Source organism: Massilia sp. BSC265, from assembly GCF_000740675.1.
GTDB lineage: Bacteria > Pseudomonadota > Gammaproteobacteria > Burkholderiales > Burkholderiaceae_D > Telluria.
Window position 1 is genome coordinate 1 of sequence record NZ_JPXI01000029.1, and the last position, 57,671, is coordinate 57,671.

The window sequence follows — 57,671 nt, forward strand, 5'->3', positions numbered from 1 at the left end:
CGTGCTAATAGTGCAATGGCATAAGCGTGCTTAACTGCGAGACCGACAAGTCGAGCAGGTACGAAAGTAGGACATAGTGATCCGGTGGTTCTGTATGGAAGGGCCATCGCTCAACGGATAAAAGGTACTCTGGGGATAACAGGCTGATTCCTCCCAAGAGTTCATATCGACGGGGGAGTTTGGCACCTCGATGTCGGCTCATCACATCCTGGGGCTGTAGCCGGTCCCAAGGGTATGGCTGTTCGCCATTTAAAGTGGTACGTGAGCTGGGTTTAAAACGTCGTGAGACAGTTTGGTCCCTATCTGCCGTGGGCGTTGGAAATTTGAAGGGGGCTGCTCCTAGTACGAGAGGACCGGAGTGGACGAACCTCTGGTGTACCGGTTGTCACGCCAGTGGCATTGCCGGGTAGCTAAGTTCGGAAGAGATAACCGCTGAAAGCATCTAAGCGGGAAACTTGCCTTGAGATGAGATTTCCCGGAGCCTTGAGCTCCTTGAAGGGTCGTTCGAGACCAGGACGTTGATAGGCTGGGTGTGGAAGTGCAGTAATGCATTAAGCTAACCAGTACTAATTGCCCGTACGGCTTGTCCCTATAACCTTGGTAGGCTATAGACAAGTCAGGAATACAGCTGCAGTTTGTTGATACTGCTACCCCAAGAATAAAAAAACGATACTTCTTCCCGGATTGTGAGTTTTTTACCGATCGGTAAAAGCTCATACAAGTCAAAGCCTGATGACCATAGCAAGTCGGTCCCACCCCTTCCCATCCCGAACAGGACCGTGAAACGACTTTGCGCCGATGATAGTGCTGCAACCAGTGTGAAAGTAGGTTATCGTCAGGCTAGTTATAAGCGAAAGCCCGCTTGAGTGATCTCAAGCGGGCTTTTTTGCGTCCGTATGCATCACGCCAGTCCGTGTCTGCCGCTGGGCCTCCTGCACTTGGCTGCTCCCGCCAGGCTGGTGGGGCTGCACCTGTGCTTCGTCCGCTGCGGCCCCGGTCAGCGCGAAGGGCGTTCCCCGATAGATGTTGTTGCGCGCGACGACGTCGGACGAGCTCGCGTCCAGATGGATCCCGCCGCCGGTTGTGCCGGCGAACAGGTTGCTGGTAATGGTGTCCAGTACGTTTCCCGAGATCGTATGTCCCCCCGTGTCGGGCCGGCTGCCGGGCGGACCGCCGTACAATTTCATCAGCTTAGCCACTGCACATGGCCGGGCTGTTATGGCGGTTCAATTGGCTGTGTTGCTACTACCCTAGCCGCGTGCGGAGGGCGACCGGACCGGACCGCGAAAGGATCGTGCGCGACGGCGCCGCTTTTGATGCGGGTCAAAGATTTTCGGCACTCGCGAGAACAGACTAGGCCTGTTCCTCTCAACGGGGAAGCATCGAACCGCTTGATCACTACCTTGTGGAGGTTGCCATGTACAAGCGCATCCTGTTGCCCACCGACGGATCGGACGCCTCCCGGCGTGCCATCCAGTACGGCGTCGATTTTGCCAGGAGCATCGGCGCCGACGTGGTCGCGATGACGGCCACGCGCGTATTCCACACCCTCACTGCCGACAGCGAGATGCTGGAGCAGACCCCGGAACAGTATGCCGAAGCGAGCAGGGCGCGCGCCCAGCGCCTGCTGGACGAGGTGATGGCGGTCGCGCGCGACGCCGGGGTTTCCTGCACCGGGGTGCAGGTCGTGTCCGACGAGCCCTACGAGGCGATCATCGACACGGCGCGCCAGCACATGTGCGACCTGATCGTGATGGCCTCGCACGGCCAGCGCGGGATCAAGGGACTGCTGCTGGGCAGCGAAACCCAGAAGGTGCTCGTCCACAGCGCCATCCCGGTTGTGGTGCACCGCTAGGGCCGGCGAGGGAGGAATTCTGCCATGTACCGACGTATCCTGGTCCCGACCGACGGGTCCCCGCTTTCCGAAGCAGCGGTTGCTGCCGCCATCGACTTTGCGCAGGGGCCCGCCGGCAGCGAGATCGTCGCGCTGTCCGTCGCTGTGCCCGCGCCTGCTTTCCAGTCGCTCGAAGGCGCCATGCCCTACGATCCGGGCCTGCAGGTGGACGTCTTGCTGGAACACGCCCAGCACTACGTCGACGCAATCGCCGCGCGCTGCAAGAATGCCGGCGTGCGCTGCACGCCCATCACGTGCAGCGCACTCGACCCCGCCGAGGCGATCGTGGACACCGTGCGCGAGCAGCAGTGCGACCTGATCGTAATGGGCTCGCACGGACGACGCGGCCTGAGCCGGCTGCTGGCCGGGAGCGTCACCCAGGCCGTGCTTGCAAGCGCGCCTGTGCCGGTCATGGTGCTGCGGCCGGCCGCGCAGGGTGCCCGGTAAGCAGACCGCCACGCGTAACAGGAGAACCCCGAAACGCTTCAGGCGGCCACGTCTTCGGTGTAGTCGGGGCGCGCGGCTTCGCGCGGATCGCGCAGCAGCAGCACGGGGATGTGCGAATTGGCCAGCACGTACTGCGCGACGCTGCCCGTGAACAGGCGGTTGGCGTCGTTCGGGCCGTGCGCGCCCATCACGATGAGATCACAACCATGGGCTTCCGCCACCCGGATGATCTCCGGGCCCGGGATGGAGGCCAGCGGTATCGCGGTGTCGCAGCTGACCCCGCTTGCCTGTGCGATGCGCCGCACGGTATCGGCATGGGTGTGCGCGGCGCACAGCGCGCGCTCGAATTCTGCCTGTGCCGCTTGCGGGGAGGGTGCGGCGTCGCACTGCGCGGGCATGCAGAACTGCGGTTGCGCGACCGAGGCCGCGACCACGCGCCCGGCACCTGCGCGAGCCAGCAGGACCGCCATCTCGGCGGCGCGCACGGCGAGGTCGGAACCGTCGGTGGCAATGCAGACGCGCTCGAGAAACATGGTGGTCGGCCCTGTGTTGGTGTGCACACAGGATTCGGGTTTCCCACTGCGAGCATCTTGATACCCCTCAAACTTGCGGGACGCTCCTTCCTTCCCGGCGCTTCCGCGCAGGGCGTGATTCTTCATGGCCTTGCCTGCTGCCGAGGCGTCGCTCAGCGAATCCAGCCTGGACGCCGCCACGGGTAGCTGGCCGCTCCGCAAGGGCATCCATTACGTCCTCGACCCGGGTTGCTGGAAGGCAGGGGCGGCCAGAGGCTGATGCTGGACGACGTCAGCCTGGTTCGGGCGCAGTCTCGTGATCAGAGTCTCCCGACCGCCCACAGCACGCCCCGCGCGACCAGGTCGAGATAGCGCGGGTCTGCCATCACGGCCGCGTTGTGGGCCAGCGTCGTGCTGAACACGCGCGCGCGTTTCGGGCCGTAGGTGTGGGTCCACGCCACGGTGTACACCTTGGCGCGCTCCGCTTCGACGGCGGATTCCGGCTGCACGCCGGTCAACACCGGCGTCACGTCGAAGCTTGTCAGGTTGTTGTACAGCTCGTCGCGGCCAGTCGAATACGAGACGAAGCCGTCGGCGATCGGGTGGCCGTTGCCGGCGCCGGACAACCGGATCGGCGACTGCGGCCCATGGCCGGTGGACCGGATGCCGGTGAACTCGAACCAGCGCGCGTTCGCGTCGCCTGCCTTTACCGGCTGCTTCCAGGCGCCGGAGCGATACGAGTGCATCGCACAGTGCAGGTTCACGGCGGGGATGCCCTTGCGATGCGGCGCCAGCACCGCGTCGAGCGCCTCGGCGCTGTCCTCGTCTGCTGCGCACTCGTGATGGATCACCACGTCATAGCCGTCCGCGTAGTGCGGGTTGGCGTAGATCGGCAGTGCCGGGCGCGTCGCCTTTTCCCCCGGCTTGGGGTCGTAGTAGACGTGGTTGACTTCTGCGGGCATCCGCTCCTTCAGGGCCCGTTCGAGCAGTTCCCGCTGGCGCGGATAGTCGTGGCAGCAGCCGCCGCTGACCACCAGTACCCTGATGGCCTGGCCGGGTTCGGCATGCGCCGGGGGCAGGGCCGAAACGGCGAGCGTGGCCGCTCCAGCGATGAGTTTCAGCATGACGTCCTTTTTCTTCGGATGGATGAGCTACTCCATGGTATCGGGTCGCGGCAACGCGTGCGCCGGGCGCTGAAAGCAATCAAGATTGTGATTATCCTTGCCTGCCCCAGGGATGAGCGGCGGTTCTTCGTCTATATATGTGCAAAGCCGCCCGACCATCAGCCAACACTAGCTCAAGGAACACGCATGCCAGACCCAGACCGTTCACAACGCCGCCGCGCCATCACGCTGTCGATGCTGGCCGCCCCCCTCTGGGGAGTCCAGCTGCCGGCATCGGCCGCGCAATCCAAGCGCTTCTCCATCACCGATTTCGGCGCCCGCGCCGACGGCACCACGGTCAATACCGCGGCCATCCAGAAGACCATCGATCACGCGGCCGCACAGGGCGGCGGCACCGTGGTCGTCCCTGGCGGCGTGTTCGTCAGCGGCGCGCTGTTCCTGAAACCGAAGGTCAACCTGCACCTGGAGCAGGGCGCGGTCCTGCGCTGCTCGACGGACCTGAAGCACTTCCCGGCGGGCCGCACCCGCATCGAAGGACATTTCGCCGAGAACTTCAACCCGGCGCTGATCAATGCGAACGGCTGCGACGGCTTGAAGATCAGCGGCGCCGGCACCCTCGATGGCGCCGGCCGGCCGATCTGGGACCTGTTCTGGAAGCTGCGCAATGCGGCACCGGATCCGCACAATTTCAAGAACATCGGCATCCCGCGCGCCCGGCTCGCCTTGATCGAGCGCTCGCGCAACGTCACGATCGAGGGCGTCACCTTCAAGGACTCGCAGTTCTGGAACCTGCACCTGTACCGCTGCCAGCAGGTCACGGTGCGCAATGCGCGCTTCCAGGTGCCCGAGGACTATCACCAGGCGCCAAGCTCCGACGGCATCGACCTGGACAGCTGCCAGCACGTGCTGGTCGAGGGCTGCTATTTCTCGGTGACGGACGACTGCATCGCGGCCAAGGGTTCGAAGGGGCCGTTCGCGATGGAGGACAAGGACAGTCCACCCGTGGTGGACGTGCGGGTGCGCAACTGCGAATTCCGGCGCGGCCACCACATGCTGGCCCTCGGCAGCGAAGCGACCCTGGTGCGCGACGTGCTCATCGAGGACTGCAGGGTGACGGGCAAGGTGGACAGCCTGGCCGTCTTCAAGCTGCGGCCGGACACGCCGCAGCACTACGAGAACATCCACTTCCGGAACATCACGGTCGATTCTTCCGGCGGACAGATCGTGACGATCCAGCCCTGGACCCAGTACTTCGACCTGAAGGGCGCGCCGCCGCCGAAGTCGATCGTGCGCAACATCAGCCTGGTCGGCATCCGGGGACGGCTCAACGCCTTCGGCACCATCAAGCCGAATCCCGGCCAGACCACGATCAGCGACGTCCTGCTGAAGGACTTCGACGTGCAGCTGGACCGGGAGAAGCTCGACACGGCGGACGTCGCCAATCTCCGGCTGGAGAACGTCGTCGTCAACGGCAAGCCGGTACAGGTATAGCGCGCCGATACAAGGTCCCAAGGCCGATACATAATTTGGTATCGGAATAGCCAAAAAATTGATTGGAATGATCTCACCCGTACGCCTACCATCCCTGTCGAGCATGTAATAACAGCAAAGCCGCGGCACAGCGGCAATAACGACGACACAGGAGACGTATGAAACGCACATCATTCGGCCGCGCCGCGGCCAGTACCCATCACGCCTTCGCACTCCGCACAACGGTGGCCGCACTCGCCGGAGCAGGGCTGATCAGCAGCGCCACAGTCGGCGCCCAGGAATTCTCTCCCGCCGCGGCCGCCGAAACGACGGCGCCGGGTGATACCCAGACCGTGGTCGTCACGGGCGTCAAGGCATCGCTCATCAAGAGCCTGGCGATCAAGCGCATCAGCGACCAGGTCGTGGAATCGGTCGTTGCCGAAGACATCGGCAAGCTGCCCGATAACAATGTCGTCGAAGCGCTGCAGCGCGTGACGGGGATCCAGGTCACCAACCGCGCCGGCGGCGAAGTCGGCACCTTGTCCATCCGTGGTCTGCCCGACGTCCAGACCACCTGGAACGGCCGCAATATCTTTACCGCGTCGGGCACGCAGGTCGCGCTCCAGGACATTCCTTCGACCCTGGTTCGCCAGATCGACGTTTACAAGACGCGCGACGCCAGCCAACTGGAAACCGGCATTGCAGGCCAGGTTGACGTCAAGTCGCTGCGACCGTTCGATTTCAAGGGGCCGCAAGTGTCGATTTCGGCGCGCGAGACCTATCTGGATCCTGCGAAAAAGTGGAATCCGCAGCTCAGCGCCATGTTCAGCAACCGCTGGGAAACCGGGATCGGCGAAGTCGGCGCCCTGGTCAACCTGGCGGCCACCCAGACGCGATACCGCAATGAAAGCGTGACGCCGGGCGCCATGGTGCCGTTCACCAGCCCTAATGCCGCCGAAGTGCCGGCAGGTTACACGCCTTTGCAGCGCATCTTCGACAACAATATCTGGACGCCCGGTACCCGTAGCGGCTTGCCGATGGCGGCGGGTTCGACGCTGAACTTCAACGGCAAGGCGCATCCTTATTACCTGGCGCGCGACGCCGTTTTCCAGAGCGACGTCCAGGGCGAACGCAAGCGTCCCGCCGCCAATCTCGCCTTGCAGTGGAAGCCGAACAGCGATGCGGTGTATACCTTCGAATCGATGTACAGCGGTTATCGCGACAAGGCCTTCAACCAGCTGCTGTTCAGCTTTGCCGACTGGTGGGGCGATCTCGGCAGTAACCCTGCCGGGACGATCACGACCTTCCCGGGAACGAACGTCATCAAGACCCGCAAGGTCAATAACGTCTATGCCTTCAACAGCGGCGACTACACCACGTCGAAAACCGATTCCTTCGTGTATGCGCTGAACGGCAAGTGGGATATCGGCGAGCGCCTCAAGCTGGACGGCGATCTGTCGTACCAGACGAGCGAGTTCGACACGCAATTCACGGCCACCCGGATCGATCGCGTGGCACCTGGCATCGACGTCGACTTCAATGCGGGCGGCGATACGGCCTTCCGTTTCAATAACAATGCCGACCTGGCCGACCCGAGCAAGTGGAACGTGGCGGAGTTCTACGATAACGCCAACCGCAACAAGGGCAGCGCCGCGACGGCCACCCTGTCGGGCGTCTTCGATGCCGGCTGGGGTGCGCTGCAGACGCTCCAGTTCGGCCTGCGCCACGACGTACGCAAGGCCTCGGAGGCCAACCGGACGCAATCGGCCGCCCTGGGCCGCAACCTGGCCTCGCTGGGGCCGAATTATTCCATTACCAACGCGAATTTTGGCACGGACATCTCGGACGTTCCGCGCTCATGGGTGGTACCCAATGCCTACTATATCCGCGACCATCTCGACGACTGGCGCAAGCTCTATAACTCGGCCAATAGCAACTTCCTCACCACGGACAAACTGAGCCTGCAGAAGACCTTCGAGGTCGAGGAAAAGACGAGCAATCTCTACCTGATGGGGAATTTCCAGAGCGAGCTGTTCGGCAATCGCCTGCGCGCCAATGTCGGCGTGCGCTACACCAAGGTCGATACCGACATGCGCTTCTATCAGGTCGATGCCAGCACCAGGGCGGTCACGGCGTCCGGCGCCGGCAAGTCGGCCAGCAAGATGCTGCCCAGCCTGACCCTGGCTTACGACGCGACCAAGGACGTCGTAGCGCGCTTCAACTTTGGCAAAACCCTGCGCCGCCCGAACTTCGGCGATCTGAATCCTGTCCTGCAACTTGCCGACGACATTTCGCGGGTGGGTTACGGCTCGGGCACGGGCGGCAATCCGGACCTGCAACCGACGCTCTCGACGAACTTCGATCTGACGGGTGAGTGGTATTTCCAGAAGGACAGCGCAGTCTACGGCACTGTGTTCAAGCGCAAGATCGATGGCCTGGTCGTGCCCCTGCGTCGCAGGATTCACGTCGATCCGGCGGACGACCCCTTCCGCAACTCGACCTCGGGCGGCGACCATACGAACGGTTATGACTACGTGATCAACTCGCCGGTCAACGCTTCCGACGGCACGATCAAAGGCATCGAGCTCGGCTTGATCTACTTCCCGAAGTGGCTGCCGGGCCCGCTGGAAGGTCTGGGCTTGCAGGGCAGTTATACCCGACTCAGCTCGTCGCAGAACGTTCCCGAGGCCAATAGCGCCGGCGAGATCATCGCGCAGCTGGAGACACCGTTCTTCGGGGTGTCCGACCGCTCCTACAACGCCACCCTGGCTTACGAAAAGGGCCCGGTGAGCGCGCGCTTGTCCTATGTCTGGCGCTCCGGCTTCCTGGCCGCCAACGAGGCCGCCTTGTTCGCAAATCCGATCGGTATCTGGCGTCATCCGGAAAAGAGTGTGGACATGCAAATCTCTTACAAGATCAACGACAGGATGTCGGTCGATATCGCAGCAATCAACCTGACGAACGAAATGCAGCGGCAGTACTACCACTTCGGCAATGCGGGTAATCGAGAGCTGACCAATTTCGGTACGGTCCAGGTCGGACGTTCGGCCTCGGTCGCCTTGCGCTGGAAGATGTAATTCCCGACGCCCAAGACTATTCCGCTAGCCAGACAGGGGCACTGCACGGTCGTATCCGGCAGTGCCCCCGGGTCGTTCTGATGGGAAGGCACTATGCACACACACAGCACACAAAAACTCTCCACCCTCGAAAAAGCGGGTTTCGGCGCCGGCGACATGGCGCTCAACGTGGTGATCTCGTCGATGATGCTGATCATCACCTTCTTCTATACCGACATCTACGGCATCCATACCGCCGACCTGGCGGCCCTGTTCGTGGCCGTGAAGGTGGTCGGCGCCGTGGCCGACCTGGCGATGGGACAGGTGACCGACAGCGTCCTCACCCGCTGGGGACGCTACCGGCCCTGGCTGCTGCTGCTCGCCGTGCCCTACGGCCTGAGCGTGTTCCTGGTCTTCACCACGCCCGACTGGACCTATGATGCCAAGCTGATCTGGGCCTATTCGACCTACATCCTGATGACCCTGATGACGGCGGGCGTGGGCATCCCGTACATCTCCCTGATCAGCGGCTTGACCTCCGACCCACAGGAGCGCCTGTCCGCCAACGGCTACCGCCTGTTCTTCGCCAAGATCGGCGCCTTCATGGTGACCATCATCGTCCCGCTGCTCGCCGGCTGGTGGGATGCCGGCAACCCGGCAAGCGGCTACCAGGCCGCAATGGCGGTGATGGCCGCCATGGGCGTGCTGCTGTTCCTGCTGTGCTTCTTCACCACCACCGAGCGCGTCATCCACAAGGTCGAGAAGCAGCCGCTGATGGACCAGGTGCGCGTCTTGATGAAGAACGACCAGTGGCTGATCCTGTGCGCGGTGTGCGTGACCGGCACGATCGGCTACGTGATCCGCGGATCGGTGGCGATCTACTACGCCAAGTACTACCTGGGCGGCGACACCGCCACCGTCTCGGCCTTCCTGTCCACCGGGGTGGCGGCGGCGATCCTGGCGATGGTGGTGTCCACCTGGACCACCAAGTTCTACTGCAAGGTCAAGCTGTTCCGCAACTCGCAGATCGCGGTGGCCCTCATCAGCCTGATGATCTATTTCCTGGTACAGCCGGGCGACATGGTGCTGGCCTTCGTCCTGTATTTCATCCTGTCGCTGGTAGTGGACCTGCACGCGCCGGTGTTCTGGTCGGCCATCGCCGAGACCATCGACTATGGCCAGGTCAAAACCGGCAAGCGGGTCTCGGGATTCGCCTTCGGCGGGATCTCGGTGTGCCAGAAAGCCGGCATGGCGATCGCGGGCGGCATGGTCGGCATCCTGCTGGACTATTTCCATTACCAGCCCAACCAGGAGCAGTCGGCACTGGCGCTGCAGGGCATCGCCCTGATGCTGTCGGTGATCCCGGGTTTCTTCCACTTCCTGATGGGCGTGCTGATGTTCAAGTACCGCATCAGCGACAGGTATTACGACAGCGTCAAGGCCGACATGGCTACCCGCGGCTACGTCGCCGGCTAACGGAGAACAAGATGAACCAACGAGAAGCAGCAATGCAGGAAACCGTCCTCAAGCCCCTGATCGAGCAGCGCGCCGATCCTTACATCTACAAGCATGCCGACGGCTACTATTACTTCACCGCCTCGGTGCCCCAGTACGACCGCATCGAACTGCGCCGCGCCACCAGCATCGGGGGCCTGGCGCAGGCCGAGACCGTGGACGTCTGGACCAAGCCCGACACCGGTCCATACTGCGAGCTGGTGTGGGCCCCGGAGATCCACTTCAACCAGGGTGCCTGGTACATCTATTTCGCCGCCGCGCCGAGCCGCGAGATCAAGCACAAGCTGTTCCAGCACCGCATGTACGCGATTCGCAACCGGAATGCGAACCCGCTCGAGGGCGAGTGGGAGTTCATGGGCCAGGTCGACACCGGCATCGACAGCTTCTGCCTGGATGCCACGACCTTCACCCACAAGGGCCAGCTGTACTACCTGTGGGCGCAGAAAGACCATCAGATCGAGGGCAACTCGAACCTCTACATCGCCCCGATGAAGACCCCGTGGCAGATCGAGGGCAAGCCCATCATGCTGAGCAAGCCGGAGTTCGAGTGGGAGACGCGCGGCTTCTGGGTCAACGAAGGCCCGTCGGTAGTGCGCCGCAACGGCAGGATCTTCATCAGCTACTCGGCCAGCGCCACCGACGAAAACTACGCGATGGGCCTGCTGTGGGCGGACGAGGACGCCGACCTGCTCGACCCGGCATCCTGGACCAAGTCGCCCGAGCCGGTGCTGCGCACCTGCTACGAGCACGGCATCTACGGTCCGGGCCACAACAGCTTCACCTATGCGGAAGACAACGATACCGTGATGCTGGTCTACCACGCCCGTACCTATACCGAGATCGTGGGCGATCCGCTCTGGAATCCGGATCGCCATACCTTCGTGAAAACCCTGCGCTGGGGGGAAGACGGCATGCCGGTGTTCGGCCGCCCATCCACGAACTGAGCCGCAGAGGATGGACAAGGTGAGAGACCTGAACACGCGCGGCGTCACACAGGCGCCCTACGGCCGGCTGGCGGACGGCCAAGCCATCACCCAGTTTACGCTGGCCAACGCGAACGGCCTGGTGGCGAAGATCATCGATTTCGGCGGCATCATCACCGAGCTGCACGCGCCCGACCGCGACGGCCGCTTCGCCGACGTGGTGCTGGGCTTCGACTCGCTCGACGGCTACGAGGGCGACAATCCGTATTTCGGCGCCCTGATCGGCCGCTACGCCAACCGGATCGCGAACGGGCGCTTCACGCTGGACGGCCGCGAAGTCGTCCTGCCGGCAAACAACGGTGCGAATCACCTGCATGGCGGGCCGGGGGGCTTCCACAAGGTGAAGTGGCAGGCCGGCGTGGAGGGCGACATCCTGCGCCTGGCCTACCGCAGTGTCGATGGCGAGCAGGGCTACCCCGGCAACCTCGACGTCACCGTGAGCTACCAGCTCAACGACGACAACGAGCTGATCGTGCGTTTCGAAGCCGTCGCCGACAAGCCCACGCCGGTCAACCTCACCCAGCACAGCTACTTCAACCTGGCCGCGGGTGGCGAGAGCGGTAGTGACATCCTCGACCACCTGCTCACCATCGATGCCGACACTTTCGTGGGTATCGATGCGGCATCGATTCCGCTGGGGACGCTGTCGCCGGTGACCGGGACGCCGTTCGACTTCCGCACGCCGCGCCCGATCGGCGAGCGCGTCGGCCAGCCGGACAAGCAGTTGCGCCACGGCCAGGGCTACGACCACAACTTCGTGCTCAACAAGCCGAACGGCAGGGAGATGACGCGCGCCGCCCACGTGCTCGAGCCGAGCTCGGGAAGGGTGCTCGAGCTGTTTACCGAGGAGCCCGGCGTGCAGTTCTACAGCGGGAACTTCCTGGACGGGTCGCTGGGCGGCAAGGGCCGCAGCTATGGACACCGCAGCGGCTTTTGCCTGGAACCGCAGCATTTCCCGGATTCGCCGAACCGGCCGCGCTTCCCGAATGTGATCCTGCGCCCGGGCCAGGTCTACCAGACCGAATCGCGCTTCCGCTTTTCGGTGCAGGGTGGAGGGACGAACGCATGATGGAGCCCTTCCTCGACGAGCGCCACGAACTGGGCGAATGCGTGCTGTGGTGCGAACGCACCGGACGCCTGCTGTGGACCGACATCCCGGCCGCGACCTTGTGGTCGTATTCGCCGTCCAGTGGACGGAGCTTCCGCTGGCGGATGCCGGAGCGCCTGTGTTCGTTCGCGCTGACGAACAGCGACGATTGCCTGCTGCTGGGGCTGGCCTCAGGCCTGGCCTTCTTCCGCTTCTCCACCGGCGAAGTGGATCGCATTGCCGAGGTCGAAGCCGCCATCCCGGCCACGCGCCTGAACGACGGCCGCTGCGACCGCCAGGGACGCTTCGTGTTCGGGATGTTCAACCAGGAAGACAGCCCGAAGCGCGCGCTAGGCGGCTTCTATCGCCTGAACACGGATTTGACGCTCGAGCGCCTGCCGCTCGGGAATGCCGCCATTGCCAACAGCATCTGCTTCAGCCCGGATGGGCAACGTATGTACTACGCGGATTCGGTGACGCGCGAGATCCGCTGCTGCGACTATGACCCGGACAGCGGCGCGATCGGCGACTCCCGCGTCTTTGTCCGCGCCGAGGCGGCCCCTGGCGAGCCCGACGGCTCCTGCATTGATGCCGACGGCTTCCTGTGGACCACGCGCTGGGGAGCGGGGCAGGTCATGCGCTTCGCACCCGATGGCCGACTCGACCGGGTGCTGGCGCTCCCAGCGCCACAACCGAGCTGCCCCGCCTTCGGTGGGCCCGACCTGTCCACGCTGTATGTCACTAGCGCCTGGCTCGGCATGGGCGATGACGAGCGGTCTGCCGCGCCCTTGTCTGGCGCGATATTCAGCCGGCAGCTCGCGGTGCGCGGCTTGCCCGAATCGCGGTTTCTCGGATCGCTCAGATAACGAATTCGGTATCAATATTGCGAAATATTTGATTGGAAAGTTATCTGGCCCCATTTTAGACTTTCCTCATTGCTGAACAATACGACATGAGAGGGGGCGAGCAGCCTCCCGTGGCGGAAATAACGAGGAGGAAGGCATGTCCGAGACGAAGAAAAAGACCACGCTGCGTTCGGCGGCGTGGTTCGGGACCCAGGACAAGAACGGCTTCATGTACCGGAGCTGGATGAAGAACCAGGGCATTCCCGACCATGAATTCCAGGGCAAGCCGATCATCGGCATCTGCAATACCTGGTCCGAACTCACCCCCTGCAACGCCCACTTCCGCAAGCTGGCCGAACACGTCAAGCGCGGCATCCTGGAGGCCGGCGGCTTCCCGGTCGAGTTCCCGGTGTTCTCGAACGGCGAATCGAACCTGCGCCCGACCGCCATGCTGACCCGTAACCTGGCCAGCATGGACGTCGAAGAATCCATCCGCGGCAACCCGATGGACGCCGTGGTCCTGCTGGTGGGCTGCGACAAGACCACCCCGGCACTCCTGATGGGCGCCGCCAGCGTCGACCTGCCGACCATCGTCGTCACCGGCGGCCCCATGCTCAACGGTAAGCTGAACGGCAAGGACATCGGTTCCGGCACCGCCGTCTGGCAACTGCACGAAGAGGCCAAGGCCGGGAGAATCACCATGCACGATTTCCTGTCCGCCGAAGCCGGCCACTCGCGCTCGGCCGGTACCTGCAACACCATGGGCACGGCATCGACCATGGCCTGCATCGCCGAGTCGCTCGGCACTTCGCTGCCGCACAATGCCGCGATTCCCGCCGTCGACGCGCGCCGCTACGTGCTGGCCCACATGTCGGGCATCCGCATCGTCGAGATGGTGCACGAAGACCTGCGCCTGTCGAAAATCCTCAAGCGCGAGAATTTCGAAAACGCCATCCGCGTGAATGCGGCCATCGGCGGTTCGACCAACGCCGTGATCCACCTGAAGGCGATCGCCGGCCGCGTCGGCGTGCCGCTCGAGCTGGAAGACTGGACCGCCATCGGCAAGGGTACCCCGACCATCGTCGACCTGCTCCCGTCGGGTAAATACCTGATGGAGGAGTTCTACTATGCCGGCGGCCTGCCGGGCGTGATCCGCCGCCTGGGCGAGGGCGGTCTCTTGAGGCACAAGGACGCGCTCACCGTCAACGGCAAGACCCTGTGGGAGAACTGCCAGGACGCACCGATCTACAACGACGAGGTGATCCGCAAGCTGGAAACGCCGCTGATCGAGGACGGCGGCATCCGTGTCCTGCGCGGCAACCTGGCGCCGCGCGGCGCCGTGCTCAAGCCGTCCGCAGCCTCGCCGCACCTGATGCAGCACCGCGGCCGCGCCGTCGTGTTCGAGGATTTCGATCACTACAAGCAGCGCATCGTCGATCCCGACCTGGACGTGGACGCCAACTCGATCCTGGTGATGAAGAACTGCGGCCCCAAGGGCTACCCGGGCATGGCCGAAGTGGGCAACATGGGCCTGCCGCCCAAGCTGCTGGCCCAGGGCATCACCGACATGGTGCGCATCTCGGATGCGCGCATGAGCGGCACCGCCTACGGCACCGTGGTGCTGCACGTGGCGCCGGAAGCGATGGCCGGCGGCCCGCTGGGCATCGTGCAGGACGGCGACTGGATCCAGTTGGACTGCGCCGGCGGCGGCCTGAACATCGAACTGTCGGACGAAGAGATCCGCAAGCGCCTGGCCGATCGTGCCGAGAACAACAAGCCTGTGCAGCACAGCGGCTACCAGCGGCTCTACCTGGACCACGTGATGCAGGCGGACGAAGGTTGTGATTTCGACTTCCTCGTCGGTTGCCGCGGTTCGGCCGTGCCGAAGCATTCGCATTGATTCATGCGTGCGTTGGCCGCGTTAGCAGGGGACCTGCCCACCCTACGGTACGTGGCATCTGTAGGGTGGGCGGGTTTCCCGCCCACGCGGTCAACCATCGGCTAAACCCCGAAACGTCAAACAAACACTAATGGGAGACCGGGCCATGCTGCTCGTACAATTCATCACCGAATCCCAGGAGCGCCGCATCGGCATCCTGCACGACAATACCATCCGCGTCGTCGGGGGCTACGCCACGACCCTGGACCTGGCCCGCGCCGCCGTCGCCGCCGGCACCGGGCTGGCGCAACTGGCCGACAGCGCCGCCTCCAGCGAGCACGTCAACTACGACGATGTCGCCCAGGCCGGCCGCATCCTGCTGCCGCTCGACCACCCGGACGCCGCCCACTGCTACGTCACCGGCACCGGCCTGACCCACCTGGGCAGCGCCGACACCCGTGACGCCATGCACAAGAAGATCGGCGGCGAGGTCGACTCCTTGAGCGATTCGATGAAGATGTTCCGCATGGGCGTCGAAGGCGGCAAGCCGGCGCCGGGCACCCCCGGCGTGCAGCCGGAATGGTTCTACAAGGGCGACGGCTCGATCGTGCGCGCCACCGGCCAGGACATCGAGATGCCGGACTTCGCGCTCGACGGCGGCGAAGAGCCGGAGATCGCCGGCCTCTACCTGATCGGCAACGACGGCCAGCCCTACCGCCTCGGCTTCGCCATCGGCAACGAGTTCTCCGACCACGTCACCGAACGCCAGAACTACCTCTACCTGGCCCACTCGAAGCTGCGCAACTGCAGCGTCGGTCCCGCGCTGCTGGTGGGCGAACTCCCTGCACACGTATCGGGCACCTCGCGCATCCTCGGCAAGGACGGCCAGGTGCGCTGGGAGAAAGCATTCGTGAGCGGCGAACAGAACATGTCGCACACCATCGAGAACCTGGAGTACCACCACTTCAAGTACGGGCTGTTCAAGCGCCCCGGCGACGTGCACATCCACTTCTTCGGCACCGCAACGCTGAGCTTCGCAGACGGTATCCAGGTGCAGCCCGGCGAGACCTTCGAAGTCGAGTCGCCGCAGTTCGGCCCGGCCCTGCGCAACCGCCTGGCCGTAGGCGAGACCGGGTTTGCGAAAGTGAAGGCATTATGAGCATCAGCGGCGAAGCCATCATCGGCGGCGTCCACGAGCGCGGCACCGAGGGATCGTTCAAGGCCTGGGACCCAAGCAGGCGCGATGTCCTGGAACCCGCCTTCCACATGGTGAGCGCCGACCAGATCGACCGTGCCTGCCGGTTGGCGGGCGAGGCCTTCGATGCCTTCCGCGCCACCACCGACGAGCAGCGCGCGCGCTTCCTCGACAGCGTCGCGCAGCAGATCATGCTGCTGGGCGATGCGCTGATCGAGCGCGCGATGCTCGAGACCGGCCTGCCGCGCGTACGCCTGGAAGGCGAGCGCGGACGCACCTGCAACCAGCTGCGCCTGTTCGCCGAGCTGCTGCGCGAAGGTTCCTGGGTCGATGCGCGCCTGGACACGCCATTGCCGGAGCGCAGCCCACCGCGTCCCGACCTGCGCTACCACCTGATCGGCGTCGGCCCGGTCGCCGTGTTCGCCGCATCGAACTTCCCGTTGGCCTTCTCGGTCGCCGGTGGCGATACCGCCTCGGCCTTTGCCGCCGGCTGCCCGGTGGTCCTGAAAGCGCATTCGTCCCACCCGGGCACTTCGGAACTGGTGGCGCGCGCCGTCACCAGGGCCGTGCAGCAGTGCGAACTGCCCGCCGGCGTGTTCTCGCTCTTGACCGGCACCGGCAGCCGCATCGGCCAGGCGTTGGTGGGCCATCCCGCGATCCAGGCCGTCGGCTTCACCGGTTCGCGCGGAGGCGGCACCGCGCTGATGGCGGTTGCCGCGGCGCGCAAGCAGCCGATTCCCGTCTATGCCGAGATGAGCAGCATTAACCCGGTGTTCCTGATGCCGCACGCGCTGGAGCACCGCGCCGAAGAAATCGGCAGGGGCTTCGCCGCTTCGCTGGTGCTGGGCGTGGGCCAGTTCTGCACGAATCCCGGCCTGGTGCTGGCGATCGACGGCCCCGGCCTGGCGACCTTCTGCAAGACCGCACAGGACGCCCTGAGCGCAACCGAAGCGGCGGTCATGCTGAACCAGAATATCGCGGAGAGCTACCGCAAGGGGGTCGAGGCCCTGGCAGGCAACGCGGCCGTGCGCACGCTGGCGCGCCTCGAGCACGGCGAAGGGAAGGGCGCCGCCGCTCTGTTCCGCGTGAGCGCGGACGAATTCCTGAAGCGCCATGAACTGCACGAGGAAGTATTCGGCCCCGCGTCGCTCGTGGTCGTGTGTACGGACGCGGTCCAGATGCGCGAGGTCGTCGATGTGCTGGAAGGCCAGCTCACGGCAACCCTGCAGATGGACCGGGAAGACTATCCCGATGCGCGGGCCTTGCTGCCGCTGCTGGAACGCAAGGCCGGCCGCATCCTGGCCAACGGCTTCCCGACGGGCGTCGAGGTCTCGACCGCGATGGTCCACGGCGGCCCGTTCCCGGCCACGGCGGACGGACGCAGCACCTCGTTGGGCACCGGCGCGATCGCGCGTTTCCTGCGCCCGGTGTGCTACCAGAACCTGCCCCAGGAACTGCTGCCGGAAGCGCTGCGCGACGGGAACCCGCGCGGGATCTGGCGCCGCAAGGACGGTGCATTGACCAAAGAGTAAGACAGCAGCACAATAAGAACGGATGGAGACAAGCATGACAAAGTTGGCTAGCTATCCCAGCCTGCAGGGCAGGCGGGTATTCGTCACGGGGGGCGGCACCGGCATCGGCGAAGCGATCGTGAAGGCGTTCGTGGAGCAGGGCGCGGTGGTGGCCTTCGTCGACATTGCGAAGGAAGCGAGCGAAGCCCTGTGCGCCGAATTGGCCAAAAGCGTGGCCGACGCCGGCCACCGCGCACCGGTGTTCCGTTACTGCGACATCACCGACATCCCCGCGCTGCAGCGCACGATGGCCGAGCTGGCCGAACAGCTGGGCGACTTCGAGGTGCTGGTGAACAACGCGGCCAACGACCAGCGCCACGATATCGAGAAGGTCTCGCTCGACTACTGGAACGAGCGCATCGCCATCAACCAGCGCCCGATGTTCTTCACCGCGCAGGCCGTCCTGCCGGGCATGAAGCGGATGGGCGGCGGTTCCATCATCAACTTCTCCTCGATGTCCTGGCATGCCAAGGGCGCCGGCTACCCGGTTTACGCCACCACCAAGGCGGCCGTGATCGGTTTGACGCGCAGCCTGGCACGCGACCTCGGACCCTTCGGCGTGCGCGTGAACACCGTCACCCCGGGCTGGGTCATGACGCAGCGCCAGATCGACCTGTGGGTGGACGAGGCGGCCGAAGCGGAGATCAAGAAGGCCCAGTGCCTGCCAGGCAAGCTCATGCCGGACGATATCGCCGCCATGGTGCTGTTCCTTGGCGCCGATGACAGCAAGATGTGCACGGCGCAGGATTTCGTCGTCGACGCGGGCTGGACGTGATGTAGCGGCTGAGCCGCTAGGCCTCCGTTCGCCTTTTCCTTCAAGACCGTCAATCCTGCCACTGGCAGAAATGACTTCCCGCGCAGGCGGGAATCCAAGCTCCCTGCACGCCACGGACTTGGACTCCCGCCTGCGTGGGAGCGACGTTCCGGGAACGCCATGATTACTCTGACCCGCACGACCCTGGCGCTCGCCGCCATCGTCAGCACCCCGGCGCACGCCGCCGCCCTGACCAGCCCCGACGGCCGCATCGCGGTGACCGTCGGCGCCGCCCCTGGCGGCACGCTCAGCTATGCCGTTGCCCGCGACGGCAAGCCCGTCATTCTCCCTTCGCCGCTCGGCTTGCAGCTGCAGGGCGCGGACCTCGCCAGCAGGCTGACGATTGCCTCGACCTCGGCGCTCAAGCCCGTCCGCGACAGCTACCAGCTTGCCACCGGCAAGAAGCGCAACATCACCTACGCAGCCAACGAACAGGTCTACACCGTCCGTAACGCCCGGGGGCAGGTAATGGACCTTGCCTTCCGGGTGTCGAACGACGGCGTCGCCTTCCGCTACCTGGTGCGCGAGCCTTCGCTGCCGCACAAGAAGTTCGTGTCCGAGGCAACGGGCTTCAACTTCGACAAGTCCGCCATGGCCTGGCTGCAGCCGATGGCGGTGGCGCAGACCGGCTGGTCGAACACCAACCCATCCTACGAAGAACACTACCAGCGCGAAATCCCCGTCGGCACCAGGTCCCCGCTGCCCGCCGGGTGGGTGTTCCCGGCCCTGTTCCGCAGCGGCGACACCTGGGTGGCGCTGACCGAGGCGAGCATGGACGGCAGCTTCCATGCCTCGCGCCTCGACGCCGAATCGCCCAACGGCCGCTACCGGCTCGCGCCTCCAGCCGCAGCCGAAGTGTTCACCAACGGCGCGTTGCTGGCGGAAAGCAGGGGAGAACTGGTGACGCCCTGGCGCATCATCGTGCTGGGTTCCTTGAAGACCCTGGTCGAATCGACGCTCGGCACCGACCTGGCGGCGCCGGCCATCCCTTTCGAGAAGGCGCGTATCCAGCCCGGCCACGCTTCGTGGAGCTGGGCGATCCTGAAGGATGACGGTACGGTCTTCGACATCCAGAAGAAATTCATCGACTACGCCGCCGACATGCGCTGGGACTACACCCTGGTGGACGCCGACTGGGACCGCAAGATCGGCGACGCCAAGATGCGCGATCTGGTCGCGTATGGCGCACAGAAGAATATCGGCATCCTGGTCTGGTACAACTCTTCCGGCGACTGGAACAAGACCCCGTACAGCCCGAAGAGTGCGCTGCTGACCCGCGAAGCGCGTGCGCGCGAATTCGCGAAGCTGCGCGACATGGGCATCAAGGGCGTCAAGATCGACTTCTTCGCCGGCGACGGCAAATCGATGATTGCCTATTACGTCGACATCCTGAACGATGCCGCCAAGGCCGGGCTGCTGGTGAACTTCCACGGCGCCACGCTGCCGCGCGGCTGGTCGCGCACCTATCCGAACCTGATGACCGTCGAGGCGGTGCGCGGCTTCGAGTTCACCACCTTCGAACAAAGCGACCAGGACGTGGTCGCGCCCCACGCTGCGATGCTGCCGTTCACGCGCAACCTGTTCGACCCGATGGACTTCACCCCCACCGTCTTCGGCGACATCCCGAAGATCGAGCGCAAGACCCGCAACGGCTTCGAGCTGGCCGAGTCGGTGCTGTTCCTGTCCGGGATCCAGCACTTCGCCGAGACGCCGGAAGGCATGGCCACCGCGCCGGCCTATGTGAAGGGCTTCCTGCAGGACCTGCCGCGCAGCTGGGACGAGACCCGCTTCGTCGATGGCTACCCTGGCCGTCATGTCGTGATCGCACGCAGGGCAGGGCAGACCTGGTACGTCGCGGGGTTGAACGCCGAGGATACCGACAAGCCCCTCGAGCTGGACCTGTCCTTCATCGGCAAGGCCAACGGCACGCTCATCACCGACGGCCAAGGCGAGCGCGCCTTCCGCCAGTCGCCCCTCAAGGGCGGCAAGCACAAGATCAGTATCAAAGCGCACGGCGGCTTCGTCGCCGTATTCCAATAAGAGTTCAGTAAAACCAGGAGACAGTAGTGAACGTATTCAAACCGACTATCCTCGCGCTGGGCGTTGCCCTTGCATCCGCGTCGGCCTTCGCCCAGGTAAACGTCACCATCGACGCGACCAAGCCGGGTCCGGTCATCAACAAGAACGTGTACGGCCAGTTCGCGGAACACCTCGGCACCGGCATCTATGAAGGCCTGTGGGTCGGCCCGGAATCGAAGATCCCGAACACGCGCGGCTGGCGCAATGACGTGGTCGGCGCGCTGAAGGAACTGAAGGTGCCGCTGGTGCGCTGGCCGGGCGGCTGCTTCGCCGACGAATACCATTGGCGCGACGGCATCGGCCCGCGCAACAAGCGCCCGGTGAAGGTCAACACCCACTGGGGCGGCGTGGCCGAGGACAATGCGGTCGGCACCCACGAGTTCTTCGACCTGGTCGAGATCCTCGGGACCGAAGCCTACGTCAACGGCAACCTCGGCTCCGGCACTCCGCAGGAGATGGCCGAGTGGCTCGAGTACATGACCTCGGACACCAAGTCGACCCTGGCCGAGCAGCGCCGCAAGAACGGCCGCAAGGAGCCGTACAAGGTGGCCTTTTTCGGCATCGGCAACGAAGCCTGGGGCTGCGGCGGCAACATGAAGCCGGAATATTACGCAAACCTGTACAACCACTACGCCACCTTCCTCAAGACGCCAGCGAACGCGCGCCCGAAGATGGTCGCCAGCGGCGGCCACAGCGACGACACCACCTGGACGGACGTCCTGAGCCGCGAGAACGCCAAGTTCACCGACGGCATCAGCTTCCACTTCTACACGCTGCCGACCGGCGAATGGGACAAGAAGGGCGCCGCGACCGGATTCACCGAATCGGAATGGTTCAAGACCCTGCAGCAGACCATGCGCATGGATGGCTTCATCCGCCGTAACGTCGCCGTCCTCGACAAGAACGATCCGAAGAAGAAGCTCGGCTTCTACGTCGACGAATGGGGCACCTGGTACGACGTCGAGCCGGGTACCAACCCTGGCTTCCTGTTCCAGCGGAACACCCTGCGCGACGCGGTCGTGGCGGCGCTGAACTTCAACATCTTCCATGCCCACGCCGAGCGCGTCCGCATGACGATGATCGCGCAGATGGTCAACGTACTGCAGGCGATGATCATCACCGACAAGGACAAGATGCTGCTGACGCCGACCTATCACGCCTACAAGATGTACATCCCGTTCCAGGATGCGACCTCGCTGCCGACGGCCGTGAACAACGACGTGGCCTACTCGATGGACAACAGCAGCATCCCGGGCATCAGCGCGTCGAGCGCGCGCGGCAAGGACGGCAAGGTCTGGGTGGCCCTGGTGAACACCAACCCGCGTCAGGCCAGCGACGTGACCGTCGACCTGCAGGGCCAGGCAGTCTCCGGCGCAACGGGACAGGTGCTGACCGCCGAGGCCATGGATGCGCATAACACCTTCGACAAGCCGCAGGCCATCAAGCCGGCGCCGTACAGCGCCAAGGCGGTCAATGGCAAGCTGACGCTGAAGGTGCCGGCCAAGTCGGTGGTGGTGGTCGCTGTCGACGCCTAAGCTTTTGTAGGGTGGGCGGGTCTCCCGCCCACGCGGTGATAGTTAGCTGCAAGGTCAACGAACTCGAAATCGGAGCCGTCATCGATCACCGCGTGGGCGGCAAAGCCGCCCACCCTACGGATCGCGACTATTCAGGAGTCCGCAATGTTATTCTCTCGTCTCTCTGCTTGCGCGCTGGCGCTAGCAACCGCGCTGCCTGCTTTCGCCGCCCAGGTCGAAGTCCACGACCCCGTGATGGCCAAGGAGGGCAGCAGGTACTACCTCTTCAGTACCGGCCCCGGCATCACCTTCTACAGCTCGAGCGACATGAAGTCCTGGAAGCCGGAAGGGCGCGTCTTCGCCGGCGAGCCCACCTGGGCCAGGAAGGCCGCGCCGAGCTTCGACGGCCACATCTGGGCGCCGGACATCTACCACCACAACGGCAAGTACTACCTGTACTACTCGGTCTCCGGCTTCGGCAAGAACACCTCCGGCATCGGCGTCACCACCAACACCACGCTCGACCCGCGCTCGCCGAACTACAACTGGGAAGACCAGGGCATGGTGCTGCAATCGATCCCGGGCCGCGATCTGTGGAACGCGATCGACTCGCACGTCATGGACGACGAACAGGGCACGCCGTGGATGGCCTTCGGATCCTTCTGGAGCGGCCTCAAGCTCGTCAAGCTCGACGCGAGCCGCACCAAGCTGGCCGAGCCGCAGGAGTGGCACACCATCGCCCGCCGGGAGCGCCCGGCCTTCACACCTGATCTGCATGGCGGCGCGGCCCAGATCGAGGCGCCTTTCATCATGCGCAAGAACGGCCGGTACTACCTGTTCGCTTCCTGGGACCTGTGCTGCAAGGGCAAGGACAGCACCTATAAGGTGGTGGTCGGCCGGGCCAAGGCCATCACCGGCCCCTACCTCGACCGCGAGGGAGTCGATATGGCCAAGGGCGGCGGCTCGCTGGTGATCCAGGGCGACCGCGATTGGAAGGCGCTCGGCCATAACAGCGCCTACACCTTCGACGGCAAGGATGTCATGGTGCTGCACGCCTACGAGAGCGCCGACCAGTACAAGCAGAAGCTGAAGGTGCTCGAGATGAAGTGGGACAAGGATGGCTGGCCGACGGTCGACCAAGCGGATCTCAACCGTTACCAGAGCGTCCGGCTGCCATGAAGCTCCGTCTTGCCGCACTTGCGTTGCTCGTCTCATCCGCCTGGGTCCAGGCCGCCGAGTTGTTCCCGCTGGCCGACGTGCGTCTGACATCCGGTCCCTTCCTCGACGCCCAGACCACCGACCTGAACTACATGATGGCGATGGAGCCCGACCGGCTGCTGGCACCATTCCTGCGCGAGGCTGGATTGCCCCCGCGCCAGCCGAGCTACGGCAACTGGGAATCGACTGGGCTGGACGGCCACATGGGCGGCCATTACCTGTCGGCGCTCGCGTTGATGGTCGCCGCCACCGGCGACGCCGAGGTGCTGCGCCGCCTGAACTATTTCGTGGCGGAGCTCAAGCGCGTGCAGGAGGCGAACGGCGACGGCTACCTGGGCGGCATTCCCGGCGGGCGCCAGGCCTGGCGCGACATCGCGGCCGGCAAGCTTGCGGCCGACAACTTCTCGGTCAACGGCAAGTGGGTACCCTGGTACAACCTGCACAAAGTGTACGCAGGCCTGCGCGATGCCCATCGCTATGCAGGCAACAAGGATGCGCGTGCGATGCTGATCGCCCTGTCGGACTGGGCGCTGCGCCTGAGCGCGCACTTGAACGAGGAGCAGATGCAGCAGATGCTGCGCGCCGAACATGGCGGCATGAACGAGATCTTCGCCGATGTGGCGGAGATCACCGGCGACCGCAAATACCTCGACCTGGCGCTGCGTTTCTCGCACCAGGCGGTGTTGCAGCCGCTGGCGCAGGGACAGGACAAGCTCACGGGCCTGCACGCCAACACGCAGATCCCGAAGGTGATCGGCTTCAAGCGCATCGCCGACATGACCGGGCGGCAGGACCTGGACAAGGCCGCGGAATTCTTCTGGCAGACGGTGGTCGAGCGCCGCTCGGTGGCCATCGGCGGCAACAGCGTCAAGGAGCACTTCCACGACAGCGAGGACTTCAGTTCCATGGTCGGCGAGGTCGAGGGACCGGAGACCTGCAATACCTACAATATGCTGAAACTGACCCACATGCTGTTCCGGACGGAGCAGAAGGGCAGCTACGGCGACTATTACGAGCGCGCGCTGTACAACCACATCCTGTCTTCACAGCGCCCGGGCGGCGGCTTCGTCTACTTCACGCCGATGCGGCCGAATCACTACCGGGTGTATTCGCAGGTGGACAAGGGCATGTGGTGCTGCGTGGGCTCGGGCATCGAGAGCCACGCCAAGTACGGCGAATTCATCTACGCCCACGAGGGCGATGCGCTGTTCGTCAACCTGTTCATTCCCTCGACGCTGCACTGGCGCGAGAAGGGGGTGCAGATCACCCAGTCGACGCGCTTCCCGGATGAGGGAAGCACACGCCTCACCGTCGATGCTCCGGGTAGCTTCACGATGAAGATCCGCTATCCGGCCTGGGTCGCGGCCGGCAAGATGATGGTCAAGGTGAACGGCAGGACAGTGAAGCTCGATGCAGGGCCCGGGGGCTACGTGAGCGTGGCGCGCGCGTGGAAGCGTGGCGACCGGGTGGACGTGCAGCTGCCGATGCGCACGCACCTGGAGCAGATGCCGGACCGGTCGAACTACTACGCGGTGCTGCACGGCCCGATCGTGCTGGCGGCGAAGACGCGCCTGTTCGGCGACGAGGGGCTGAGCTTCCTGGCCGACGAGTCGCGCATGGGCCATATCGCGGGCGGGCCGGTGTGCCCGCTGGAGGCGGCGCCGATGCTGGTGAGCGACTCGCTTGCGTTCCTGCGCCGGTTCAAGCCCGTCAAGGGCAAGCCGCTGACCTTCACGGCGCCGGGGCTGGTGCATGGCGCCGCCGGCAGCGCGACCGAGTTCATCCCCTTTTTCCGCCTGCACGAGTCGCGCTACACGATGTACTGGCAGCATGCGACGCCGGCGAATTTCCAGCGTATGCGGGCCGACAATGCGGCGCGCGAGGCGGAGCGGCTGGCGCTGGACGCCCGGACAATTGACCAGGTGGCGCCTGGCGAGCAGCAGCCGGAGTCGGATCACTTCTTCACGGGCGAGGGCATCGAGGCCGGCGTGAATGGCGGGCGGCACTGGCGGCATGCGACGAAGTGGTTCAGCTATGCCCTGAAGGATCCGAAAGGGGAGGCCAGGATGCTGCGGCTGACCTTTGCCCGAGCCGATGCGGGACGCCGCTTTGATATCGAGGTCAATGGCGTGCTGCTGGCCGAAGTGGCGCTTACTGGCGACGCCGCCGAGGAGTTCTATACCGTCGATTACCCGCTGCCGAAATCGATCCTGCAAGAGAAACCGCAAGCGCTGTCGGTACGCTTCGCGGCGAAGCCGGGATCGATCGCGGGCGGGCTTTACGGTCTACGCCTGCTGCGCTAGCACCGCTCGGCCGCGTATTGCCAGCGTCGTCTTGCAGCGCGGGTACTGAACGCAACCCCAGAATGGTCCGCGCTTGCTGTCGCGCGCGACCATCTTGCTGCCGCAGGAGGCGCAGGTCGGCGTGCGGTAATCGCCCTCGAACGCGAAGCCGAGCAGCGCCTTCTGCTTCTCGACAGGCAGGTCGAGGAGCTTCTTCGCGAATGCGTCGCCGTCGAGCAGCTGGATCGGGTTCGCCGCACCGAACTGCAGCGCATCCGGAGAATAGGTACCGGTGGTGACGAAGATGCCGCGCCCGACGCCCTCGTGGACCATGACGCCGAGCAGTTCGCGGATTTCCTTGACCCCGACCGGATGCGTGTTCCAGGCCTTGCACTGGACGATGGCCAGCGGTTTCGCCGGGTCGAGTTTGAACAGCTTGACGTCGATGCCGCCATCCGGCCCCGCGGCGAGGGTCGCCGTGGTGAAGCCCACCGCTTCGTAGTACCTGGCGCAGAGCAGCTCGAAGCGCTTCCATTCCAGCATCCGCAGCGCTTCGGCCGACCACGCCCCCGGTCGCAATGCGACGGCGGCCGGTCTCGACACTGGTGCCGGCTCCGCGGCTGGCTGCGCTTCCGGTACGACGCGCATGCGCGCGCGCTGCCGGCCGGACCGGAATTTCTGTCCTTGTTGCGAGCGCTGCATGCGTGCCCGGAGTGCCGCCAGCAGTGCCAATGTGCCAAAGGCGGTCACCGCGATCCAGGACAGCGCCGGGATATCCGCCTTCAATGCCGACAGTGGCCCTTGCTGCGGGAGGAAACCCGGCAGTAGCCAGCGAATGCCGACGAAAGCGCCAAGCGCCAGTACGGCGCTGAACTGCCAGGGCAAGGCGATGAGGTCGCTTGCTCGAACTGGATTTCTACCGCGTCCCATAATGCCCCAATGTTGTCGTGCGGAAATAAATTCTAGCCCAGGATGCGGTTTGTGTCTCACGGAGGCAGGCGCAGGCAGCGTTTTGATGCGCCCTGCATACCGCAGAGGACGCTGAACAACAGGTGATATCGAATTGGATATCTGATCAGACACAAATATGATTGGATCAGCATCGCACTTTGTCTTAGGATTGCGAAACAACAATACCGGAGACTAAGGTGATGACACTCACACGCAGAACCCTTTTGGGTAGCGCCGCCGCTCTCGCGCTGGCTACCTCCATCCCCGCCCACGCCAAACCCCTGACCATCGGCTTCTCCCAGGTCGGCGCCGAAAGCGAATGGCGCACCGCCAACACCGCCTCGATCAAGAGCGCCGCCAAGCAGGCCGGCGTCAACCTGAAGTTCGCCGACGCCCAGCAGCGCCAGGAAAACCAGGTCAAGGCGATCCGCTCCTTCATCGCCCAGCGGGTCGACGTGATCGCCTTCTCGCCGGTCGTGGAATCCGGCTGGGACACCGTGCTGCGCGAAGCCAAGGCCGCCAAGATCCCGGTGATCCTGACCGACCGCGCCGTCAAGGTCAGCGACCCCTCGCTGTACGTGAGCTTCATCGGTTCCGACTTCGTGGAAGAGGGCCGCCGCGCCGCGCGCTGGCTGGTCGAGCACCAGAAGAAGAACCCGAACCGCAGCTACAACATCGTCGAGCTGCAGGGTACCGTCGGCTCGGCGCCGGCCATCGACCGCAAGGCGGGCTTTGCGGAAGTGATCAAGGACCATCCGACGCTGAAGATCATCCGCTCGCAGACCGGCGACTTCACCCGCGCCAAGGGGAAGGAAGTCATGGAAGCCTTCCTGAAGTCCGACCGCAAGAACATCAACGTGCTGTACGCGCACAACGACGACATGGCCATCGGCGCCATCCAGGCCATCGAGGAAGCCGGCCTGAAGCCGGGCAAGGACATCCTGGTGGTGTCGATCGACGGGGTGCGCGGCGCCTTCGAGGCCATGTTGCAGGGCAAGCTCAACGTCACCGTGGAGTGCAACCCGCTGCTCGGGCCGCAGCTGATCCAGACCGCGCAACTGGTCAAGGCAGGCAAGCAGGTAGCAAAGCGCATTACCGTGGACGAGGGTGTGTTCCCAGCTGAAGTCGCGGCCAAGGAATTCCCGAACCGCAAATACTGAGGCGGCCATGCTCGCCTCGACCACCGTGGCGCCGGTCCTGGAAGTGACCGGCATCCACAAGCAATTCCCGGGCGTGAAGGCCTTGTCGGATGCGGGCCTGCGCCTGTTCCCCGGCGAAGTCCACACCCTGATGGGCCAGAACGGCGCCGGCAAGTCGACCCTCATCAAGGTCCTGACCGGCGTCTACCAGCCCGAGCGCGGCAGCATCGTCCTCGACGGTCACACCATTGCGCCCACTTCCACCCAGGATGCGCAGGAACTCGGCATCAGCACGGTCTACCAGGAGGTGAATTTGTGCCCGAACCTGTCGGTCGCCGAAAACATCTTCATCGGACGCTACCCGCGCCGCTTCGGCATGATCGACTGGCGCGCCATGCGCCGCCAGGCCGCGGAACTGCTGGCGCGCCTGCAGATCAAGGTCGACGTCAGCAAGCCGCTCTCGCACTACCCGCTCGCCATCCAGCAGATGGTGGCGATCGCGCGCGCCCTGAACATATCAAGCAAGGTGCTGATCCTCGACGAACCCACCTCCAGCCTGGACGAGAACGAAGTCCAGCTGCTGTTCTCGGTGCTGCGTTCGCTGCGCGAGCAGGGCATGGCGATCCTGTTCGTCACCCACTTCCTCGACCAGACCTATGCCATTTCCGACCGCATCACGGTGATGCGCAACGGCGAGCGCGAAGGCGAATACCTGTGCAGCGCGCTGTCGCGCCTTGCCCTGGTCAACAAGATGATCGGCGCGCCGGCCGAAGCGCAAGAGGAAAGCGGCAGCGCGTGCGCCCAGGCAGGCGGGGCTGGTGAAACCTTCCTGCGCACGAAGGCGCTGGCACGCAAGGGTGTGCTGAACCCGATCGACCTTGAGATCCGCAAGGGAGAACTGCTCGGCCTGGCCGGCCTGCTCGGCTCCGGCCGCACCGAGACCGCACGCCTGCTGTTCGGCGCCGACAAGGCCGACAGCGGCGCCATCGAGATCGATGGCCGCAGCCGCAGCTTCTCCACGCCGCGCGACGCGATCGGCGAGGGGATCGGCTTCTGCTCGGAAGACCGCAAGCACGAGGGCGCCATCCTCGCCCTGTCCGTGCGCGAGAACCTGATCCTGGCGTTGCAGGCGCGCCAGGGGCTGCTGCGCGCCATCCCGATGCGCCGCCAGCAGGAGCTGGCCGCCCACTATGTCAAACAACTGGGGATCAAGACGGCGAGCATCGAGACGCCGATCGGCACGCTCTCGGGTGGCAACCAGCAGAAGGTCTTGCTGGCGCGCTGGCTGGCCACCGAGCCGAAGCTGATGATCCTCGACGAACCGACGCGCGGCATCGACGTGCGCGCCAAGCAGGAAATCATGGATTACGTTACGACCCTGTGCCGCAAGGGCATGGCTATCCTGTTCATCTCGTCCGAACTGCCCGAGGTGCTGCGCGCGAGCGACCGCATCGTCGTCATGCGCGACCGCAAGGCTTGCGGCGAGTACGGCCGCGGTGAGCTGGACGACAGCTCGGTGCTGCACGTGATTGCCGGGGAGGGCGCGGCATGAATGTCGCCGTGAAAGAGACGGTGCTGGCGCCCGCCAGGCCGGCCCGCGCTTCGGTGTTCCAGCATCCGCTGTTCCGTCCCCTGGCGGCGCTGGCCCTGCTGCTGCTGATCGACTTCCTCCTGATTCCGGGGTTCTTCCGCCTGGAGATCAAGGACGGCCACCTGTACGGCAGCCTGGTCGACATCGTCAACCGCGCCGCGCCGCTGATGCTGGCGGCGATCGGCATGACCCTGGTGATCGCCACGCGCGGCATCGACATCTCGGTGGGCGCCGTGGTGGCCCTGTCCGGGACGGTGGCTTCGATGCTGATCGGCGGCACCATGGTGATCAACAACGGCGTGCCGGAATATGTCGCGCAGACCCCGATGGCGCTGGCGCTGCTGGCGGCCATGGGGGCGGCCGTGCTGTGCGGGCTGTGGAACGGCGCCCTGGTGGCGGGCCTGGGCCTGCAGCCGATCGTCGCGACCCTGATCCTCATGGTGGCGGGGCGCGGACTGGCCCAGCTGCTCACCGACGGCCAGATCGTCACCGTCTACTACCAGCCCTTCTTCTTCCTGGGTAGCGGCTATTTGCTCGGGCTGCCGTTCGCGCTGTTCGTGGTGATCGCGGTGTTCGCCATTACCAGCCTGCTGCTGCGCCACACGGCGCTCGGCCTGTTCATCCAGGCGGTCGGGGTGAATCCTGTCGCGGCGCGCCTGGCCGGCATCCGCACCGCGGCCCTGGTCGTGTTCGTCTACGTGTTCAGCGCGGCCTGCGCCGGCATGGCGGGGTTGATGATCAGCTCCAACGTGAAGAGCGCGGACGCCAACAACGCCGGCCTGATGCTGGAACTGGACGCCATCCTGGCGGTGACGCTGGGCGGCACCTCGCTGGCGGGCGGCAAGTTCTCGCTGATGGGCAGCATCATCGGGGCGCTGATCATCCAGACGCTCACCTACACCATCTATTCGCTGGGCGTCCCGCCCGAGGTCAACATGGTCGTGAAAGCAAGCGTGGTCTTCCTGGTCTGTATCTCGCAGTCCGACCAGTTCAAGAACCTGTGGAAGAGGAGGGCAGCATGAAGCACATCACCAATGCGCCCTGGTTCACCTCGGCCGCCACCGTGGTCCTGCTGGTGGCCATGCTGCTGGCCGGCGGCCAGGCCTACGATGGCTTCCTGTCGCTGCAGGTGATGCTGAATCTCCTGATCGACAACGCTTTTCTCCTGGTGCTGGCGATCGGCATGGGTTTCGTGATCCTGTCCGGCGGCATCGACCTGTCGGTGGGCGCGGTGCTGGCCCTTGGCACCATGGTAGCTGCCTGGCTGCTGCAGGTGGCGCATTGGCCGCCGCTGGCGGTGGTCGCGGTCGTGCTGCTGGGCGGCGCCGCATTCGGCGGCGCGATGGGCGGGATCATCCATTTCTTCCGCCTGCAGCCTTTCATCGTCACCCTGGCCGGCATGTTCCTGGCGCGCGGCCTGTGCTACCTGATCAGCATCGAGTCGATCACCATCGAGGATCCGCTATTCGTGGCGATGTCCCAGACCCAGTTGCCTTTCCTGGGCGGCTTCCTGTCGCCGGGCGCCCTGATCGCGATCGGCATGCTGCTTCTCGCAGTCTGGATGGCGCACTACTCGTCCTTCGGGCGCGCCGTGTACGCCATCGGCGGCAACGAAGGGTCGGCCGCGATGATGGGCCTGGCGGTAGGCCGCACCAAGGTCCTGGTCTACGCCTTCAGCGGTTTCTGCGCGGCGCTCGGCGGCCTGCTGTTCTCGTTCTACATGCTGTCGGGGTATGGCCTGCATGCGCAGGGCACTGAGCTGGATGCCATCGCGGCGGTCGTCATCGGCGGCACGCTGCTTACCGGCGGCTACGGGTACGTCGCAGGCGCGCTGTCGGGCGTGCTGGTACTCGGTACCATCCAGACCCTGATCGCCTTCGACGGCACCCTCAGCTCCTGGTGGACCAAGATCGTGATCGGTGCGCTGCTGTTCGTGTTCTGCGTGGTGCAACGCCTGATGGGCTTCCGTCAGAAGCAAAGCTAATAAATACAAGCAAAATATAAGGAGACGTGATGAATAAGATGTCCGTACTTGTGGCCGGACTGGCCGCTGCATTGTCTGCGCCGGTGGCCTTCGCTTCCAACCCCATCGTGAAGGACGTCTTCACGGCCGACCCGGCCGCGCTGGTCGACAACGGCCGCGTCTATGTCTACGTCGGCAGGGACGAGGCGCCGGTCGGCGGCAAGGAGTACGTGATGAACGAGTGGCGCGTGTACTCCAGCTGCGACATGAAGAAGTGGGTCGACCACGGCTCGCCGCTGCGCTACAGCACCTTCAATTGGGCCGGCCGCGACGCCTGGGCCTCGGACATCGTCAAGCGGGGCGGCAAGTACTACTTCTATTCGACCGTGGACCACGCCACCCTTAAGAGCAAGGCGATCGGCGTAGCGGTCTCGGATAGCCCGACCGGACCGTTCGTGGACGCACGCGGCACGGCCCTCGTCACCAACGACATGACGAAGCAAACCGACATTCCCTGGGACGACATCGACCCGGCCGTCTTCATCGACGACGACGGCCAGGCCTATCTCTACTGGGGCAATACGGTGATGAAGTACGCCAAGCTCAAGCCGAACATGATCGAGCTCGACGGCCCGATCCACACCGTCGGCCTGGACAACTTTGTCGAAGCGGCCTACCTGCACAAGCACAAGGGCACGTATTACCTCACGTACTCGCGCAAGTTCCCGGAAGAGACCGTGGCCATGAGCGGCCCGACGGCCACCGGCCCCTGGACCTTCGGCGGCGTGATCATGGAGAAGAACAGCAACGTCAATACGATCCACCAGGCCATCGTCGAATTCAACGGCAAGTCCTATATCTTTTATCACAACGGCAAGCTGCCGACCGGTGGCGAGTTCCGCCGCTCAGTGGCCGTCGAGGAACTGCATTACGCCCCGGATGGCAAGATCCTGCCGGTCAAGCAAACGGCCGAGGGTCCGGCTGCAAACCCGTCGCCGGGCTGCAAGTGATAAGCGCTCAGCAGCATTTCCATTGGATTGATATCACAAATGATATGATTTCCTGATGGATACGACAAACCCGAACTGGTTCTTGAAGGCGCGCCTCAAGACGCGCCAGCTGCTGCTCCTGATCGCGCTGGACGACTACCGCAACATCCACCGTGCGGCCGAGGAACTCCACATGACGCAGCCGGCGGCGTCCAAGCAGATCAAGGACCTGGAAGAGATGCTGGACGTGCGCCTGTTCGAGCGCCTGCCGCGCGGGATGGAACCCACCATCTACGGCGAGACCATGATCCGCCACGCGCGCATGGCCCTCACCAGCCTGGCGCTGGCGCACGACGACCTGGTGGCCCTGAAGGCCGGCCTGTCCGGGCAGGTGGAAGTCGGCGTCATCATGTCGCCCGCGATGGCGCTGCTGCCGCGCGCGATCGCGCGCATCAAGGAACAGGCACCGCTGCTGCGGATCGGCGTGCACCTGGAGTCGAGCAACGTCCTGCTCGACAAGCTCCAGCGCGGCACGCTCGACTTCATGATCGGCCGCATCCTGGAGAAGGAGGACTCGAGCGGCCTGGTGTACGAGGAACTGACCGAGGAAGCGGTCTGCGCGGTGGCGCGCCCCGGCCATGCGCTGCTCGAGGCGAAGGACCTGCGCCTGGACGACATCGCCGGCAGGCCCTGGATCCTGCCGCCGCCCGGCAGCATCCTGCGCCACCGCTTCGACATGATGTTCCGCCGCGCCGGCCTGCCGCCGCCCGTCAACGTGGTCGACACGACGGCGCTGCTGCTCATCACCACGCTGCTGCAGCAGACCGATTCGCTGCACGTGATGCCGCAGGAGGTGGCGCAGTACTACGCCTCGCTGAACGTGATGCGCATCCTGCCGATCGAGCTGCCCTGCAAGATGGACGCCTTCGGCATCATCCGCCAGCAGGACCACCTGCTGTCGCCGGGCGCGGACCTGCTGCTGAAGCAGGTAAGGCTGGCGGCATCCGAGATCTACTGAACGGAGGACCCCGAACATGATCGCAGCCCGCCTGAGCTTCGCGCTGACCTTAGCCCTGGCCCTGCCCGTCGTGGGCGCCGCCGAATTCGCCAATCCCCTGGTGCTGCAGCGGGCCGACCCGCACGTCACCCTGCATGGCGACGGCTATTACTATTACACGGCCACCGTTCCCGAATACGACCGGATCGAGCTGCGCCGCACCCGCTCCCTGAACGAACTGGGCAAGGCCGAAGCCAAGGTCGTCTGGCGCAAGCATGCCAGCGGTCCGATGAGCCGCCATATCTGGGCGCCGGAGCTGCACCACATCGACGGCAAGTGGTACCTGTACTTCACCGCAGGCCGCGAGGATGCGCCCTTCGACATCCGCCTTTACGTGCTCGAGAACGCGTCCAGCAATCCGCTCGAAGGGCAGTGGATCGAACGCGGGCAGCTCAAGACCGGCTGGGAGTCCTTCGCGCTGGACGCCACCACCTTCGCATTGAACGGGCAGCGCTACCTGGCCTGGACCCAGAAGCCCCCGGCGGCGAACCGGCACGTGACGGCGGTGTACATCGCGAAGATGGACACGCCGCTCTCGATCACGGGGCCGGCGACCATGCTGACCGCGCCCGAATACGGGTGGGAGAAGATGACGCACCACGTCAACGAAGCCCCCGCGGTACTCGTGAAGAACGGCCGCGTCTTCATGACGTATTCCGCCAGCGCTACCGATGCCAGCTACGCCCTGGGCATGCTCACCGCTTCGGCGTCCGCCGACCTGCTCGACCCCAAGGCATGGAAGAAGTCGCCCGTGCCGGTGTTCCGGAGCAGCACCGCGACCGGGCAGTACGGGCCGGGCCACAACGCCTTCACCACCACGCCGGACGGCAAGCAGGACATCCTGGTCTACCACGCGCGCAACTACGAAAGGATCACCGGCGACTCGCTGTTCGACCCGAACCGCCATACGCGTGCGCAGGTCATCACGTGGCGCGCCGATGGGACGCCCGACTTCGGCATTCCGGTTGCGGACAGGCCCCGGACCGCGCAGCCCCGCTGATCCGGTCGCGCGCAGAGCAACAATGTGCGCAATTGGCTGCCGGACACAACGCGATCCGCACAGTGCAGTATCCTATCCTTTTTCAGCATCACATCAAGAAAGAGGAAACCATGAGCACTGAGAGCAGCCTGGGCGGAAACGACGACAGCCAACTGCGCACCGACGCGCTGGAATACCACCGCAACCCCGTGCGGGGCAAGATCGAGGTGGTGGCCACCAAGCCGCTGTCGAACCAGCGCGACCTGTCGCTGGCCTATTCGCCGGGTGTGGCCTACGCCTGCGAGGAAATCGCCGCGGACCCGAACATGGCCGCCGAGTACACCTCGCGCGCCAACCTGGTGGCCGTGATCAGCAACGGCACCGCCGTGCTCGGCCTGGGCAATATCGGCCCGCTGGCATCCAAGCCGGTCATGGAGGGCAAGGGCTGCCTGTTCAAGAAATTCGCCGGCGTCGACGTGTTCGACCTGGAGCTGGCCGAGAACGATCCGGACAAGCTGGTCGAGGCCATCGCCATGCTCGAGCCGACCGTCGGCGGCATCAACCTCGAGGACATCAAGGCGCCGGAATGCTTCTACATCGAGAAGAAGCTGCGCGAGCGCATGAACATCCCGGTCTTCCACGACGACCAGCACGGCACCGCCATCATCTCGAGCGCGGCCCTGCTCAATGCCCTCAAGGTGGTCGGCAAGGATATCGGCAGGATCAAGCTGGCCGCTTCCGGCGCCGGCGCCGCGGCGATCGCCTGTCTCGACATGATGGTGAGCCTGGGCGTGAAACAGGAGAACATCTACGTCACCGACTCGAAAGGCGTGATCTGGCAGGGCCGCGAGGCCGACATGGAAGCCAACAAGGCGCGCTATGCGCAGGCTACCCCCGCACGCACCCTGGCCGACATCGTCAAGGATGCCGACGTCTTCCTGGGCTGCTCCACGGCCGGCGTCCTGAGCGCCGAGATGGTCAAGACCATGGCGGACAAGCCGGTGATCCTGGCGCTGGCCAATCCGGAACCGGAAATCCGCCCCGAGGTGGCCAAGGCAGCCCGGCCGGACTGCATCGTCGCCACCGGCCGTTCGGACTACCCGAACCAGGTGAACAACGTCCTCTGCTTCCCCTACATCTTCCGCGGCGCGCTGGACTGCGGCGCGACCCGCATCACCGACGAGATGAAGCTGGCCTGCGTGGGCGCGATCGCGCGCCTGGCCGAGGCCGAGGCCAACGATACGGTGGCCGAAGCCTACGCCGGCCAGGACCTGAGCTTCGGACCCGACTACATCATCCCGAAGCCCTTCGACCCGCGCCTGATGGCGGCGATCGCCCCGGCGGTTGCCGAAGCCGCAGCCGCCTCCGGCGTGGCAGTGCGCCCGATCGCCGACATGGACGCCTACCGCGCGCGCCTGGGCGAGATGATCTACCACACCGGCTTCTTCATGAAGCCGGTGTTCGCCAAGGCCAAGGCGACCCTGCGCCGCGTCGCCTATGCCGAAGGCACCGACCAGCGCGTGCTGCGCGCGGTGCAGACCGTGGTCGACGAGGGACTTGCCAAGCCGGTGCTGATCGGCGAAGCGGCCGCGGTCGAGGCGGCGGTGAAGCAGTCCGGCCTGCGCCTGCAGCGCGACGTCGACTATGTGCTGTCCGAGCCGGACGGCAGCGGCCACGCCACCCTGCAGGGCACGCGCCTGCTGCAGTCGGGTGAGGTCGACGCGCTCATCTGCGGCATGGCGGGCGGCTACGACAGCCACCTGGTCCACGTGCGCGACGTGATCGGCACTGCGCCCGGCGCCGGCGTGCTGGCGGCGATGAACGCCCTGGTGCTGGACAAGATGACCCTGTTCATCACCGACACCTACGTCAACGACAACCCGTCGGCGCAGGAACTGGCGGACATCACCCGCCTGGCCGCGACCGAACTGCGCCATTTCGGGCTGGAGCCCAAGGCCGCGCTGCTGTCGCATTCGATCTTCGGCTCGTCCGAGCGCCCCTCGGCGCGCAAGATGCGCCAAGCGCGCGAGCTGCTGGCGCAAAGTGCTCCGGAGCTGGCGCTGATCGGCGAGGTGCACGGCGATGCCGCACTGTCCGAAGAGATCCGGCGCCTGTACCAGCCGGCGGGCGAGGGCGCAGGCGGCTTTGCCGGCAGTGCCAACCTGCTGGTGATGCCCTCGCTCGATGCCGCCAACATCCTGTTCAATGTCCTCAAGGTCGCGGCGGGCAAGGGCGTCACCGTCGGCCCGATCCTGCTGGGTGCAGCCAAGCCGGTGCACATCCTCAGCCCGAGTGCGACCGTGCGCCGCATCGTCAACATGACGGCGCTGGCGGTGGCAGGCGTGCGCTAAGCGGTGGGCAGCCGCGCGCCGGTTTCCTTCCGGCGCGTGTTCTCCAGATTCTTTTCGTTGCTCGTAACCATTTTGTAACTTATACTGGTTGCGCTAACATACGGACGAAAGGAGCTGGGATGCGCTTCGGTATCGCAGCGTGGGCGGCCATCGGTCTGTCCTGCGCAATCACCGCCGCGGCGGGCGAGTACAGGAATCCCGTCATCGCGGGCTTCCATCCCGACCCCAGCATTTGCCGGGACGGCGAGGACTACTACCTCGCCACCAGCACCTTCGAGTACTTCCCGGGGGTGCCGATCTACCATAGCAAGGACCTGGTCAACTGGCGCCTCGCCGGCCATGCGCTCGACCGCCCCAGCCAGCTGCCGCTCGCGGGCCAGAAGAGTTCGATGGGCATCTTCGCCCCGACGCTGCGCTGCGGGAACGGCCATTTCTACATGATCACCACCAACGTCACGGGTGGTGGCAACTTCATCGTCCACGCCACCAATCCGGCCGGCCCCTGGTCGGAGCCGGTGTGGATCAAGGACGTGCAGGGGATCGATCCCTCGCTGTTCTTCGACGACGACGGCAAGGTTTATCTGACCTACCAGGATGGCGGCGAGCGCGGCGGCATCGGCCAGGTCGAGATCGACGTCGCCACCGGCCAGCTCAAGGGCAAGCCGCGCCGCATCTGGAACGGCCTCGGGGGTGTCTGGCCCGAAGGGCCGCACCTGTACAAGATCAAGGGCTGGTATTACCTGCTGCATGCGGAAGGCGGCACCTCCTACGGTCACGTCGTGATCCTGGCCCGTTCGCGCTCGCCCTGGGGGCCCTTCGAGGGGGCGCCCGACAACCCCATCCTGACCCACCGCGACCGCCCGGACCTGCTCCTGCAGGCGCTCGGCCACGCCGACCTGGTGCAGACGCCCGAGGGCAAGTGGTTCATGGTGCTGCTGGGGGTGCGCCACCTGAAGCACAAGCACCACCTCGGGCGGGAAACCTTGCTGGCGCCGGTCGAATGGACCGGGGACGGCTGGCTCAGGATCAATGGCGGCGCGCCGCTGGCAGAGAAGATGACGGCGGCGGGCCTGCCTGCGCCGCACCCATGGCCTGCACCGGCAGCGCGTGACGATTTCGGTGCCCGCAAGCTGGGCGGCGAGTGGATCTTCCTGCGCGGACCGGCCGAGGACCTGTGGTCGCTCCGGGAGCGGCCGGGCTTCCTGCGCCTGAAGGGCAGCAAGCTGTCGCTGCTTGATATCGGCACGCCCGCTTTCGTCGGCAAGCGCCAGGCGCACCTGGACATGCGCGCGTCCACGCTGCTCGACTTCACGCCGCGTGGGAACGGCCAGCAGGCCGGGCTGGCGCTGCGCATGAACGAGGACAACCACTATCAGCTGCTCGTTGCCGGGACCGGCAAGGGGCGCGTGGTCCGGCTCGTCACGCGGGTGAAAGGCGCGAGCACGGTGGTGCGCGAAGCGCCCCTGGGCGCGGGCAAGGTGGAGCTGATCGTGCGCGCTTCGCCGGAGCGCTATGTCTTCGGTTACCGGAGCGGCAGCCGTGAAGTCGCCGACTTCGGCAGCGCCCCGACAAGCCCGCTCAGTTCCGAAGACGCGGGCGGCTTCACCGGCGTGGTGCTCGGGATGGTGGCCCACAGTGCCGACGGCTCCCCCATGCCGCCGGCGGACTTCGACTGGTTCGACTACCGGCCGGTCGAGGGGAACAGATAAGCATCGAACGCCGGCCCGTCGGCCGGCGCGCAGCACACAACAAGAAATCAATCAGGAGACATCATGCATCGCAAGAACCCGACCGTTGCCGCCGCGCGCACGGCCCTCGTCGCGGCCATCGCCGCCGCCTTCCCGCTGTTCGCCCCGGGCGCCTCTGCCGCGCCCGAGCCGGCAGAACCTGCCCAGAAGCCCTGGCTCAATCCTTCCCTGGACGCCGACCGGCGCGCCCGCCTGGCCGTGCAGGCCATGACCCAGCAGGAGAAGCTGCGCTGGGTCTTCGGCTACTTCGGCAACGACCTCGGCGGCAAGAGCAAGAAGCATCCGGACGCCCTGCACCAATCGGCCGGTTATATCCCGGGAACGCCGCGCCTGGGCCTGCCGGCCCTGTTCGAAACCGACGCGGCCCAGGGCGTGGCGTCGCAGGCCGGCCCGAACGTGCGCGAGCGCACCGCCTTGCCGTCCGGCCTGATGACGGCTTCGACCTGGGACCCCAAGGTTGCCTATGCGGGCGGCGCCATGATCGGCTCGGAGGCGCGCGCGTCCGGCTTCAACGTGATGCTGGCAGGGGGCGTCAACCTGCAGCGCGAGCCGCGCAACGGCCGCAACTTCGAGTACCTGGGCGAGGACCCGCTGCTGGCAGGCACCATGGCCGGCCACGCCATCAAGGGCGTGGAGTCGAACAAGATCATCTCGACGCTGAAGCACTTCGTGCTGAACGGCCAGGAGACCGGCCGCTTCGAACTGGATGCGCGCATCGACAAGGCGGCGCTGCGCATGTCGGACCTGCTGGCGATGGAACTGGCGCTGGAACTGTCCGACGCCGGCTCGGTCATGTGCGCCTACAACCGCCTGAACGGCCCCTACACCTGCGAGGATCCCTGGCTGCTCAACGGGGTGCTCAAGCGCGACTGGGGTTTCCGCGGCTACGTGATGTCCGACTGGGGCGCCACCCACAGCACCGTGGCCGCCGCCAACGCGGGCCTGGACCAGCAGTCCGGCCATGAATTCGACAAGTCGCCGTACTTCGGCGGCGCGCTGGAAGAAGCCGTCAAGACCGGGGCCGTGCCGCAGGCGCGCCTGGACGACATGGCCTACCGCATCGTGCGCACCATGTTCGCCAAGGGCGTGGTCGACCATCCCGTCAAGCCGGGCGGCGTCATCGACTTCGCCGCCAACGGCGCGGTCAGCCGCCAGACGGCGGAAGAGGGCATGGTCCTGCTGAAGAACGAAGGCCGCATCCTGCCGCTCGCGAAGACCGTACGCACCATCGCCGTCATCGGCGGGCACGCGGACGTCGGTGTGCTGTCGGGCGGCGGCTCGTCCCAGGTGTACCCTGTGGGCGGCATCGCGGTCAAGGGCCTGAAGCCGGATACCTGGCCCGGCCCGGTGGTCTACTATCCGTCCTCGCCGCTGCGTGCGATCCAGGCCCAGGCGCCGAACGCGAAGGTCGTGTTCGACGACGGTACCGATCCTGCCCGCGCCGCGCGCGTGGCAGCCGGGGCCGACGTCGCCCTGGTCTTCGCCACCCAGTGGATCGGCGAGGCCAACGACGCCCAGACCCTGGCACTGCCGGACCGCCAGGACGAGCTGATCGGCACGGTGGCGGGCGCGAATCCGCGCACCGTCGTCGTGCTCGAGACCGGCGGCCCGGTCACCATGCCCTGGCTGGCTCGCGTCCCGGCCGTGTTGCAAGCCTGGTATCCGGGCACCAGCGGCGGCGAGGCGATCGCCAACGTGCTGTTCGGCGCGGTCAACCCCTCCGGCCACCTGCCGGCCACCTTCCCGGCCTCCGAGCAGCAGTTGCCGCGCCCGAAACTCGACGGCGACCCGAAGGTCCCCGAGCTGCAGTTTGCCGTCGACTACCATGAAGGCGCGGCGGTCGGCTACAAGTGGTTCGACCTGAAGGGCCACAAGCCGCTGTTCCCGTTCGGGCACGGCCTGTCCTACACCACCTTCGCCTACTCGGCCCTAGCCGGCCAGGTGAAGGACGGCCGGCTCCACGTGCGCTTCAAGGTGACCAACACCGGGAACCTGGCGGGCAAGGACGTGCCGCAGGTGTATGCCGCGCCGCTGTCCACCAAGTGGGAAGCGCCGAAGCGCCTGGCGGCCTGGAGCAAGGTGGCGCTGCAACCGGGCGAGACGAAGGAAGTCGAGGTCGCGGTGGAGCCGCGCGTGCTGGCCATGTTCGACGAGAAGTCGCGCACCTGGCGCCGGCCGCAGGGCAAGGTCCGCCTGACGCTGGCCGAGGATGCCGCCGGCACGGGCGCCACCAGCGTGACGGTCGACCTGCCCGCCAGCACGCTGGATGTCCGCGGTCGCCCGCGTGCACGCTGATCCTGGCGGAAGAAGAAAACGCATGCGATTACTCATCCTCTCCGCAGCCTTGCTGACGCAGGCGCTGCCGGTGCTGGCCGCCGACGCCCAATCCCTTCAACTGGACAGCCTGTTCCAGGACCACATGGTTCTGCCGCGCCAGGGCGCGGTCGTGTCGGGCCGTGCGGCGCCGCGCGTGGCGATCACCGTGAGCGGCTTTGGCGGCGCCTGGAAGACGACCGCCGACGCCGCCGGGCGTTTCAGCGTGACCTTGCCCAGCCTGCCCGCAGGGCGCACCGATACGCTCGTCGTGGCGAGCGGCAGCGGCCAGCGGGTCTCGCTGGGCGACGTCGTCACCGGCGACGTCTTCCTGTGCTCGGGCCAGTCGAACATGCAGCTCGCGATCAACCGCGCCCTGAATGCGGACACCGTGATCGGGACATCGAGCAACCCGGACCTGCGCATGGCAACGGTGGCGGAAGACCCTTCCCCGGCGCCGCGCGCGCGCCTCGCCAAGCCGGTGGCATGGCAGGCCGCGTCACCCCGGACTGTCGGGGACTGGTCGGCAACCTGCTATTTCTTCGGCAAGGAGCTGCAGCGCAGGCTCAAGCAGCCGATCGGGTTGGTACATGCCTCGCTGGGTGGTTCGAACCTCACGGCCTGGCTGTCGCCGGCGGCCTCGCTGCCGGACTATGCGCGCGAGCAGGAACTACTCAAGCTGTACGCGGGCGACCCGGCCAAGGCGAGCATTGCCTTCGGCAAGGAGGTCGAACACTGGTGGCAAACCTCCGGCGGCCCGGGCCGGCCCTGGGCTGCCGCGCCGGCGGAACTGGCAAGCTGGCGTGCGGCGCCGGATGTGGCCAAGAACTGGGAGAACTGGGGCGTGCCCGAGCTGTCCGGGTATGACGGCAGCATCTGGTACGGCGCGACCGCCAGCCTGAGTCCAGGGCAGGCGGCGCAGGGGGCGACGCTCGAACTGGGGCTGGTCGATGAAGTCGATACCACCTGGGTGAACGGCAAGCCGGTCGGCTTCACCGCCGGCGCCGGCACGGCGCGCGCGTATCCGCTGGCAGCCGGCACCCTGAAGGCAGGGGACAACACGGTCGTGCTGAATGTGCTGGACTTGTGGAGTTACGGCGGGCTGTACGGCGACCAGCCGCGCCAGCTGCGCTTTGCCGACGGCGCCGTCGTGCCCCTGCAGGGCTGGCGCTGGCAGTTGCCCCCAGGCGCGAACCGCTATCCGCCGCGCGCGCCCTGGGATGCGATGGCCGGGGTCAGCGTGCTGTACAACGGCATGATCGCGCCGCTCGGCCGCTTCCCCTTCAAGGGCGCGCTCTGGTACCAGGGCGAGAGCAATGTCGGTTCGCCTTACCAGGGCCTGCTGGCCCGCCTGTTCCAGGATTGGCGCGGGCAGTTCGGCAACAGCATGGCCTTCGGCGTGGTCCAGTTGGCGAACTTCGGCGCCCGACCGGCGCAGCCGGTCGAGTCGGGCTGGGCGCGGTTGCGCGAGGACCAGCGCCGCGCGGTGCTGGCCGACCCGAATGCGGTGCTGGCGACGGCGATCGACCTGGGCGACCCGGCCGACATCCATCCCGCCAACAAGCAGGGCGTCGGCGAACGCCTGGCACGCGCGTTCGCGATCAAGCTGTATGGCCAGCCCGGCAGCGCCAACGGACCGATGGTGAAGTCGGCCGTCGCTCAGGGGGATGGCGTGGCAGTGGAGTTCGATGGGGTGGAAGGCGCGCTGGTCGCGTATGGCGCCGCGGGCCCGATCGGTTTCGAGGTCTGCACGGATGGCGGTTGCCGCTGGACCGAGGCGCGTGTCTCGGGCGCGCAGGTGGTGCTGCCGGGCGCTGCCGATGCTAAGAAGATCCGCTACTGCTGGGGCGATGCGCCGACCTGCACGCTCTATGACGGCAAGTCCGGCCTGCCAGCGGTGCCCTTCGAGATGGATGTCAAACGCTGGTGACGCCTCGTGTGGCGAACCGATAAAGTTCGCCACGAACCAGAAACGTCTGCCACCACAAGCGTGAGCGATTGGTGGTACTCCACGGCCTGCAAAGCCGTCTGGACGGGTTCGACTCCCGTCATCGCTCCAATGAATAACGATACTGGCCCCTTGTTGGGGCCCGTTTCGTTATTGGGCTTCCGACCCTGGCGGATGATGTTCGGCGGTGACCGGCTTGTGTAATTCATCTTGGCCGGGAGCGCCTTCGGCCAAGCAAGCAGCGCGCGACAAGCGCCGGGCCGCCGCACAGCCACGAAACCGTCTGCGGTGCCCGATTCAAGACGCTGCTACCGATTCGGGGTACCAGTCGACGCTGCGGTTGCGCTTTTGCTGTTGCAGCGCGCTCAAGGCGTCTGACGCCGCAGCGTGATGCGCGTCAGCTCGGCAGGCACGCCCAGCCGAAGCGCGAAGCCGGGCCACAGAGCGGTGCCATTGTTCAGGTACAGCGTCATGCCGTCGACGTCGTAGTGGCCAGACACGAAGCCATTGTTGGCCCGTGCCACTACCCGATCGAGCCCGATGATCATGCCGCCATGCGTATGGCCGGATAACTGCAGCGCAACACCACGGCTGGCTGAAAAGCGGGCATTCCTGGGCTGGTGATCGAGCAGCACGACCGGCACGCCGGCCGGGGCGCCGCGCAGCGCCGCATCGAGGTCGGGCGCGGGAGCGCCGGTGCGCGGGGCGGTCACGTCGTTCACGCCGGCGAGCACCAGTTGCCCTGCACCTCGACTGATGATGGTATGGCTATTGTCCAGAGGCCTCATGTTGAGCCCCGCAAAATACGCCATCCATGCGCGGTGGTCAAAAAAGTATTCGTGATTACCGGGAATGACCCAGACGCCGTCCGGAGCGCGCAAGTCACGCAGCGCGGCCACGTCGGCTTCGCGCTGCGCGACATTGCCATCGATGAGGTCACCGGTGATGACGATCAGGTCCACTCCGAGCGCATTGGCATCATCGACGAGCTGGCGCGTCCATGCTGCGTCGAACAGGCGGCTGATGTGCAGGTCGGTCAGGTGCAGTACCCGGTAGCCGTCGAATTCGCGCGGCAAGTCCTTGACTGTCATCTGTACCTCCTTCAGCGGCGGCGGCTTGATCGCCTGCATGACGCCGAGCGCGGCCAGCAGCATGGCTGCGAGGCCGATCGCACCGCGCAGGCGCGCAGCGATCGGCACGCGGCGACGCTGGGCCAGTGCGACGAGCAGGGCGCCCACATCGAGCAGCAGCTGGAACACAGCCAGCAGCAATATGGCGCCAAACGCCCAGTTGAACAGGATGATGAGGGCTCTCGGAAATTCCGGCGAAAACACGCTGCCGGAAGAAAAGCGCGACCACAGGTGATATTGCGAGGCCAGCACCAACACCACGGCGCCAGCCAGCTTTGTGTGCCCGGCCAAGGGCAGCGGCAATAACCAGCGCACCAGCACGACCACGCAGGGCAAACTGAACATCAGATGGAACATCAGCTGCGCCCCATTCGTTTCCGGTCGCGGCTGGAGTCGGCGGGGTTGCCGTGCGGGGGTGTGGTGGCGCCCGCAGGTAATAAGAGGAAAATACGCATCATGCCTTGTATCCGAACTGTCGAACAGGTAAGCATAGCGTAGATTGCGTGAAGGCACGGGCAGCGGTGTGATTCGGTGCGGCACCGCCCAGCACGCGCCGTCGGCCGGATTCGCCGACATGCTGCAGGCGTGCTCGGGCAGGCAAAGGAACACACGGCCCGGAGGCTGCGCCCACACCCCAGGTTTGTCCACGACGCTTGCACCCGCTCGATCGATGTAGTAACCGCGCTAGATTCATTCGGGTCCAAGAGGCGTCGCCATGACCATTACCACCATATCAAGCCGCGAGTTCAACCAGGGCGCGAGCGAGGCAAAGCGTGCTGCAAGCAAGGGGCCGGTGTTCATCACGGACCGCGGCCGACCGGCCCATGTGCTGATGAGCTTCGAGGATTATCAGCGGCTGACGAAACAACGTCGCAACATTGCCGATGCGCTTGCAATGCCGGGCAGTGCCGACATCGAGTTTGAGCCTGCGCGCGTGACCATCGGGGCACGGCCGGCTGATTTCTCATGATGTTTGTCCTCGACACCCACGTGGTGTCAGAACTCCGCAAGGTGCGCGCAGGCATGGCCGATACAAATGTCACGGCGTGGGCGGAAAGCGTCGATGCAGCAGACCTCTTTGTGTCGGCTATCACTATCATGGAACTGGAGCTTGGCGTTCTGTCGATTGAGAGAAAGGATGCCACCCAGGGGGCCATGTTGCGTTCTTGGCTGGAGCAGCACGTATTGCCAGAGTTCTCGGGACGCACGCTGCCTGTCGATACCGCCGTCGCACAACGCTGCGCCCGGCTGCATGTCCCCGACAAGCGCGGCGAGCGCGATGCGCTCATCTCCGCAACCGCGCTTGTGCATGGCATGACGGTGGTCACTCGAAACACCGCCGATTTTGATTCCACCAGGGTGCCCCTCATCAATCCGTGGGAGGTATCGCGGTGATGGAAATAGCTTCTTCGACAATCTCTGGGTTTTCCGGTTGCAAGTAGCGATAGGAGAGCTTGCGGCGAACCTCTTATTCATTCTCAGCTAATGCTCGAGAGAAGAACAGACAGCCGGGCCGTCGGGCCCGGCCGTTACGCCGCTCAGGCGGCAGGATGCGGAGAACCGGCCGGAGGCGCATCGTCCTCCTGCACCGCGCCGGCAGACTCCCTGCCGTCGTCATGGTGGAAGGGCGCGAACCAGGTCGCCAGGAAGGACGGGATCGTCGCCACCATCACGAAGCTAAAGTAGCCGACGTAGCCCATCATTTCCTGCAGGTGGCCGCTGACCACGCCGGTCAGCATGTTGCACAGTCCCATCAGCCCGGTGCCGAAGGCGTAGTGGGTGGTCGTGTACTTGCCCGGAGCCAGCTGCTGCATCAGGTAGATCATGAAGCCCACCGCGCCGAAGCCGAAGAAGAACTTCTCGACGACGACGCCGGCCGTGATGGCCATCAGGCTGCTCGGCAGGTAGATGCTCATCAGCAGAAAAGTAGCGTTCGGGATGTTCACCGCGCAGCACAGCACGAACAGGGTCGACTTCAGGCCGCGCCGCGCCACGTACCAGCCGCCCAGCAGGGAGCCGAGCAGCACGGCGGCCAGGCCGTAGGTGCCGTAGATCAGACCGAGCATCTCGTTCGACAGTCCGAGCCCGCCTTTCGCGCTCGGGTCGACCATGAAGAAGGGGCCGATCTTCTCGAGGAAGCCGATGCTGAGGCGGAACAGGAAGGCAAAGGCGATCATCTTCCACACGTCGCGCTTCTGGAACAGCGTCACGAAGGCGTCGACCAGGATGCGGCCGGCGTCGCGCACGCTCGAGGGCGTATCGGCGGCGCGCGCGCCTTCCGGCATCACGCGGGCGTGCCACAGCGCCATCAGGAGGGTGATGCCGGCGACCAGGAAGAAGATGACGCGCCAGGACTCGACCCAGCCAGGGCCGAACACCTTGGGATCGTGGCCGAACACGTTGGTGTGCAGGTAGCCGCTCAGGAACACCATGCCGCCGGCGGCCACGATGGGACCGATGTTCCAGGACAGGCTCTGGATGCCGCAGTAGAGCGACTGGGCGCGCGAATCGAGCGAGGTGACGTAGACGCCGTCGCTGGCGATGTCCTGGGTGGCCCCGATGAAGGACAGCGCGAAGAACACCGCCATCAGGATGCCCATGTAGCCGGGCAGCCCCAGCGCCAGGCCGACGCCGGCGAAGCCGAGGCCGATGGCCACCTGGGCGCACAGCACGAAGAACTTCTTGGTGCGGTACATCTCGACCAGGGGCGCGAACAGCGGCTTGATGGTATAGGCCAGGATCAGCAGGCTCGAATACTGGGCCGCGCGGCCGTTGTCCATGCCGAGGTTCTTGAACATGATCGCGGTGACGCTGGTGAGCATCACGTAGCCGAGCGCCATCGTGAAGTAGCCGGTTGGCACCCAGAGCAGCGGGTGGCGCGTGCGCTCATTGCGACGATAATGCGTGGCCATGGCGCACCTCCATCGTCGGCTGCTGGATGGCGCACTCCGTCTGCTGCGCTTCCAGGTGCTCGGCCAGCATGGCGGCGGCGCCGCCCAGGGCCGGGTAGGGCGCGTGGATCACGAAGCAGGGGATACGCGACGCAAAGCTCGAAAAGCGCCCCTTGTTCTCGAAGCGGGCGCGGAAGGACGAGCGGGCGAACCATTCGCCGAGGCGCGGCACCACGCCGCCGCCGATGTAGATGCCACCCCGCGCGCACAGGGTCACGGCGAGGTTGGCCGCCACCGTGCCGAGCATGCCGCAGAAGGTGTCGAGGGTCTCGATGCAGAGCGGGTCGGTACCGAGCAGGGCGTGCTCCACGATGTCGGCCGGCTCGAGCGCGGCGATCTTGCTGCCGGCGCGCGCGGCTAGCGCTTCGTGGATCAGCGCCAGGCCGGGGCCGGACACCAGGCGTTCGGCCGAGACATGGTCCCAGCGCTGCCAGCAATACGCCAGGATCTCCTGCTCGCGACGGTCGGCGGGCGAAAAGGCCACGTGGCCGCCTTCGCTTTGCAGGACGGTCCAGCGTCCATTGGTGGGGAGCAGTCCCGCCACACCCAGGCCGGTACCGGCGCCGACCAGGCCGATCACGCCGTCGAGGGCCGGCGCGCTGCCGCCGACCTGCACCAGCTCGGACGCCGCCAGCTGCGGCAGCGCCATCGCCAGTGCGGCGAAATCGTTCACCGCCAGCAGCGTAACCAGCCCGAGCTCCGTACGCGCCGCCTGCAGCGAAAACTCCCAGCGGTGGTTGGTCATCTTGACGTAGTCGCCTTCGACCGGGTTGGCGATGGCGATCACGGCATGGCGCACGGGCGCGCCGGCAGCGCCATGGCGCTCGAGGTAGGCGCGCGCCGCGTCCTGGAAGCGCGGGTAGTCGGCGCAGGCCAGGGTCTCGGTCTCCTCGATCCAGCCCGGGCCGCGCTCGAGGGCGAAGCGTGCGTTGGTGCCGCCGATGTCGGCCACCAGGCGCGCGCCGTCCCGGTATTGTTCTTCACTCATTGTCTCCTCCGTGACTGCTTTTTTTATCTGCGCCTCGTGCCGCTCATGCGGCCCGGCGCCGCCCGCGCTGGGCGGCGACGAAGTCGCGGTACCAGTGGGCGCTGGCCTTGGGGATGCGCTGCTGCGTAGCGTAATCGACATAGAATATGCCGAAGCGCTTGGCATAGCCCGAGTTCCACTCGAAGTTGTCCATCAGGCTCCACATGAAGTAGCCGCGCACGTCGACGCCGGCGTCCATGGCCGCCTTCAGGGCCGCCAGGTGCTGCTCGACGAAACGGATCCGGACAGTATCGTTGACCTGGCCTGCCTCGACGCGGTCGGGCGAGGCCATGCCGTTCTCGGTAATGTAGATCGGGGGCAGAGTATATTCGCCCTTGAGCTTGAGGAGCAGCTCCGTCAGGCCCTGCGGGTAGATTTCCCAGCCCATGTCGGTGGTGCCCAGTACTGCGGGCGCCGTGCGCGGCGGCGTCTCGGCGCTGGCGTAGTGGCGGAAATAGTAGTTCACGCCCAGGAAGTCGAGCGGCCCCTGGATGATGTCCAGGTCGCCGTCCGCGACGTGCGGGGCGTTGGCGCCGTGGGCGCGCAGCGCCAGTTCCGGATAGCGGCCCTTGAAGATCGGGTCCATGAACCATTGCACCGAGCGTCCCCACTCCAGCTCGGCAAGCGCGCGGTCGGCTTCGCTATCGGTGGCCGGGTCCGAGGTCCACTGGTTCAGCACGATGCCAAGCTTGGCGCGCGGGCTCAAGGAGCGCATCGCACGCATTGCCAGTCCGTGCGAGAGCAGCAGGTGGTGCGACACCTGGACCGCCTGCTGCGCGTCGGTGACGCCGGGGGCGAACTGCGAATTGCCGTAGCCGAGGTTGGCGGTGCACCAGGGCTCGTTGTGGGTCGCGATGCCGGCGAGGCGGTCGCCGAAGCGGCGCGTCACTTCTTCCGCATAGTCCGCAAAGCGGTAGGCCGTATCGCGCGCGAGCCAGCCGCCGCCGTCCTGCAGGCCCTGCGGCAGGTCCCAGTGGTACAGGGTCAGGTGCGGCGCAATGCCTTTTTCCTGCAACGCGTCCAGCAGGCGGGCGTAGAAGTCGAAGCCTTTCTCATTCCATGCTCCCTTGCCGTCCGGCTGCACGCGCGACCAGGCCATCGAAAAGCGGTACGCGTCCACGCCCAGGCCGGCCATGATGCCGACGTCCTCGCGGTAGCGGTGGTAATGGTCGCAGGCGACGTCGCCGTTACTGCCGTCCTTGATGTTGGCGGCGTTGCGCGAGAAAGTGTCCCAGATCGAGGGGCCCTTGCCGTCGGCGTCGGCGGCGCCTTCGATCTGGAAGGCGCTGGTGGCGACGCCCCAGGTAAAGTCATGCGGGAATTGCGTGGAATCGGTCATGGCGGATGGATGTAATGTGGGCGGAGAGGTCCTGTCGGCATGCATGCGCGGTCCGCCGGTAAGGGTTAACCAGGGTTTATGAAATCGATTTCATATTATGCGCGCGCCAGACCGTGTGTCAACGACATTTTGGCGCTCCGGGCATGGCGGCGGGCGGGTGTGGCCGGCCGGCGAGCGGCACCCGGCGCGGGTGCTGATGCTATACTGGCAATTTTCCACCCTGGCCGCGGCCGAGAGCTGCCGTTCCGGCACAATGCATGCATGAGAAAAGCATCCGACAGGCCGACGGCCACTGTCCATGAAGTCGCCCGCGTGGCCGGGGTGTCGGCGGCCACCGTATCGCGCCTGCTGAACGGCACCGCCAAGGTCTCCGACGACAAGCGCCAGGCGATCGAGCAGGCGATCGAAAGGCTGAACTACAAGCCGAACGTGCTGGCCCAGAACCTGAAGACCGGCAGCTCGCGCACCATCGGGATCTTGACCCAGTCGCTGGCGTCCGGCTACTTTGCCGATGCCATGGCCGGTGTCGACGATGCCCTGCAGGGCACCGGTTATGCGCCGCTGATCGTTTCCGGCCACTGGCATGCGGACGAGGAGGCGGAACGGATCGAACTCCTGATCGCGCGCCGCGTGGACGGCCTGGTGATCCTGAGCGGCAAGCTGCAGGACGAGCAGATCCTGGCCCTGTCCGAGCAGGTGCCGATCGTCGCCTTCGGGCGCGACCTGCAAGGTCCGCGCACCTTCGGCTTCTGCCTTGACAACTACCGGGGCGCCTGCGACGCAGTCGAGCACCTCGTCCAGCATGGCCACCGCGACATCGCCTTCATCGCGGGTCCCTCCGACCACCGCGATGCGCTGGCGCGCCTGGCCGGCTACCGCGACACGCTGGCCAAACACGGGATCAAGCCGCAACGCAAGCTGGTGCTGCCGGGCGACTTCTCCGAGTCGGGCGGGCTGCAGGCGGTCGAACGCCTGCTGGCATCCGGCAAGCGCTTCAGCGCCATCTTCGCGGCCAACGACCTGACCGCCTATGGCGCCCGCCTGGCCCTGTTCCGGCGCGGCATCGGGGTGCCGGACGAGGTCTCCGTGGTCGGCTTCGACGACCTGCACAGCTCCATGTACACGACCCCGCCGCTGACCACCGTGCGCCAACCGCTGTTCGACGTCGGCCAGCGCCTGGGACGGGCGATCCTGCGCATGATCCGGCAGCAGCCGCTCGAGCTCGAAGTGCCGGAACCGACCCTGGTGGTGCGGGAGTCGGTGCGCGCCCTCCAGAAGTAGGCACCTTCCGCTACCGCATCGTGGCCGGTCAGGCCTGGCGCGCCGGCATCGCCCGCATGGCGTCCGCGATTGCCTGGCGCAGGGGCTTGGCGCGCAGCTGGGCGTCATAGGGGAGGGGGCGCTGCGGCAGCTTGTCCTTGCGCGGCGCCTCGTCCCAGGTCTGCAGCCAGCTGACATGGTCGGCCATGCCCCACAGCAGGAAATCTTTCAGGCGCGGATAAGACAGGGTGACGTCGAGGAACTCGCGCGCGGCGGCGGCCACGCCGGCGTCGCGCTTGGCGATGTCGGCCGGCAGCGCGCGGTCGTTCACGTCGAACTCGGTGACCAGGAGGTCGTAGCCCATGGCGGTGGCTTCGTCCAGGAAGCGGCGCCATTCCCGCATGTCTTCGCTGCCGCGTTTCTTGCTCTCGTCCCAGGAACCGATGTGGGCCTGCAGGCCGAGCGCATGGACCGGGGTGCCGCGCTTCTTCAGTTCGGCCAGCATCTTCAGCACGCCGGCACGGTGCTTGGCGCTGCCGCTGTCTTCGCGCATGTAGTCGTTGTAGACCAGCTGGGCGTGCGGCGCGTATTCGTGGGCCAGTCGGAAGGCCAGGTCGACCTGCTCGATCGCGCCGTTCGAGCCGGCGCCTTGGCCCGAGAAGGCGCGGGTGAGGGCGTTCTGGCGCATCTTGCCGTCGGCGTGGTCGACCGCTTCGTTGACCACGTCCCAGCTGCCGATGCGCTTGCCGTAGTGGTCGCACACGGTCTTGACGTGCTTGCGCATCAGGGCTTCGGCGCGCTTGCTGTCCTTGCCGAAGTCTTCTTGCGCGACCCAGGTCGGCAGCCATCGCTCGGCCTGCCAGAACAGGTTGTGTCCGCGCATCGCCATGCCGCTCTTGCCGGCCCAGGCCAGCATCGCGTCGGCCGCTTCGAAACGGTAGGCGTCGCGGCTTGGCGCGAGGGCCTGCCACTTCATCTCGTTCTCGGCGACGATGATGTTGCACTCGCGCTCGACGAGGGCGCGGTAGGCCGGGTCGCCGAACTGGTTGCGGCCGGCGCCGACCGCGGTGCCGAAGCGCAAGCCCTTGCGTCCGGCAATGTCCTTGAGCGCCTCGCCGTTGGGGGCGGCCGCGAGCGCGGGCAAGCCCGGGGGCAGGAGGGCGGCGCCCGCGAGGGCCTGCAGCATGGTGCGTCGTGTCGTCATGTCGTTTCTGTCTCCGGTTGTCGTTGTCCTGTGCCCGCTGCTTCGGCGAGCTCGTCTGGTGCGGGAATGTTAGCGCAAACTTTTCGATATTGAAATCGATTTCGGAGCAGTCTCAGCTTTTCCGATGCCCGAGGAAGGGGGCACTTTGCCGTTTGCGAATGTGCTAAGATAGCGCAAACAACAGGGTCAAATTCCAACAGGGGTCCGCGAGAACATGAGTAAAGCCAACGTGAAAGCCGTCCAGGAAGACGTGGAGCGCCGCGGTCAGCCGACCATGGCCGACGTCGCGAAGCTGGCCGGCGTCTCGCCGATGACGGTGTCGCGCGTCATGAACGGCAAGGGCCTGGTGCGCGAGAGTACCCGGCGCAAGGTCGCCGAGGCGGTCGCGGCCCTGAACTACACCCCGAACCAGGAGGCGCGCAACCTTGCCGGCTCCAAGCCGATCCGGGTGGGATTCCTGTACAGTAATCCGAGTGCCGCCTACCTCAGCGAATTCCTGGTGGGCCTGCTCAGCCAGTCGGGCCTCAACAACGTCCAGCTGTTCGTCGAGAAGTGCGAGGCGGGCCAGCACGAAGAGGAGCAGACCCGGCGCCTGATCGGCAACGGGCTGGACGGCATCATCCTCCCGCCGCCGTTGTGCGACAGCGAGGCCGTGATCGCCTGCGTGGCCGAGGCCGACATCCCGGCCGTGGTGGTCGCCTGCGGCGCGCCCGACGAGCGCGTGGGCGCCGTCAGCATCGACGACTTCGATGCCGCCTACCAGATGACGCGCCACCTGATCGCCCTCGGTCACCAGCGCATCGGCTTCATCGTCGGCCACCCGAACCAGTCCGCCAGCGGACGCCGCCTGGCGGGTTACCGCGCGGCGATCGAAGAAAAGGGCGCCGACAAGTCGGAGGACCTGGTCGTGCAGGGCATGTTCACCTACCGCTCCGGCCTGGATGCGGCGGAACACCTGCTGGCCCTCGAGGAACGCCCGACCGCGATCTTCGCCAGCAACGACGACATGGTCGCGGCTGCCGTCGCCGTCGCGCACCGCCTTGGCCTCGACGTGCCGGGCGACCTGACCGTCACCGGCTTCGACGACTCGGCCCTGGCCACGACCATCTGGCCCGAGCTGACCACCGTGCGCCAGCCGATTGCCGAGATGGCGCGCCAGGCGGTGCAGTCGCTGGTGCGGCGCGTGCGCGGGCTGCGCGAAGGCGAGGAAGCGCCGCCGGAACGCGTGCCGATGGAATTCGAACTGGTGCGCCGCCAGTCGGATGCCGCCCCGCGCATCCGGCCGCCGGCGCGGCTGCCGGTGCTCAAGTCCGGCACCAAGTCCACGCCCGCCGGCGCACGCCGCACCCAAGCGGCGAGCTGAGCCGCGCGCACGGCGCACCCAGCCATGCATGTGCGCCGGCAGTGCGGCCGGCGCCGTCTTTTCCTCGAGATTTCCCTCCACAGCCTGCTTCGCAGGGCGCCGCTGCGGCGTCTCCGTCCCTCCTATCCCCGTCCGTGCGCCAGCCGCGCACGGTTTCGTCGCCCACACTAAACATTCGGCAAGTATTTGATTGACAGCGGATTATTCCGGCGTTTAGACTGGAATGGTTGCGGTAACATTTCTGTTATGCGAATGTTTGTCCGGGGATGGCGCTACCGCACGACACGCAGCCACCCGCCGTCACGAGCGGGACAGAACAATACACAGCGCTACAAGCAGCGGAGACAACAGTCGATGGGTATCAAACGCAGGGAATTTCTGGCATCGGTGGGCAGCATGGCCGGCATGGCCGGCCTGGGCAGCGTTCCGGCCGTCGCCACGGCGGCAGCCAAGGGCGGGCAAGGCAGGCCGGCGGGCGTGCCGCTTTATAAACAGGCCGGCGCGCCGGTCGATGCGCGGGTCGAAGACCTGCTGCGGCGCATGACGCTGGAAGAGAAGATCGCGCAGATGCAGTGCGTGTGGCAGAAGAAGCCGGGCGTGCAGAATCCGGACAGCAGTTTTTCGGGCGAGAAGGCGGTGGCCGCCTACCCGAACGGCATCGGCATGCTTGCGCGCCCGTCCGACCGCCTGGTGGGCAAGGTCGCCGACGTGGCCGGCAATACGGGCGAAGCGGCCAACCGCGGCCCGCGCGAGACGGCCGAATACGTCAACGCGGTCCAGAAGTGGGCGGTGGAACGGACCCGCCTGGGCATTCCCGTCCTGATGCACGAGGAGGCGCTGCACGGCTACACGGCGCGCGAGTCGACCAGCTTCCCGCAGGCGATCGGCCTGGCCTCGAGCTTCGACCCGCTTCTCGTGACCCGGGTATTCTCGGTTGCGGCGCGCGAGATGCGGGCGCGTGGCGCCCACCTGGCGCTGGCGCCGGTGGTCGACGTGGCGCGCGATCCGCGCTGGGGCCGGATCGAGGAAACCTATGGCGAAGACCCGCACCTGTGCGGCGTCATGGGCAAGGCCGCCGTGATCGGCTTTTCGGGCGAGACCCTGCCGCTGGCCGCGGACAAGGTGCATGCGACGCTCAAGCACATGACCGGCCACGGCCAGCCCGAGAGCGGCACCAATATCGGCCCGGCCAACGTCGGCGAGCGCACCCTGCGCGAAGACTTCTTCCCGCCCTTCGAGAAGATCATCAGGGAAACCAATATCGCGGCCGTGATGCCCTCGTATAACGAGATCGACGGCCTGCCTTCACACGCCAACCGTTGGCTGCTGACGGACGTGCTGCGCAAGGAGTGGGGCTTCAAGGGCGTCACCGTGGCCGACTACATGGCTGTGCTCGAGCTGGTCTCGCGCCACAAGCTGGTCGCGAACCCGAAGGAAGCGGCGCTGCGCGCCATCAAGGCCGGAGTCGACGTCGAGACCCCGGACCCCGCGGGCTACCTGACGCTGGGCGAGCTGGTCCGCGAGAACAAGATCTCGGTCAAGGAGATCGATGCCGCCGTGCGCCGCATCCTGAGGCTGAAGTTCGACGCCGGGCTGTTCGAGAATCCATATGCCGACCCGGCCAGGGCCGACGCGCTGACCGCCACGCCGGATGCCATCGCGCTGGCGCGCGAGGCGGCACGCCGCAGCGCCGTGCTCCTGAAAAACAAGGTGGACGAACAAGGCGTGGGCCTGCTGCCGCTGCAGCCGAGCCGCGTCGGCAAGCTGCTGCTGCTCGGTACCCATGCGAAGGACACCCCGATCGGCGGGTACTCGGACATTCCCCGCCATGTGGTCTCGATCCACGAGGCGCTCGAGAAGGAAGCGCGCGCCCAGGGCTTCTCCTTCGCCTACTCGGAAGGCGTGCGCCTGACCGAGCAGCGCATCTGGGGCAAGGACGAGATCGAATTCACCAAGCCGGAAGTCAATGCGCGCCTGATCGCCGCGGCGGTGGAAGCGGCCAGGTCGGCCGACACCATCGTCATGGTCCTGGGCGACAACGAGATGACCGCGCGCGAAGCCTGGGCCGATCACCACCTGGGCGACCGCATCACGCTGGACCTGCTGGGCCAGCAGAACGACCTGGCACGCGCGATCTTCGCGCTGGGCAAACCGACCGTGGTGCTGCTGCTGAACGGACGTCCGCTGTCTGCCAAGCTGCTCGCGGAACAGGCCGACGCGCTGCTCGAATGCTGGTACCTGGGCCAGGAAACCGGCCACGCGGTGGCCGACCTGCTGTTCGGGCGCGCCAATCCGGGCGGCAAGCTGCCGGTGACGATTGCGCGCGACCCGGGCCAGCTGCCGATGTACTACAACCGCAAGCCAAGCACCCGGCGCGGCTACATCGACGGCGTGACCACGCCGCTGTACCCGTTCGGCTATGGCCTGTCGTATACCCGCTTCGAGATTTCGGCGCCGCGCCTCAGCCAGGCGCGCATCGGTGTGAACGGCAGCACCAGGGTGCAGGTGGACGTGCGCAACGTGGGGAGCATGCGCGGCGACGAAGTCGTACAGCTCTACATCCGCGACGACATCAGCTCGGTGACCCGGCCGCTGCTGGAACTGAAGGGCTTTCAGCGCATCACCCTGGAGCCGGGCGAAAGCCGCAGCATCAGCTTTGACATCGAGCCGAGCGACCTGTGGTTCTTCAACGCCGACATGAAGCGCGTCGTCGAGCCGGGCACCTTCAGCATTCTCGTGGGACCGAACAGCGTCGACCTCAAGAAGACAACCCTCACCGTGGCATAAGGAAAGAGACAAGATCATGACACAAGAAAGCAATCTGCTGCCCGCCGACCTGATGGATGCCCTGCTGGTCGGCCGCGTCTGGCGTGGCGCGCCTATCGACGGACCTGCGGTGGTGGCGGTGCGCCGCGGCCGACTGGTCGACATCACGCAGCACGCCGCCACGGTGGCGGAGCTGTTCGAACGCGACGACATGCTGGCCATCGTGCGCGGCGCGGAAGGCGAAGACCTGGGCGCGGCGCTGGCGCTGGTGCAGGCTGCCGTAAGCGGGGAGGCGACCGGCGCAATCGAGCTGCTCGCCCCCTGCGACCTGCAGGCGATCAAGGCCTGCGGCGTCACCTTCGCGGTCAGCCTGCTCGAGCGCGTGATCGAGGAGCAGGCCAAGGGCGATCCGGCACGGGCGGGCGAACTGCGCGCGCAGTTACAGGCCTCGATCGGCACCAACCTGTCGCAGATCGAACCTGGCTCCGAGGCCGCCTTGCGCCTGAAAGACGAGCTGGCGGGTCGCGGCCTGTGGTCGCAGTACATGGAAGTGGGCATCGGCCCGTATGCGGAAGTGTTTACCAAGTCGCAGCCGATGTCGGCGGTCGGCCACGGCGCCGAAGTCGGCCTTCACCCGGCCTCGCACTGGAACAATCCTGAACCGGAGATCGTGCTGGCGGTGAACAGCCGCGGCCTGGTGGTCGGCGGCACGCTCGGCAACGACGTCAACCTGCGCGACATCGAGGGCCGCAGCGCCCTGTTGCTGGGCAAGGCCAAGGACAACAACGGCTCCTGCGCCATCGGTCCCTTCATCCGCCTGTTCGACGGCGGCTTCTCGCTCGACACCCTGCGCGAAGCCGAAGTGGGCATGCTGATCGAAGGCCAGGATGACGGCTTCACGCTGGAAGGCCGCAGCCGCATGCGCGAGATCAGCCGCGACCCGCTCGACCTGGTCGGCCAGACCTGCGGCGCCCACCACCAGTACCCGGACGGCTTCATGCTCTTCCTGGGCACGATGTTCTCGCCGATCAAGGACCGCGACGCGCCGGGCAAGGGTTTCACCCACCACCTGGGCGACCGCGTCAGCATCTCCACCCCGTCGCTGGGAACGCTGGTCAACACGGTCCAGCGCAGCGACGGCATCGAGCCCTGGACCTTCGGTGTACGGGCCCTGTACAACAACCTGGCGCGACGCGGCCTGCTGGCCGCGGCCGGCGCCCGCTAGGACGCAATCAGTTTACGAGAATCTCATGTCTGACAATAAGAAACAAGAATTCGCTTATGCGTCCTATCCGGACCTGGCGGGCAAGCGCGTCGTCGTCACCGGCGGCGGCAGCGGCATCGGCAGCGAGCTGACCAGGGCCTTCGCTGGCCAGGGCGCGCGCGTCGTCTTCCTCGATATCGCCGAGGAGGCGTCGCGCCAGCTGGAAACCAGCCTGGCCGGCTCCCAGCACCCGCCGACGTTCATGCGCTGCGACCTGACCAGGCTGGACGAACTCAAGGCCGTCTTCGCCCGCATCCAGGAAGAGCTGGGTGGCGTCGATATCCTGCTCAACAACGCCGCCAACGACAACCGACACGAAATCGAGGACGTCACCCCCGAGTACTGGGACAGCCGCATGAACGTCAACCTGCGCCACAAGTTCTTCTGCACCCAGGCCGTGCTGCCGGGCATGAAGGAACGGCGCGAGGGCGTGATCCTGAACTTCGGTTCGATTTCCTGGCACCTGCCGCATACCCAGCTGCACCTCTACATGACGGCCAAGGCCGGCATCGAGGGCATGACCCGTGCGCTGGCGCGCGAGGTCGGCAAGTACGGCATCCGCGCCAACACCGTGGTGCCGGGCGCGGTGCGCACCCCGCGCCAGCAGGCGCTGTGGCATACCCCGGAAGAGGAGGCGCGCATCCTGGCCGGTCAGTGCATTCCGGAGCGCGTCGAGATGGAGGACGTGGCCGCGCTGTCCCTGTTCCTGGCCTCGAACAACGCGCGCCACTGCAGTGGCCGCGAATACTTCGTCGACGCGGGCTGGTACGGCGCATGAGCGGCCATCCCACCATCGCGAGCGCCCCGCAGTGCCTGTGGCCTGTACAGGCGACGCTGGGCGAGGGCGTCCTGT

The 57,671-nt window shown here is 65.9% G+C and carries 44 protein-coding genes, 1 tRNA gene and 2 rRNA genes (1 of these 47 running past the window's edge); 38 read left to right on the plus strand and 9 right to left on the minus strand.

Annotation, left to right across the window (positions count from 1 at the left end):
- Positions 1-591: ribosomal RNA gene (locus tag MA09_RS07265) — 23S ribosomal RNA — on the plus strand; the annotation flags it as partial.
- A gap of 137 nt (positions 592-728) precedes the next feature.
- Positions 729-841 (plus strand): 5S ribosomal RNA (gene rrf, locus MA09_RS07270).
- A 31-nt stretch (positions 842-872) separates the two neighbouring features.
- On the opposite strand, the gene MA09_RS07275 is transcribed toward rrf, so the two are convergent.
- The gene (locus tag MA09_RS07275; RefSeq protein WP_152594584.1) at positions 873-1,187 is read right to left on the minus strand and encodes a hypothetical protein; all 315 of its coding nucleotides are present in this window, start codon (positions 1,185-1,187) and stop codon (positions 873-875) included.
- Positions 1,188-1,417: 230 nt separating this feature from the next.
- Between MA09_RS07275 and MA09_RS07280 the strand changes: the two genes are divergently transcribed.
- Together MA09_RS07280 and MA09_RS07285 are read left to right on the plus strand one after the other, a co-directional pair.
- Positions 1,418-1,855, plus strand: coding sequence for a universal stress protein (locus tag MA09_RS07280; protein ID WP_036246617.1), 438 nt, complete (start codon positions 1,418-1,420; stop codon positions 1,853-1,855).
- Positions 1,856-1,879: 24 nt separating this feature from the next.
- Positions 1,880-2,341 (plus strand): universal stress protein, encoded by a 462-nt coding sequence (locus tag MA09_RS07285; protein ID WP_036246619.1) that lies wholly within the window; start codon positions 1,880-1,882, stop codon positions 2,339-2,341.
- A gap of 38 nt (positions 2,342-2,379) precedes the next feature.
- Here the strand turns inward: MA09_RS07285 and MA09_RS07290 are convergent, their stop codons facing one another.
- Together MA09_RS07290 and MA09_RS07295 are read right to left on the minus strand one after the other, a co-directional pair.
- Positions 2,380-2,901 carry a universal stress protein gene (locus MA09_RS07290; protein WP_161783203.1) on the minus strand — a complete coding sequence of 174 codons (522 nt, stop codon included), beginning with the start codon at positions 2,899-2,901 and terminating at the stop codon, positions 2,380-2,382.
- Positions 2,902-3,173: 272 nt separating this feature from the next.
- Positions 3,174-3,977: a ThuA domain-containing protein gene (locus MA09_RS07295; RefSeq protein ID WP_036246625.1), complete on the minus strand. Its 804-nt coding sequence runs from the start codon at positions 3,975-3,977 to the stop codon at positions 3,174-3,176.
- A gap of 186 nt (positions 3,978-4,163) precedes the next feature.
- Between MA09_RS07295 and MA09_RS07300 the strand changes: the two genes are divergently transcribed.
- From MA09_RS07300 to MA09_RS07365, 14 genes are all read left to right on the plus strand, one after another.
- Positions 4,164-5,468 carry a glycoside hydrolase family 28 protein gene (locus tag MA09_RS07300; protein ID WP_051933251.1) on the plus strand — a complete coding sequence of 435 codons (1,305 nt, stop codon included), beginning with the start codon at positions 4,164-4,166 and terminating at the stop codon, positions 5,466-5,468.
- A 158-nt stretch (positions 5,469-5,626) separates the two neighbouring features.
- On the plus strand, positions 5,627-8,524 hold the full coding sequence (locus MA09_RS07305) for a TonB-dependent receptor (protein ID WP_051933252.1): 2,898 nt from the start codon (positions 5,627-5,629) through the stop codon (positions 8,522-8,524).
- 93 nt (positions 8,525-8,617) lie between these two features.
- Positions 8,618-9,979: an MFS transporter gene (locus MA09_RS07310; protein WP_036246627.1), complete on the plus strand. Its 1,362-nt coding sequence runs from the start codon at positions 8,618-8,620 to the stop codon at positions 9,977-9,979.
- A gap of 32 nt (positions 9,980-10,011) precedes the next feature.
- Complete coding sequence (locus MA09_RS07315; protein WP_036246628.1) at positions 10,012-10,962, plus strand: family 43 glycosylhydrolase; 951 nt, start codon at positions 10,012-10,014, stop codon at positions 10,960-10,962.
- Positions 10,963-10,972: 10 nt separating this feature from the next.
- On the plus strand, positions 10,973-12,070 hold the full coding sequence (locus tag MA09_RS07320) for an aldose epimerase family protein (protein WP_036246630.1): 1,098 nt from the start codon (positions 10,973-10,975) through the stop codon (positions 12,068-12,070).
- Complete coding sequence (locus MA09_RS07325) at positions 12,067-12,954, plus strand: SMP-30/gluconolactonase/LRE family protein (protein ID WP_036246632.1); 888 nt, start codon at positions 12,067-12,069, stop codon at positions 12,952-12,954. The genes MA09_RS07320 and MA09_RS07325 overlap by 4 nt, the downstream gene beginning before the upstream one ends.
- A gap of 136 nt (positions 12,955-13,090) precedes the next feature.
- Positions 13,091-14,833: an IlvD/Edd family dehydratase gene (locus MA09_RS07330; RefSeq protein WP_036246633.1), complete on the plus strand. Its 1,743-nt coding sequence runs from the start codon at positions 13,091-13,093 to the stop codon at positions 14,831-14,833.
- Between the two features lie 145 nt (positions 14,834-14,978).
- Positions 14,979-15,971 (plus strand): AraD1 family protein, encoded by a 993-nt coding sequence (gene araD1, locus MA09_RS07335; protein WP_036246635.1) that lies wholly within the window; start codon positions 14,979-14,981, stop codon positions 15,969-15,971.
- The gene (locus tag MA09_RS07340) at positions 15,968-17,539 is read left to right on the plus strand and encodes an aldehyde dehydrogenase (NADP(+)) (RefSeq protein ID WP_036246636.1); all 1,572 of its coding nucleotides are present in this window, start codon (positions 15,968-15,970) and stop codon (positions 17,537-17,539) included. Before araD1 ends, MA09_RS07340 begins: the two co-directional genes overlap by 4 nt.
- Positions 17,540-17,573: 34 nt before the next feature.
- Positions 17,574-18,353, plus strand: coding sequence for an SDR family NAD(P)-dependent oxidoreductase (locus MA09_RS07345; protein WP_036246639.1), 780 nt, complete (start codon positions 17,574-17,576; stop codon positions 18,351-18,353).
- 159 nt (positions 18,354-18,512) lie between these two features.
- Positions 18,513-20,432, plus strand: coding sequence for a glycoside hydrolase family 97 protein (locus MA09_RS07350; RefSeq protein ID WP_036246642.1), 1,920 nt, complete (start codon positions 18,513-18,515; stop codon positions 20,430-20,432).
- Positions 20,433-20,458: 26 nt separating this feature from the next.
- The gene (locus MA09_RS07355; protein WP_036246644.1) at positions 20,459-22,006 is read left to right on the plus strand and encodes an alpha-N-arabinofuranosidase; all 1,548 of its coding nucleotides are present in this window, start codon (positions 20,459-20,461) and stop codon (positions 22,004-22,006) included.
- Between the two features lie 144 nt (positions 22,007-22,150).
- Positions 22,151-23,164 (plus strand): arabinan endo-1,5-alpha-L-arabinosidase, encoded by a 1,014-nt coding sequence (locus MA09_RS07360; RefSeq protein ID WP_036246646.1) that lies wholly within the window; start codon positions 22,151-22,153, stop codon positions 23,162-23,164.
- The gene (locus MA09_RS07365) at positions 23,161-25,506 is read left to right on the plus strand and encodes a glycoside hydrolase family 127 protein (protein ID WP_036246648.1); all 2,346 of its coding nucleotides are present in this window, start codon (positions 23,161-23,163) and stop codon (positions 25,504-25,506) included. Before MA09_RS07360 ends, MA09_RS07365 begins: the two co-directional genes overlap by 4 nt.
- On the opposite strand, the gene MA09_RS07370 is transcribed toward MA09_RS07365, so the two are convergent.
- Positions 25,489-26,415: a restriction endonuclease gene (locus MA09_RS07370; protein ID WP_229440600.1), complete on the minus strand. Its 927-nt coding sequence runs from the start codon at positions 26,413-26,415 to the stop codon at positions 25,489-25,491. The genes MA09_RS07365 and MA09_RS07370 overlap by 18 nt on opposite strands.
- 221 nt (positions 26,416-26,636) lie before the next feature.
- On the opposite strand from MA09_RS07370, the gene MA09_RS07375 reads away from it, so the two are divergent.
- The 12 genes from MA09_RS07375 to MA09_RS24490 all read left to right on the plus strand — a co-directional run bounded on the left by MA09_RS07375 (position 26,637) and on the right by MA09_RS24490 (position 42,625).
- On the plus strand, positions 26,637-27,596 hold the full coding sequence (locus tag MA09_RS07375) for an ABC transporter substrate-binding protein (RefSeq protein WP_036246651.1): 960 nt from the start codon (positions 26,637-26,639) through the stop codon (positions 27,594-27,596).
- 7 nt (positions 27,597-27,603) lie between these two features.
- Positions 27,604-29,127 carry a sugar ABC transporter ATP-binding protein gene (locus tag MA09_RS07380; RefSeq protein ID WP_036246655.1) on the plus strand — a complete coding sequence of 508 codons (1,524 nt, stop codon included), beginning with the start codon at positions 27,604-27,606 and terminating at the stop codon, positions 29,125-29,127.
- Positions 29,124-30,188 carry an ABC transporter permease gene (locus MA09_RS07385; protein WP_051933254.1) on the plus strand — a complete coding sequence of 355 codons (1,065 nt, stop codon included), beginning with the start codon at positions 29,124-29,126 and terminating at the stop codon, positions 30,186-30,188. Before MA09_RS07380 ends, MA09_RS07385 begins: the two co-directional genes overlap by 4 nt.
- Positions 30,185-31,150 carry a galactofuranose ABC transporter, permease protein YjfF gene (gene yjfF / locus MA09_RS07390; RefSeq protein ID WP_036246657.1) on the plus strand — a complete coding sequence of 322 codons (966 nt, stop codon included), beginning with the start codon at positions 30,185-30,187 and terminating at the stop codon, positions 31,148-31,150. The genes MA09_RS07385 and yjfF overlap by 4 nt, the downstream gene beginning before the upstream one ends.
- Positions 31,151-31,179: 29 nt before the next feature.
- Complete coding sequence (locus tag MA09_RS07395; RefSeq protein WP_036246661.1) at positions 31,180-32,139, plus strand: glycoside hydrolase family 43 protein; 960 nt, start codon at positions 31,180-31,182, stop codon at positions 32,137-32,139.
- 55 nt (positions 32,140-32,194) lie between these two features.
- Positions 32,195-33,136 carry a LysR family transcriptional regulator gene (locus MA09_RS07400; protein ID WP_036246664.1) on the plus strand — a complete coding sequence of 314 codons (942 nt, stop codon included), beginning with the start codon at positions 32,195-32,197 and terminating at the stop codon, positions 33,134-33,136.
- Between the two features lie 16 nt (positions 33,137-33,152).
- Positions 33,153-34,175: a family 43 glycosylhydrolase gene (locus MA09_RS07405; protein ID WP_051933255.1), complete on the plus strand. Its 1,023-nt coding sequence runs from the start codon at positions 33,153-33,155 to the stop codon at positions 34,173-34,175.
- Between the two features lie 110 nt (positions 34,176-34,285).
- On the plus strand, positions 34,286-36,505 hold the full coding sequence (locus MA09_RS07410) for an NADP-dependent malic enzyme (RefSeq protein WP_036246667.1): 2,220 nt from the start codon (positions 34,286-34,288) through the stop codon (positions 36,503-36,505).
- Between the two features lie 119 nt (positions 36,506-36,624).
- Positions 36,625-38,214 (plus strand): glycoside hydrolase family 43 protein, encoded by a 1,590-nt coding sequence (locus tag MA09_RS07415; protein WP_081897464.1) that lies wholly within the window; start codon positions 36,625-36,627, stop codon positions 38,212-38,214.
- 63 nt (positions 38,215-38,277) lie between these two features.
- Positions 38,278-40,548, plus strand: a complete 2,271-nt coding sequence (locus MA09_RS07420; RefSeq protein ID WP_036246669.1) for a beta-glucosidase — start codon at positions 38,278-38,280, stop codon at positions 40,546-40,548.
- 22 nt (positions 40,549-40,570) lie between these two features.
- On the plus strand, positions 40,571-42,496 hold the full coding sequence (locus MA09_RS07425) for a sialate O-acetylesterase (protein ID WP_161783204.1): 1,926 nt from the start codon (positions 40,571-40,573) through the stop codon (positions 42,494-42,496).
- A gap of 64 nt (positions 42,497-42,560) precedes the next feature.
- Positions 42,561-42,625, plus strand: a tRNA-Cys gene (locus tag MA09_RS24490).
- A gap of 254 nt (positions 42,626-42,879) precedes the next feature.
- Here MA09_RS24490 and MA09_RS07430 read toward each other — a convergent pair.
- Complete coding sequence (locus MA09_RS07430) at positions 42,880-44,001, minus strand: metallophosphoesterase (protein ID WP_036246670.1); 1,122 nt, start codon at positions 43,999-44,001, stop codon at positions 42,880-42,882.
- A gap of 358 nt (positions 44,002-44,359) precedes the next feature.
- Between MA09_RS07430 and MA09_RS07435 the strand changes: the two genes are divergently transcribed.
- The gene (locus MA09_RS07435) at positions 44,360-44,614 is read left to right on the plus strand and encodes a type II toxin-antitoxin system Phd/YefM family antitoxin (protein WP_036246672.1); all 255 of its coding nucleotides are present in this window, start codon (positions 44,360-44,362) and stop codon (positions 44,612-44,614) included.
- The gene (locus MA09_RS07440) at positions 44,611-45,039 is read left to right on the plus strand and encodes a type II toxin-antitoxin system VapC family toxin (protein ID WP_200883040.1); all 429 of its coding nucleotides are present in this window, start codon (positions 44,611-44,613) and stop codon (positions 45,037-45,039) included. The genes MA09_RS07435 and MA09_RS07440 overlap by 4 nt, the downstream gene beginning before the upstream one ends.
- Positions 45,040-45,182: 143 nt before the next feature.
- Here the strand turns inward: MA09_RS07440 and MA09_RS07445 are convergent, their stop codons facing one another.
- The 3 genes from MA09_RS07445 to MA09_RS07455 are packed head-to-tail and all read right to left on the minus strand — an operon-like array spanning position 45,183 to position 48,961.
- Positions 45,183-46,556, minus strand: coding sequence for an MFS transporter (locus MA09_RS07445; RefSeq protein WP_081897466.1), 1,374 nt, complete (start codon positions 46,554-46,556; stop codon positions 45,183-45,185).
- Positions 46,531-47,583, minus strand: coding sequence for a glucokinase (locus MA09_RS07450; protein WP_081897467.1), 1,053 nt, complete (start codon positions 47,581-47,583; stop codon positions 46,531-46,533). The genes MA09_RS07445 and MA09_RS07450 overlap by 26 nt, the downstream gene beginning before the upstream one ends.
- A gap of 43 nt (positions 47,584-47,626) precedes the next feature.
- On the minus strand, positions 47,627-48,961 hold the full coding sequence (locus MA09_RS07455) for a GH1 family beta-glucosidase (RefSeq protein WP_036246675.1): 1,335 nt from the start codon (positions 48,959-48,961) through the stop codon (positions 47,627-47,629).
- Between the two features lie 261 nt (positions 48,962-49,222).
- Here MA09_RS07455 and MA09_RS07460 point away from each other — a divergent pair, with 261 nt between their 5' ends.
- Positions 49,223-50,242, plus strand: a complete 1,020-nt coding sequence (locus MA09_RS07460; protein WP_036246677.1) for a LacI family DNA-binding transcriptional regulator — start codon at positions 49,223-49,225, stop codon at positions 50,240-50,242.
- Positions 50,243-50,270: 28 nt separating this feature from the next.
- Here the strand turns inward: MA09_RS07460 and MA09_RS07465 are convergent, their stop codons facing one another.
- Positions 50,271-51,425, minus strand: coding sequence for an endo-1,4-beta-xylanase (locus MA09_RS07465; protein ID WP_051933257.1), 1,155 nt, complete (start codon positions 51,423-51,425; stop codon positions 50,271-50,273).
- 214 nt (positions 51,426-51,639) lie between these two features.
- Between MA09_RS07465 and MA09_RS07470 the strand changes: the two genes are divergently transcribed.
- From MA09_RS07470 to MA09_RS07490, 5 genes are all read left to right on the plus strand, one after another.
- Positions 51,640-52,788 carry a LacI family DNA-binding transcriptional regulator gene (locus MA09_RS07470; RefSeq protein WP_051933258.1) on the plus strand — a complete coding sequence of 383 codons (1,149 nt, stop codon included), beginning with the start codon at positions 51,640-51,642 and terminating at the stop codon, positions 52,786-52,788.
- 354 nt (positions 52,789-53,142) lie between these two features.
- The gene (locus MA09_RS07475; protein ID WP_036246682.1) at positions 53,143-55,575 is read left to right on the plus strand and encodes a glycoside hydrolase family 3 N-terminal domain-containing protein; all 2,433 of its coding nucleotides are present in this window, start codon (positions 53,143-53,145) and stop codon (positions 55,573-55,575) included.
- A 16-nt stretch (positions 55,576-55,591) separates the two neighbouring features.
- Positions 55,592-56,779: a fumarylacetoacetate hydrolase family protein gene (locus tag MA09_RS07480; RefSeq protein ID WP_036246684.1), complete on the plus strand. Its 1,188-nt coding sequence runs from the start codon at positions 55,592-55,594 to the stop codon at positions 56,777-56,779.
- Positions 56,780-56,804: 25 nt separating this feature from the next.
- A complete protein-coding gene (locus MA09_RS07485; protein WP_036246686.1) occupies positions 56,805-57,596 on the plus strand; it encodes an SDR family NAD(P)-dependent oxidoreductase in 792 nt (263 codons plus the stop codon).
- Positions 57,593-57,671, plus strand: partial view of an SMP-30/gluconolactonase/LRE family protein gene (locus MA09_RS07490; RefSeq protein ID WP_036246687.1) — the 5' portion only. It continues 812 nt past the right edge of the window; only the first 79 of its 891 coding nucleotides appear in the window; it begins with the start codon at positions 57,593-57,595; the stop codon falls past the right edge of the window. The genes MA09_RS07485 and MA09_RS07490 overlap by 4 nt, the downstream gene beginning before the upstream one ends.

Coding starts and splice junctions, on each gene's coding strand:
- MA09_RS07275 (WP_152594584.1), bottom strand. CDS start 1,187: ATGAAATTGTACGGCGGTCCGCCCGGCAGCCGGCCCGACACGGGGGGA.
- MA09_RS07280 (WP_036246617.1), top strand. CDS start 1,418: ATGTACAAGCGCATCCTGTTGCCCACCGACGGATCGGACGCCTCCCGG.
- MA09_RS07285 (WP_036246619.1), top strand. CDS start 1,880: ATGTACCGACGTATCCTGGTCCCGACCGACGGGTCCCCGCTTTCCGAA.
- MA09_RS07295 (WP_036246625.1), bottom strand. CDS start 3,977: ATGCTGAAACTCATCGCTGGAGCGGCCACGCTCGCCGTTTCGGCCCTG.
- MA09_RS07300 (WP_051933251.1), top strand. CDS start 4,164: ATGCCAGACCCAGACCGTTCACAACGCCGCCGCGCCATCACGCTGTCG.
- MA09_RS07305 (WP_051933252.1), top strand. CDS start 5,627: ATGAAACGCACATCATTCGGCCGCGCCGCGGCCAGTACCCATCACGCC.
- MA09_RS07310 (WP_036246627.1), top strand. CDS start 8,618: ATGCACACACACAGCACACAAAAACTCTCCACCCTCGAAAAAGCGGGT.
- MA09_RS07315 (WP_036246628.1), top strand. CDS start 10,012: ATGCAGGAAACCGTCCTCAAGCCCCTGATCGAGCAGCGCGCCGATCCT.
- MA09_RS07320 (WP_036246630.1), top strand. CDS start 10,973: ATGGACAAGGTGAGAGACCTGAACACGCGCGGCGTCACACAGGCGCCC.
- MA09_RS07325 (WP_036246632.1), top strand. CDS start 12,067: ATGATGGAGCCCTTCCTCGACGAGCGCCACGAACTGGGCGAATGCGTG.
- MA09_RS07330 (WP_036246633.1), top strand. CDS start 13,091: ATGTCCGAGACGAAGAAAAAGACCACGCTGCGTTCGGCGGCGTGGTTC.
- araD1 (WP_036246635.1), top strand. CDS start 14,979: ATGCTGCTCGTACAATTCATCACCGAATCCCAGGAGCGCCGCATCGGC.
- MA09_RS07340 (WP_036246636.1), top strand. CDS start 15,968: ATGAGCATCAGCGGCGAAGCCATCATCGGCGGCGTCCACGAGCGCGGC.
- MA09_RS07345 (WP_036246639.1), top strand. CDS start 17,574: ATGACAAAGTTGGCTAGCTATCCCAGCCTGCAGGGCAGGCGGGTATTC.
- MA09_RS07350 (WP_036246642.1), top strand. CDS start 18,513: ATGATTACTCTGACCCGCACGACCCTGGCGCTCGCCGCCATCGTCAGC.
- MA09_RS07360 (WP_036246646.1), top strand. CDS start 22,151: ATGTTATTCTCTCGTCTCTCTGCTTGCGCGCTGGCGCTAGCAACCGCG.
- MA09_RS07365 (WP_036246648.1), top strand. CDS start 23,161: ATGAAGCTCCGTCTTGCCGCACTTGCGTTGCTCGTCTCATCCGCCTGG.
- MA09_RS07370 (WP_229440600.1), bottom strand. CDS start 26,415: ATGGGACGCGGTAGAAATCCAGTTCGAGCAAGCGACCTCATCGCCTTG.
- MA09_RS07375 (WP_036246651.1), top strand. CDS start 26,637: ATGACACTCACACGCAGAACCCTTTTGGGTAGCGCCGCCGCTCTCGCG.
- MA09_RS07380 (WP_036246655.1), top strand. CDS start 27,604: ATGCTCGCCTCGACCACCGTGGCGCCGGTCCTGGAAGTGACCGGCATC.
- MA09_RS07385 (WP_051933254.1), top strand. CDS start 29,124: ATGAATGTCGCCGTGAAAGAGACGGTGCTGGCGCCCGCCAGGCCGGCC.
- yjfF (WP_036246657.1), top strand. CDS start 30,185: ATGAAGCACATCACCAATGCGCCCTGGTTCACCTCGGCCGCCACCGTG.
- MA09_RS07395 (WP_036246661.1), top strand. CDS start 31,180: ATGAATAAGATGTCCGTACTTGTGGCCGGACTGGCCGCTGCATTGTCT.
- MA09_RS07400 (WP_036246664.1), top strand. CDS start 32,195: ATGGATACGACAAACCCGAACTGGTTCTTGAAGGCGCGCCTCAAGACG.
- MA09_RS07405 (WP_051933255.1), top strand. CDS start 33,153: ATGATCGCAGCCCGCCTGAGCTTCGCGCTGACCTTAGCCCTGGCCCTG.
- MA09_RS07410 (WP_036246667.1), top strand. CDS start 34,286: ATGAGCACTGAGAGCAGCCTGGGCGGAAACGACGACAGCCAACTGCGC.
- MA09_RS07415 (WP_081897464.1), top strand. CDS start 36,625: ATGCGCTTCGGTATCGCAGCGTGGGCGGCCATCGGTCTGTCCTGCGCA.
- MA09_RS07420 (WP_036246669.1), top strand. CDS start 38,278: ATGCATCGCAAGAACCCGACCGTTGCCGCCGCGCGCACGGCCCTCGTC.
- MA09_RS07425 (WP_161783204.1), top strand. CDS start 40,571: ATGCGATTACTCATCCTCTCCGCAGCCTTGCTGACGCAGGCGCTGCCG.
- MA09_RS07430 (WP_036246670.1), bottom strand. CDS start 44,001: ATGTTCCATCTGATGTTCAGTTTGCCCTGCGTGGTCGTGCTGGTGCGC.
- MA09_RS07435 (WP_036246672.1), top strand. CDS start 44,360: ATGACCATTACCACCATATCAAGCCGCGAGTTCAACCAGGGCGCGAGC.
- MA09_RS07440 (WP_200883040.1), top strand. CDS start 44,611: ATGATGTTTGTCCTCGACACCCACGTGGTGTCAGAACTCCGCAAGGTG.
- MA09_RS07445 (WP_081897466.1), bottom strand. CDS start 46,556: ATGGCCACGCATTATCGTCGCAATGAGCGCACGCGCCACCCGCTGCTC.
- MA09_RS07450 (WP_081897467.1), bottom strand. CDS start 47,583: ATGAGTGAAGAACAATACCGGGACGGCGCGCGCCTGGTGGCCGACATC.
- MA09_RS07455 (WP_036246675.1), bottom strand. CDS start 48,961: ATGACCGATTCCACGCAATTCCCGCATGACTTTACCTGGGGCGTCGCC.
- MA09_RS07460 (WP_036246677.1), top strand. CDS start 49,223: ATGAGAAAAGCATCCGACAGGCCGACGGCCACTGTCCATGAAGTCGCC.
- MA09_RS07465 (WP_051933257.1), bottom strand. CDS start 51,425: ATGACGACACGACGCACCATGCTGCAGGCCCTCGCGGGCGCCGCCCTC.
- MA09_RS07470 (WP_051933258.1), top strand. CDS start 51,640: ATGAGTAAAGCCAACGTGAAAGCCGTCCAGGAAGACGTGGAGCGCCGC.
- MA09_RS07475 (WP_036246682.1), top strand. CDS start 53,143: ATGGGTATCAAACGCAGGGAATTTCTGGCATCGGTGGGCAGCATGGCC.
- MA09_RS07480 (WP_036246684.1), top strand. CDS start 55,592: ATGACACAAGAAAGCAATCTGCTGCCCGCCGACCTGATGGATGCCCTG.
- MA09_RS07485 (WP_036246686.1), top strand. CDS start 56,805: ATGTCTGACAATAAGAAACAAGAATTCGCTTATGCGTCCTATCCGGAC.